The organism is Cupriavidus sp. 86D6 (assembly GCF_057815095.1).
The window spans coordinates 114,257-171,927 of the sequence record NZ_JBYPSB010000004.1; the positions used below are offsets into that span (position 1 = coordinate 114,257).

Consider the following 57,671-nt stretch of genomic DNA (forward strand, 5'->3'; position numbering starts at 1 on the left):
CCTGCTGCGTGACCGCGGCGATATCGCCCCAGTCATGGACCGCGGCCAGCCGGAAGCGGAAGCGCGGCGAATTGGGTGAAGGCAAGGTGCTCATGGCAACAGCGAAGTTCGTGACCTTTCGTCGATTGTAGGCCGCGCCATGCACAAATGCACCGGTTCGATTGGCTGTAAGGGATGTCGGACAATACCCCGATTGACGATTGCGCAAGCGCATCAATGCACACGGGCGGACACCTTTCAGTGCCCGCCCGTGTGGGTGCCTGGCGTTGCCTCACGGGCGACGCCGCCCGCGATGAACGCCCGATTGGCGCGCTTCGGTCGCGATCTGGCGTCTTATTCCGCGACGATCACATTGGCGGCGGCGCCGATCACGGCGGCGATGCGGCCGACGTCACGCAACTGCTGGGCGCTCATGCCCTGTTCGGTCTTCAGCAGCTGGTAGTGCGACTTCACGCAGAAGTGGCACTTGCCGATGATCGAGGCGGCCAGTGCGTACATCTCGAAGCGGCGCTTGTCCACACCACCATGGGTAGCGTAGGCGTTCATGCGCAGGCCGGCAGGCTGGCTGGCCAGGTCCGGATCTTCGGCCATCTCGACGTACGGATACCAGATGTTGTTCATGCCCATCAGCGCGGCGGCGGTCTGCGCGGCGTTGACTTCCTCGGGCGACAGCACGTTGGCGTTGCGAATCACGTCGACAATCAGCTTGCTCTTGGCCGCGAACGCCGCTGCCAGCGCCACCCCGACTGCATCGTTGCCTTCCAGCGACGAACGCGCGATGGTGCCATCCACATTCAGGCGGATGTCCTTGGCGTAATCGGGGATTGCATTCTTAATCGTGCTGAGGAATTCCATTTATTTCTCCTATCGACAAGGGCTCAAAAAACCCGCACATAGCGGGTTTCGACATGAAAGGGCGCCAGGCCCTTCCATGCGATGTGCCGGGTCACGCAAGGTGCCTGGCGGGCAGGGCCAATTACAGCGTGGCGCCGCCGACAGCACGGTTGCACGGGCACAGTTCGTCCGTTTGCAGACCGTCCAGAATACGCAGGACTTCTTCCGGGTTGCGGCCGACGTTGAGGTTGTTCACCGAAACGTGCTGGATCACATTGTCCGGATCGACGATGAACGTCGCGCGCAGGGCCACGCCAGCGGCCTTGTCACGCACGCCCAGCTGGTCGACCAGCGAGCCGGTCACATCGGCGAATTGCCACTGGTTCAGCTTGTTCAGATCCTTGTGTTCGCGGCGCCATGCCAGCTTCACGAATTCGTTGTCGGTCGAGCCGCCCAGCACGATCGCGTCACGATCGGCGAAGTCGTTGTTCAGCTTGGCGAATGCCACGATTTCGGTCGGGCACACGAACGTGAAGTCCTTCGGGTAGAAGTAAATGACCTTCCACTTGCCTTCGAACGACTTTTCGGTGATGTCTTCGAAAGCCGACTGGCCATTCTCTTCGTGGTTGTTGAAACCCGGCTTGACACCAACGATGCTGAAGGCTTCGAGCTTGTCACCAACGGTCTTCATTGACTTCTCCTAGATACGGTTGAACAGATTGAGGCTTGCAATCTACGATTCGGTTCCCGCGGCAGCCGGGATGTCAATCGTATTTGCACGAAAGCTCCGAGTATGCGCATTCGGGCGCACCAAGGCCAATTGGTTTTCTTAAACGGGCCGATAGGCAGCGTCTCGCGCTGCGCAAAACGCGCCACAAGTATGCCATGAGCGCCAAATGGTGACGGCTGTCCGGAAAGCAAGCGCGCCGCCATCACATAACTGCCACGCGAACGTGTCAGGCACATGAAGGCGGCGCGAGCCGCACGCGTGCGGCAGGCAGGCCGGAGGCTCAGGCGGCGTGCAGCGCCGCGTGCTCGCGCCGGGCGCGGAAGATGACCAGCGTGGCCACCAGGCCGCAAGCCGCGGCAAACATCAGCCACAGGCCGGGAGCTGCCTTGTTGCCGGTGCTGTGAATCAGGTACGTCGAGATCGCCGGCGTGAAGCCGCCGAACAGCGCCGTGGCCAGGCTGTAGGCCAGCGAGAAGCCGGCGGTACGCACGGCGGGCGGCATGACCTCGGTCAAGGTGACGACCATGGCGCCGTTATAGCTGCCATACAGGAACGACAGCCACAGTTCCACCATCAGCAAGCGCTCGAAAGACGGCGCCGCCACCAGCCACGACACCGCGGGGTAGGCCGTGACCAGCGTGGCGATCGTGAAGAACACCAGCAGCGGCTTGCGGCCGATGCGGTCGGACAGGGCGCCCATCAGCGGCAGCCAGATGAAGTTCGACAGGCCCACGCACATCGTGACGATCAGGTTGTCCACGTCGTCGAGCTTGAGCACGGTCTTGCCGAACGTCGGCGTGTACGCGGTGATCATGTAGAACGACACCGTGGTCATGACCACCATCAGGCAGCCGGCGATGATGATGCGCCAGTTGTCGAGCATCGAACGGTAGATCTCGTTGATTGACGGACGATGCTTGCGCGTGCGGAATTCCTCGGTTTCTTCCAGCGAGCGGCGGATCAGGAACAGGAACGGCACGATCAGGCAGCCGATCAGGAACGGCACGCGCCAGCCCCAGCTGTCCATCTGCGCGGGCGCCAGCGTGGCGTGCAGGATCACGCCGAGCAGGCCGGCGAAGATCACGGCCACCTGCTGGCTGGCCGACTGCCAGGCCACGTAGAAGCCCTTCTGGCCGGGCTTGGCGATCTCGGACAGGTACACCGACACGCCGCCCAGTTCCACGCCGGCAGAGAAACCCTGCAGCAGGCGCCCGAACAACACCAGCAGCGGGGCGGCCACGCCGATCGATGCATAGCCCGGCACCAGCGCGATCAGCAGCGTGCCCAGCGCCATCAGCGCCAGCGTGATGATCAGGCCCTTGCGGCGGCCGTGATGATCGATGTAGGCGCCCAGCACGATCGCGCCAAGCGGTCGCATCAGGAAGCCGGCGCCGAACGTGGCCAGCGACAGCATCAGCGATGCAAACTCATCGCCGGCAGGGAAGAACGTACGCGCGATGGCGGCGGCGTAGAAGCCGTACACCATGAAATCGTACATTTCGAGGAAGTTTCCGCTGACGACGCGGAACACGGTCCGGAAACCGTGCTGGGGGGTGGAGCTGGAGCTTGACATGGCTGTCTCTCGGTCGCCGTACGTGGGGTCGTGCGGCATGTTGTCGATTGTTGTCAGCCATGGCGAAAAAGGGGTGCTGCGGCAGGCGGCGCCATGACTTCGGATGCCGTTGTATGCATCGGCCTGTCGATGGCCTGAAGTGTGCGCAATGACGCTGTCATTCCCCTGTCAGCAACCTTTCAAAACCATATCAAATGCTGAAGAAAACCTGTCAATGCGCCGCATGCGGGACATGCGGGCACGCACGTGGGGCGCGACGGGGGGAAACGGCGGGTCAGGCGCGCCTGAATCGCGCGCTGACCACGAGCCCGGTTTTCGGGGCGGGGCGGTTGGCCAGGATCAGGCGGCCGCCGTTGCGCTGCAGGATACGGTTGACGATCGACATGCCCAGGCCGGCGCCCTTGGCTTCGCTGCGCGCGCTGTCGAGCCGGTAGAACGGCCGGGTCAGCAGCGACAGCTGCTCGTTGGGCACGCCGGGCCCGCTGTCGGCCACCACCAGCACGGCTTCCTTGTCCTCCACGCGCGTGGAGATTTCCACCTCGGCCATGCCCGATTCCTCGTCCTTGGCATAGCGGCGCGCGTTCTCGACGAGGTTGTCCAGGATGCGCTGGATCTCCATGCGGTTGGCCACGGCCATGACCGGGCCATTGGCCCGCACGTGCACGCGCACGTCGTCGTGCGCGGCATAGACGCCAACGGATTCCTGCACCAGCGTGGACAGGTCCACCGGCTCCACCACTTCCTGGCCCGGCCGGGCGTAGTTCAGGAACTGGCCGATGATGGCATCCATCTGTTCGATGTCGGCAATCATGGCGTCGCGCGTGGTGGTGTCCACGGGCGACATCTCGGTTTCCAGCCGCAGACGGGTGAGCGGGGTACGCAGGTCGTGCGAGATACCGGCCAGCATGACCACGCGGTCGTCGTCGAGCTGGCGCAGGTCGCGCACCATCTGGTTGAAACTGCGGTTGGCCTGGGCCACTTCGCTGGCGCCCTGTTCGCGCAGCGGCGGCGCTTCGCCCCCAGAGCCGATCAGTCGCGCGGCATTGGCCAGCCGCTTGAGCGGGTAGTTCACGCGCGCCGTGATGAAGGCGGCACCGATGATCGACAGCAGCAGCGCGGCAATACTCCACCAGAGCCACTGGATACCGGGCACGCGTTCGAAACGCTCGGGGCTGATCGCCACCCAGTAGTCGTCGCCTTCGATCTCGAAGCTGACCCACACGCCCGGAATATCGTTGACCGTGGTGGCCAGCACGGTGTCTTCGCCCAGGCGGCTGCGGATTTCCTGCTGGACGAGCTGGGTCAGGAACGGGTTGGCCTTGGGCGCGGCAAAGTCGTCGTCCTTTTCGCGCGGATAGACCTTGATGCCCTCGTTCTGGACGAGGTCGAGCAGCAGGAACCGGCGCCGGGCCGGGTCCGAGTAGAGCAGGGCTGCGCGGGTGAGCTTGACCACGCTGACCACCTGCATGGCGATCTGCTGGGCGCGCGGCGCGCGTTCGAAGAGCCGATAGCTCTGGAACCAGATACCCAGCGAGATCGCCAGCAAAAGGGCGATCAGCATGAAGGTTCGCCAGAATAGCGAACCGAAGAACCGCGTTGCGGTACGGCCGAGGGCGGTCGCCACGATGAGGCTGCGGTCGACCGGACTTACTTCACGCCATCGGGGATGAAGACGTAACCCAGGCCCCAGACCGTCTGGATGAAGCGCGGGTTGCTCGGGTCAGGTTCGATGAGCTTGCGCAGACGCGAAATCTGCACGTCCAGGCTGCGGTCGAACACCTCGTATTCGCGGCCGCGCGCCATTTCCATCAGCTTTTCGCGGGACAGCGGCTGGCGCGGGTGGCGGGCAAAAACCTTGAGCACCGAGAATTCGCCCGTGGTGAGCGTGATTTCCTCGTCGTTCTTGGTCAGCGTACGCGTGGCCAGGTTCAGCACGAAATCGCCGAACGCAAACGTTTCAGGCGTTTCGGACGGCGCGCCCGGTACTTCGGCGGGCCCCTTGCGACGCAGCACGGCGTGAATCCGCGCAATCAGCTCGCGCGGATTGAACGGCTTGGGCAGATAATCGTCGGCGCCCATTTCCAGGCCGACGATGCGGTCGACGTCCTCGCCCTTGGCGGTGAGCATGATGATCGGGGTCTGGTCGTTGGCGCCGCGCAGGCGGCGGCAGATGGAAAGCCCGTCTTCGCCGGGCATCATCAGGTCCAGCACCAGCAGATCGAAACGCTCGCGCAGCCAGAGCTTGTTCATGGCCGTGGCGTTTTCCGCCACGAGAACCGTGAAGCCCTGCTCGCCAAGGTAGCGGCGCAGCAGGTCGCGCAGGCGCGGGTCGTCATCCACGACGAGAATCTTGTGGCTGGTATTTTCCATGGCGGTATCTTAGCGACTATCGCTTTCGCTCAAAATGGCTTAACAAAACGTTACATACTTTACCCCGTGGTATGGCGGCATGCACCTTTTGTGCATTTACACTCCGCAAACCGTTTTCCCAGGGACGCTTTTCACCTGGGAACTGAACGGTCACCACGGGCATCGTACTGTTCCGGCCGTGACACAGGCATTCGCCTTGCTGTCGTCGGGGCGATGCCGGTGCGCTGCCCCCGGGGATCCTGAAGATCGATCCGGAAGCCACGGTCGAAACCGCCATTATCCAATGAAAGTGAAGCATAACCGGCACGGGCAAACCCTGCGTCGCACAATTTGCGCGCGAGTGGTCTGTCTGGCCGGCCTGACCCTGCTGATCGCCGCGGCGCCTGGCCCGGCATTCGCCCAGTCGGCGGGCATGGCGCATTTGCTTCATCCCAAGGGCCAGCCGCCGGGCGGGCCCGGCAGCAGCCCGGCGGCACCCGAACGCAACCGTCAGCAACCGCGCCGCAATGATCGTGCCGAGACCGAGCGCGACATGGCCGAGCGTGCCGCGCGTCAGGGGCAGCGCGGCGGCAGCCAGCGCCTGTCGCCCGACGAACGCAAGACGCTGCGCAAGAATCTTTACGACATCGGCAAGGAAATGTACCAGGGCGGCTGATCAGCCCGCCGTCCGGAAGTGCCGCAGGAAGTCCACGAATACCTCGGCGGCCTGCTGGGCGTCTTCCACCGTGATCGTTTCCGCCGGATTGTGGCTGATCCCGCCATTGCCGCAGCGCACGAACAGCATTGCCACATCGGTGATCCGCTGCATCATCATCGCGTCGTGCCCGGCCCCTGAAGGCAGCTCGAACGCCTCCAGCCCACGCTTTCTCAGCACCGCCGCGAACTGGTCCATCAGCCAGCGCGCGCACGGCGCGTTGTTGACCGGCGTGACCCGTTCCACGGCGACCTGGAGCGATCGCCGGGCCGCTATGGTCTCGATGCCTGCCACGATATCGGCGATGGCCGCTTCGCGGATGCCGTCCTCGCCCGCGCGGATGTCCATCGAAAATACGCATGCGGCAGGAATCACGTTGCTCGATCCGTTGGGCACCTGCAGCTGGCCCACCGTGCCGACGAGCGTCGGCACCTGGCCGCAGCGCTGCTCCACCAGCAAGATCATTTCCGCTGCGCCGGCGGCCGCGTCGCGTCGCATATCCATTGGCGTGGTGCCGGCATGGCTGGCCAGGCCCTCCACACGCACCTGGAAGCGGCTGCTACCGGCGATCTGCGTCACGATGCCCAGCGGCAGGCCGCGATTGAGCAGCACCGGGCCCTGTTCGATATGGACTTCGACAAAGCCGGCCAGCGTGGCGGGATCGACCGCCGCGGCGCGCAGCGCGTCCAGGCTGCCTGCGCCCGGGAAGCCCGCCTGCGCCAAGGCATCGCGCATCGACACGCCATCGGTGTCCACACGGTCCAGCAACGCCGGATCGAAGCGGTTCGCCAGCACGCTGCTGGCCAGGAAGCTGGTCTTGAAGCGCAGGCCTTCTTCTTCGGCAAAAGCCACGACCTCGAAGTGGTAGGGCAGGCGGATGCCCGCGTCGCGCAGCGCGCCCACCACGGCGATGGGCAGCAGGATGCCCAGCCGCCCGTCGTAGCGTCCGCCGTTGCGTACCGTGTCGAAGTGCGACCCGGTCATCAGCACCGTGGGGTTCGGCTCGGCCGGGTCGGCGGCATAGCGGCCGATCACGTTGCCGATGGCGTCAATGCGCACGGCCATGCCGGCATCTTCCATCCAGCGCGCCAGCAGCGCCTGCGCCTGGGTATGGGCGGGCGTCAGATAGGCGCAGGTCAGGCCGCCTTCCATATCGGAATGCCGGGCCAGGGCGTCGGCGCGATCAAGAATCAGCTGGCCAAGAGAGGGCGTGGCAGGGGTCATGGCATCGATACTCTGAAACAACTGGCCGCCAGGGACTGACGGCAAGGGACGGCGAAGGCAGCGGAAGGAGTCAACGCGGCAAGGCGCCCGCGCTCAGCCATTCCTGAGCCAGGTCTTCCACGCCAGCCACAGCTTGCGCATGGGCGTCAGCGCAATGCGCTGGGTCAGCACCTGGAAATCGCTGGCTTCGATCTCGTCAAGCAAGGCATGGTGGATGGCCGCCAGCGCCAGCGCCGCGCGCTGGGCCCGGCGGTCGGCGCGGGGCAGCAGCGCCAGCGCTTCCTGGTACAGCGTGCGGGCCAGCGCGGCCTGTTCGCGCATCAGGGACACAAACTGCGGGGAATGGCGCGACTGCATGATGTCGGCCACCGGCACCTCGAATCGCTGCAGGGTATCCACGGGAATGTAGACGCGGCCCTGACGGGCGTCGTGGCCCACCTCGCGCACGATGCGGATGCGCATCTGCGACAGCCCGAGCTTTTCGGCCGACTCCAGCGTACGTTCATCGGTAAAGCCCAGCAGCCGTGCCGACAGCTTGCCGAGCGTACCGCCCACCAGCCTGCAGTACCGGCCGAGCGCGCCCTCGTCGAAATAGCGCGACTGGGCGAGGTCCATCTCGGTGCCGTCGAGCACCTGGGTCATCTCTGCCTGGGGCAGGCTGGCCAGGTAGGGCAGCAGCGCGTGGCTGACGGGATGATTCGGGCTGCCTTCGTACAGGCGGCGCAGTTCGGCGCGCCACCAGTCCAGCCGCTGCAGGGCCACGCCGGCATCATGGTTCTCGTGAACGATGGCATCGAGCTCCAGGCGCCAGGCTTGCAGGGCCGTCAGCGCGCGGCGGCGTTCGGGGGGCAGGAGCAGGCTGCTGTAATGGAAGCTGGAGCCGCTTTTCGCGGCCTTGTCCTGGCAATACTGATCGGGCGTCACGCCAATCTCTTTCTGGTGGGGCGGCGGGGGCGGCGCCAAAGCGGCGAATTGTAACATTGGCCACCTGGAGCGGCCTCCGCGATTGTGTGATGAAAAAGGCCCTTATTGCGTGCGGCGCCGGGAACGTGGCGTTTTGTCGCGGAATACAGCCGTTCGTCATCCGGCGTTTGACGCACTCATGGCCGCTCGCTATATTACTGACCGCAAAGTTATTAACGCCCCATGGCCGATTTCCGAAGTTCCGGGAGTCGACCGGAACGGCGGCAACGCGCCCGACCCGAGGCGCCAGCGAGACACCATCCGGCCACAAGGCCGCGCAGTACCGCTGCCGGATTCAGCCCGAGTTTCAGCCGGTTTTTGCTGCACCCCAGCTTCATCCTTTTCCACCGACTCAAAGACGCTTGTCCATGCCAGTGCCCGTTGCCAGGCCGGAAGTTGCGGCCGCTGAAGTTGATCTCGTTCCCAAGTCGCGCCTGGCCGTACGTCCCCCGGTGCGGCCGGGACGGGTCCGTGCGGCCGCGGGGCTGCTGGCCATGGTGGGGCTGCTGGCACTGGGCGGATGCGGCAAGCAGGCCGAGCCTGTGGAGGACGTGCGGCCTGTACGCCTGATGCAACTGAGCCCGGCGGCCGGCAAGACCGAATACGAGTTTTCGGGCGAAGTGCGCCCGCGTATCGAGTCGCGGCTGGGATTCCGGGTGGGCGGCAAGATCGCGGCCCGTCTGGTCGATGTCGGGGCCAGCGTACGCAAGGGGCAGCCGCTGGCCCGGCTCGATCCGACCGACCTGGCATTGGCCGAGTCCGGCGCGCGGGCCCAGTACGATGCGGCCAAAACCGACCGCGACCTGGCCGCTGCCGACCTGAAACGCTACAAGGAACTGGCGGCCAGGAACTTTATCAGCGCGGCCGAGCTGAACCGCCGCCAGGCGACCTTCGATTCGGCCGCATCGCGGCTGGAACAGGCGCAGGCCAGCCTGCGCAACCAGTCGAACCAGACCGGCTACGCGGTGCTGACGGCCGACGCCGACGGCGTGGTGACCGCCATCGACACCGAGGTGGGCCAGGTGGTCACGCCGGGCCAGCCGGTAATCCGTCTGGCGCAGACCGCCGAAAAGGAAGTGGCCATCGGCCTGCCCGAGGATCAGGTCGACATGCTGCGTGGCATCACCGATGTGTCGATCCATACGTGGTCGGACCCCCACCGCACGTTGCCGGGCCGGGTGCGCGAGATTTCGGCGGCCGCCGATCCGGTCACGCGTACCTATCCCACCCGCGTCAGCATTCCCAACCCGCCGGCCGACCTGCGCATCGGCATGACGGCCGTGGTGTCGTTCATCCGGACCGGCGATGCGGCCACGATCCGCGTGCCGCTGACCGCTTTGCTGCAGGACAAGGGCGCCAACCAGGTGTGGATCTACCAGCCCGGGCAGGGCGGCAGCGGTACGGTCAAGCCGGTGCCGGTGACGCTGGGCGAGGCGCAGGGCAACCTGATCGAGGTGCGGCAGGGTCTGACGCCGGGCCAGACCATCGTCACGGCCGGCGTCCATCTGCTCAAGCCCGGGCAGAAGGTCAAGCCGATGCAGAGCGTGGCGCCGGCCCAGCCGGCCTCGAACCCCGGCGCGCAGCTGAGCGCCCTTGACCGCCGCCTGGGCTGAGGGCGGCGCATGGAACATTCCCGTTTCAACCTGTCGCGCTGGGCGCTCGAACACCAGCCGCTCACGCGTTACCTGCTGGTCGTGCTGCTGCTGGGCGGCCTGCTGGCGTTCTTCCAGCTTGGCCAGGACGAAGATCCGCCGTTCACGTTCCGCGTGATGGTGGTGCAGGCCTTCTGGCCTGGCGCCACGGCCGAGCAGATTGCCGTGCAGGTCACCGACAAGATCGAACGGCAACTGCAGGAAGTGCCGTATGCCGACAAGATTCGTAGTTTCTCCAAGCCGGGCGAGACCACGGTGATCTTCCAGCTGGCCGACAATTCGCCGGCCAAGGACACCGCGCAGATCTGGTACACGGTGCGCAAGAAGATCGGCGATATCCAGCAGACCCTGCCGCAGGGCGTGCGCGGGCCGTTCTTCAACGACGAGTTTGGCGACGTTTACGGCTCGATCTACGCGCTGTCCGCCGACGGCTTCAGCTACAAGGAACTGCGCGAATACGCCGACCTGGTGCGGCAGGAACTGCTGCGCATTCCGGCCGTCGCCAAGGTCACGCTGCTGGGGCTGCAGGACGAGAAGATCTTCATCGAGTTCAACCAGGCGCGATTTGCCCAGCTGGGGCTGGACATCAACGCCATCGCCAACCAGATCTCGGAGCAGAACAATCCCACCGGCAGCGGCGTGCTGGTGACGCCCACCGACAACCTGCAGGTGCGCGTCACGGGCCAGCTGGGCGACGTGGAAGACCTGCAGAACCTGGTGCTGCGCGGGCCCAACGGCATCGCCAATATCCGCCTGGGCGACATCGCGCACGTGTACCGTGCCTATGTGGACCCGCCCGTCAGCAAGATGCGCTTCAACGGCAAGGACGTGATCGGGCTGGGCATCTCGATGGAAAAGGGCGGCGACATCATCGCGCTGGGCCAGGAACTGCGCCGCGTGACCGATGGCCTGCGCGGGCAGTTGCCGGTGGGCATCGAGATGGATCAGGTGCAGGACCAGCCGCAGGCCGTCAAGCGCAGCGTGGGCGAATTCGTGCACGTGCTGATCGAGGCCGTGGTGATCGTGCTGGGCGTGAGCTTCGTGGCGCTGGGCCTGCATACCCGGCCGCTGCGCCTGGACGTGCGGCCCGGCCTGGTGGTGGCGCTGACAATCCCGCTGGTGCTGGCGGTGACGTTCCTGTTCATGAACATCTTCGGCATCGGCCTGCACAAGATATCGCTGGGGGCGCTGATCATCGCGCTCGGGCTGCTGGTCGATGACGCCATCATTGCCGTGGAGATGATGGTCCGCAAGCTCGAGGAAGGCTTCTCGAAGATGGAGGCGGCCACCTTTGCCTATACCTCGACGGCCATGCCGATGCTGACCGGCACGCTGATCACGGCGGCGGGCTTTCTGCCGGTGGGGCTGGCGCGCTCCACGGTGGGCGAATACACGTTCGCGATCTTTGCGGTGACGTCGCTGGCGCTGGTGCTGTCGTGGCTGGCGGCTGTCTATTTCACGCCGTATCTGGGCTACCTGATCCTGAAGACGCGCACCCAGGACGGCGGCCATCACGAGGTGTTCGACACGCCGTTCTACGCGCGCTTCCGACAACTGGTGAACTGGTGCGTCACGTGGCGCAAGACGGTGATTGCGATCACGCTGGTGGCGTTCGCGCTGGGTCTGCTGGCGTTCAAGTACGTCGAAAAGCAGTTCTTCCCCGATTCGAGCCGCCCGGAGCTGATGGTGGAGCTGTGGATGCCGGAGGGTACCGCCATTGCGGAGACCGAGGCCATGACCAAACGCTTCGAAGCCGCCATGCGCCGCGACAAGGGCGTGCAAAGCGTGACGTCGTTCGTCGGCACCGGCGCACCGCGTTTCTACCTGCCGCTGGACCAGATCTTTCCGCAGTCGAACGTGGCCCAGGCCATCGTGATGCCGGTGACGGTGGAAGCGCGCGATGCGCTGCGCAAGCGTATCGAGCGCGTGCTGGTCACGGAGTTTCCGCAGTTGCGCGGCCGCGTGAAGCTGCTGCCGAACGGGCCGCCGGTCCAGTATCCGGTGCAGTTCCGTGTGATCGGGCCCGACGCCGGCGGGGTGCGCAAGGTGGCCGACCAGGTGCGGGCGATCATGACGGCCAACCCCAACACGGTGGGCGTCAATGACAACTGGAACGAGAACGTCAAGATGCTGCGGCTGGAGCTGGACCAGGACAAGGCGCGGGCGCTGGGCGTGACGACCAACGCCATCGCGCGGGCCACCCAGGCCGTGCTGACGGGCGTGCCGGTGGGCCAGTATCGCGACGCCGACAAGCTGATCGACATCATCATGCGCACGCCGCGCAGCGAGCGCGACACGATGTCGGACCTGAATAATGTGCTGGTGCCCACCAGCACCGGGCGTGCCGTGCCGCTGACGCAGGTTGCGCGCGTCACGCTGAAGTCCGAGCCTGGCGTGATCTGGCGCGAGAACCGCGATTTCGGCATCACCGTGCAGTCCGATATCGTCGATGGCATCCAGGGCCCCACCGTCACCGCGCAGATCAATCCCAAGCTGGACCCGATCCGGGCCGCGCTGCCGGCCGGCTACCGGATCACGATCGCCGGTGCCCAGGAGGAAAGCGGCAAGGCCGGCGCCTCGATCGCGGCCCAGCTGCCGCTGTGCATCTTCCTGATCTTCACGCTGCTGATGCTGCAGTTGCACAGCTTCTCGCGCGCGGTGATGGTGTTCCTGACCGGGCCGCTGGGCCTGATCGGCGCCGCCGCCACGCTGCTGCTGCTGCATTCGCCCATGGGGTTTGTCGCGCAGTTGGGCATCACGGCGCTGCTGGGCATGATCATCCGCAACTCGGTGATCCTGGTGGACCAGATCGAGCAGGACATCCAGTCCGGGCTGCCGCCGTGGAACGCCATCGTGGAATCGGCGGTGCGCCGTTTCCGGCCGATCATCCTGACGGCCGCGGCGGCGGTGCTGGCCATGATCCCGCTGTCCCGATCCACGTTCTGGGGGCCGATGGCCGTGGCCATCATGGGCGGGCTGGTGGTGGCCACCGTGCTGACGCTGCTGTTCCTGCCGGCGCTCTATGCCACGTGGTTCCGCATCAAGCCGCCCGAGGACGAGCGCGGCGTGATGGCGGGCTGATCGGGAGCGAGGGCGCTGGCCTTACGGCCGGCGCTTCTTCCATTCGTAGTCCGGCGCCGGGTCTGCCGCGCCGGGCTTGCCCACCGAATTCGGGTTTTCCGAACAGAGCGTGACAAAGCTCACCGGCTCGCCGGCGAACTGCCGCCGGCGCAGCGCCTCGGCGAACTGCAGCGCATCCCGCAGCGCGTCGCCCGGGAACGATTGGGCGTGCGGGGCCATGCCCTGGGCAGTGGCCTCGGTCCAGTAGATCATGTACATGGCGAGGTCCCCGGCCAGCTACTCTGCCAGCTCGAACACCACGTCCTGCGCGCCTTCCCAGAGCACCTTGGTGCCCAGCGCGCGCAGGTTTTCCTTGCCTTCGACGATGGTCAGGAAGTGGTTGCCGGCCAGCTGGCCCATCTTGCTCGCAAAGCAGCAGCTGCCATAGGCCAGGATGATCTCGGTCTCGCTGTAGCCGCCCGGATAGAACAGGATATCGCCCACCGACGGATGGCTGGTGTGGTTTTCGAAGCCCACGCCGAGCTTGAATTCGCCCAGCGGAATCCAGCAGCCTTCGCCGCTCCAGCGCACGTGGATCAGCTTCTGCCGGTAGGGCAGCAGCTTCATGAAGGCGGCCACGGTGTCGGGGGCGTCCGGGTTCGTCTCGGCGATGAATGTGTGGCCGGCGGCGGTGATGCGGAGTCGGGTCATGGAGTTTTCCTATTGCGTGTCTGTCCCCGCCGGCACGGGGCGGCGGGGTCCAGTGGAGCGTAGCCTATGCCGGCCCGTCAGACCAGTGCCGTCATCAGCGTCTGCGCCACGGCGATCAGGCTGCGGTCGCTGCCCTTGGGCCCCAGCAGCGAGATGCCCAGCGGCGCCCCGTCCCGGCCCGACAGCGGCAGGCTCAGTTGCGGAAAACCCGACAGCGGCGTCAGGCACAGCGTGTGAGCGGCCGCCGTGCGGTAGTCCTCCAGTGCCTCCATCGGCGTGGCGCGCAGCGGGGCGATGTCGGGCATGGTCGGCAGCACCAGGATGCCGTCATGGCCCAGCAGCCGGCCCAGGTGCGCGGTGAACTCGCGGCGCACGGCGCTCGACTGTTCAAACTGGGCCTGCGTCACGCCCTTGCTGAACGCAAAGCGGCCGGCGATATCGGGCCCGAGCTGCAACCCGTAATTTTCGATCAGCGCACCGTCGGCCTGCCAGGCTTCCCAGCCTTGCACGTAGCGGAACGCCCAGTACAGGTCTGACAACGGACGGTCCGCCACGTCCACCGGCGTGGCGTTGCCGAGGATGGCTTCGATGCGCGCCACGGTCGGCGCCAGCGCGGCACGCGCGGCGGGGGTGGGCAGTTCGAACAGGTCGGACGCCAGCAGCAGCCGGGGCCGGGCCGGCAGCGGATCGCCATCGGCGCCGCACAGGACATCCGCCACCCGGGCGAACGTGGCGATATCGCGGGCAAAGAAGCCGCAGGTATCGAGCGATTCGCAAAGGGGCATGCAGTCCTGCAGCGAAATGCGGCCATGCGAGGGCCGGATGCCGAACAGCCCGCAATGGCTGGCCGGCGCGCGCACCGATCCGCCCGTGTCGGTGCCCAGCGCGAAGTCGCAGAGCTGGTGTGACACGGCCGACGCCGATCCCGACGACGACCCGCCGGTGATGCGGTCGGGCGCCGCGCCGTTGTACGGGCCGCCGTAGTGGTAGTTCTGGCCGTTCATCGAGAAGGCCAGCTCGTCGGTGTGTACCTTGCCGATGAACCTGGCACCGGCGTCGAGCAGCTTCTGCACGGTGGGCGCCGTGGCGGTCTTGATGCCCGAGCGCGCCAGCACATGCGGATTGCCGCCGCCCGTGGGATAGCCGGCCACGTCGAACAGGTCCTTGACCGCGAAGGTCAGGCCACGCAGCGGGCCGGTGCCCGCGTTCGGCACGGCGGCATCGGGGTAGGGCAGGAAGGCGCGGGCGGGATGGGTGGCCAGGCTCATGGTGTTCGGTTTCCTTGGTCGAGAAGGTAAGGGGTCATGCCGCTAAGGGGTCATGCCGCTAAGGGGTCATGCCGCGTATTCGCTGGAGGCGCTGGATGCGGGTTCGGATACCAGCACGCAGCTCACGCGGTGGCCGCCGCCCAGTGATACCGCCGGCGGCACGGCTGCCAGGCACTCGGGCCGCGCCTGCGCGCAGCGGGGCGCGAATGTGCAGCCCGGCGGCAGGTTGGCCAGGTCGGGCGGTGCGCCGCCGATCGTCTGCAGGCGCTGGCCGCGGTCCATGCCATGCTGGCGGCTTTGCAGCAGCGCAATGGTGTAGGGATGGCGCGCCTCGCGCATCAGCGTGCGGATCGGGCCTTCCTCGACGATACGGCCGCCGTACATCACCGCCACGCGGTCCGCAATCTCCACGGCCGCGCCGATGTCGTGGGTGACGAAGACGATCGACAGGCCCAGTTCGCGCTGTAGTTCGCGCAGCAGGATCAGCACCTGGATCTGCACCGTCGCATCGAGCGCCGTGGTCGGTTCGTCGGCCAACAGGATCTTCGGCTGCGCGGACAGCGCCAGCGCAATCATCGCGCGCTGCCGCATGCCGCCCGACATCTCGTGCGGATACGCGGCCAGGCGGCGCTCCGGGCTCGGAATGCGCACCGATTCCAGCGCCTTGAGCGCCAGCGCCTGGGCTTCGGCCCGCGATACCTTGCGATGGGTGCGGATGCATTCGACGATCTGCTGGCCCACGGTGTAGACCGGGTCGAGCGCCAGCAGCGGCTCCTGGAACACCATGGCGACGATGCCGCCGCGCAGCCGGGCCAGCGCGCGCTTGTCGAGCTTGAGGACATCCTGCCCGGCGACGCGGATATCGCCCTGCATCGTCGTGCGGCGGGGCGGATGCAGGCGCATCAGGGCGCGCAGCGTCACGCTCTTGCCCGAACCGGATTCGCCGATCAGGGCAACCGCTTCGCCCGGCGCGACGTCGAGCGACACGCCATTCACGGCACGGATGGTCTTGCCGCCGCCCGAGAACGTCACCCGCAGGTCTCGCACCGAGACGGCCGGCGGGGCGGGGCTGGCGGAGGCGGCGGAGGCGGCGGCGCTGGAAGAGGAACTGGTGGAGTCTGTGGACATCGAAATCTCCCGCGATTCAGGGCGTGGCGGCGTGCAGGCCGGGCGTCATGCGGCGCAGCGGCAGCGAATGGCCGCCGTCGGGCATCGCCATCAGGCACGACACCGGATGGCCGGCCAGCGCATCGGACAGCACCGGCGCGCGGCGTTCGCAAACGGGCTCGGCACGGGCACAGCGCGGATGGAAGCTGCAGCCGGACGGCGGGTTGATCGGGTTGGGCGGGTCGCCGGCCAGCGGCGCGGCCTGTGTCCGGTGGTCGGGGTCCATCGACGGCATCGACGCCAGCAACGCGCGCGTGTACGGGTGCGCGGGGTTGGCATAGACCGATTCGGTGTCGCCGATCTCCACGACCTTGCCCAGGTACATGACCATCACGCGGTCGCACAGGTAGCGGATCACGTTGAGGTCGTGGCTGATAAAGACGTAGGTCAGGTCGAATTCGGCCTTGAGGTCCAGCAGCAGGTTCAGCACCTGGGCTTCGACGGATTTGTCCAGCGCGGACACCGCTTCGTCCAGGATCACCAGGCGCGGCCGCAGGGCCAGCGCACGCGCGATATTCACGCGCTGCCGCTGGCCGCCCGACAGTTCGTGCGGATAGCGGCCGGCAAATCGCTTCGGGTCCAGGCCCACGCGTTCCAGCAGATAGCGCGCCCGCTCGGTGGCTTCGCGGGACGGCACGCCGTGCACGCGCGGCGTGAAGGCGACCGATTCCTCGATGGTCAGACGCGGGTTCAGCGACGAATAGCTGTCCTGGAACACCATCTGCACTTGGCTGCGGAAGGCCTTCATCGGCAACTGCGGCGAGCCCACGCCCTGGGCGTCGAAGATCAGTTCGCCGCTGTCGTGCGGCGTCAGCTGCATCAGCAGCCGCGCCGTGGTGGACTTGCCGCATCCGGATTCGCCCACCACCCCCAGCGTTTCGCCCTTGCGCACGTCGAAGCTGACGCCATCGACGGCCCGCACCACGCCCCCGGCGCGGAACGGCACCGCCGATTTCAGCGGGAAATGCTTGACCAGGTCGCGTGCGATCACCAGTGGCTGGGCCGGGCCGCCGACATCGGCGGCGGCGCCCGGTACGACGGGATGGGGGGTTGCCAGCATCTCGGCCATGCTCACTCCTTGATTTCCATGGCCGAGCGGATGCCGTCGGCCAGCAGGTTGAACGAGATCGAGGTCAGGAAGATCATCGCACCGGGCAGCGCCGCCACCCACGGCTGCGTGTAGATGGCCGTGCGCAGCGTGTTGAGCATCAGGCCCCATTCGGGCTCGGGCGGCTTCACGCCCAGGCCCAGGAACGACAGCCCGGACGCCAGGATCATCGACACCGAGATCAGGCTGGTGGCGTAGACGAAGATCGGCCCCAGCACGTTGTTGAGCACGTGCGCCCGGACGATGGTCAGCGACGAGGCGCCCGAGGCGCGCGCCGCATCGACAAACTCGCGGTTGCGCACCTGGGTGGTCACGCTTTCGGCCACGCGCACGATCTGCGGCACAAACACGATGGTCAGCGACAGCAGCGCGTTGCCCACGCCGGCGCCCAGCGTGCCGGACAGCGCGATGGCCAGCAGCACCGACGGGAACGCGTACAGGATGTCGGTGAGCCGCATGATGACCGTGTTGGTCCAGCCGCCGGCATAGCCGGCCACGATGCCGATGGCGCTGCCGATCACGAACGCCAGCAGCACGGGTGTGATGCCCATGAACAGCGACAGCCGCGCGCCGAGCATCAGGCGCGACAGCATGTCGCGGCCCAGCTCGTCGGTGCCGAGCGGATAGCCCGCGAAGCCTATCGGCTTGAGCCGCTTGAGAATCGACGATGCGTACGGGTCGGCCGGCATCAGCGCCGGGGCAAACACGGCCATGGCGATCAGCGCCAGCAGGATCAGCGCGGCCAGCATCGCCAGCCTGTTGCGCAGCAGGCGCCGGCCCACGGTGGTCCAGTAGCCGGGGGAGCGTTCCACCGGCAGCGGCGCCACGGCCTTGTTCAGTGTCATTTCCATGGCAGGCTCCTCAGTTCCGTTGGATGCGCGGGTCGAACAGCGTCTGCAGCGCGTCGACCAGCAGGTTCAGCAGCACGAAGAACACGGCCAGGACCAGGATCGTGCCCTGCAGCAGCGGAAAATCGCGCTGGAAGATCGCCGAGTTCAGCAGGAACCCGGTGCCGGGCCACGAGAAGACCGTCTCGATCAGGATCGAGCCGCCCAGCAGATAGCCGAGCTGCAGGCCCATGACCGACAGCGCGGTGGGCGCCACGTTCTTGACCACGTGCCGGAACACGGCGAACTCCGACAGCCCGCGCGCGCGCAGCCCGACGATGAACTCGTTGGACAGGATTTCGGCCACCAGCGCCCGGATCGTGCGGGCGACGATGCCCATAGGGATCACCGACATCGTCACGGCCGGCAGCAGCATGTACTGGATGTGTTCCCAGTCCCACCGCCAGGAGCCCGAGCCATCGGGGCCGGCGCCGGTGGCCGGCAGCCAGCCCAGCAGCACCGAGAACGCGATGACCAGCACCATCCCCAGCCAGTAGTGGGGGATGCTGACGCCCAGCACCGACAGGAACGACGCCACGCGGTCGGGCACCGAATCGCGCAGGTAGCCGGCCACGAAGCCGAACAGGCTGCCGAACGTGAAGCCGATCAGCGTGGCCACGGCGGCCAGCCGGATCGAGTTGATGACCGCGTTCGACACTTCGGCCATCACGGGCCGGTTCGTCGCGATCGACGTCCCCAGGTCGCCATGCAGCGCGCGCGCGAGCCAGTGGAGGAATTGCTCCAGGAACGGCTTGTCGAAGCCGTACAGCGCGGTCAGCTGGCGGCGCAGGTCTTCGGACGCATCGGGCGGCAGCACCGACACGAGCGGATCGCCGGGCGCGATATGAACCAGCGAGAAGCAGAGCAGGGCGACCCCAAGCAGGATCGGCAGCGCATACACGATGCGGCGGAGCAGGTAAGTCATGGTCTGTGGCCGGCTTGTGGGGGTGGCGAGGGCGTTTCTATATGGCACCCTCTCCCATTGACATGGGAGAGGGGAGCAACCGGCAGCATTTGCTTGCCGGCTCAATCCATCGACATCGTCGCAATGTCGATGAACCAGCTTTGCGGCTGCACCACGCCCTTGACCTTCTTCGAGATCGCGCGCGGGCCCACGTCGTGGGCGATCAGCACGAACGGCGCTTCCTCGACGATGCGGGCATGCAGCTTGGCCAGCGCGGCGTCACGGTCCTTCTCGCCGAACGACGTACGCGCGGTTTCGATCAGCTTGTCGAACTCGGCATTGCCGAAGTAGCCCCAGTTGTTCGAAACCGGCGGCTGGGTTTTCGTGCTGACGAAGCGGACCATGGCGAAGAACGGGTCCATCGCCGCAAAGCTGACGTTGATGGCGTTGGTGCCGTGCGCGCTCGGGTCCTTGGCGCCGATGCGCCAGTTGGTGAACAGCGTGTTCCACTCGACCACGTCGAAGTCCACGTCGAAGAAGCACTCCTTGAGGTTCTGCTGCACGTATTCGTTCATCGGCAGCGGCTGCATCTGGCCCGAGCCCGATGCCGACACCTGCACCTTGACCTTGACCGGCTTGGCGGCCGAGTAACCCGCCTCGCTCATCAGCTTGCGCGCCGCGGCCGGGTCGTACTTGATGTCGAACTTCGGATTGCCCCACCATGGGTTGCCGGCCTCGACAATGCCCTTGGCCTCGGCCATGTAGCCGCCCAGCAGCGTTTTCAGGCCGGCGCGGTTCACGCACAGGTTGGCGGCCTGGCGCACGCGCTTGTCCAGCCACGGCGAATTGGGCGCGAACGACAGTTGCCACGGCCACATGTGCGGCTGGGCGTTGGCGTAGACCTCGAAGCCACGGCTCTTGATCTGCGCGATGGCGTCAGGCGCGGGGGCCTCGATCCAGTCCACCTGGCCGGACAGCAGGGCGGCCGTGCGCGCATTGGCCTCGGGCATCGGCACCATCACCACCTTGTCGAGCTTCGGCGTGCGCTTCGGGTCCCAGTAGCTGGCGTTCCTTGCCAGTTCCAGGCGCTCGCGCGGCACGAAGCGCGTCATCCTGAAGGGGCCCGTGCCCGATGCATCGGCGGCAAACGCCACCCATGCCTGCTTGCTGCGCTCGGCCGGGTCGGTCACCGACGCCGGCACGGCGGCCAGCTTCTTCTCCCACTGCGCGGGCGACGCCATGAACAGGTTCGACACGTTATAGGGCACGAACGAATCGGGCTCGGACGTCACCAGTTCCACGGTCAGGTCGTCGATCTTCTTCGCGCTGCGCAGCGTGGGCATGCGCGATGCCGTGACCCCGACCTGGCTCGGATCGAACTGTTTGGCGGTCTTGTCGAGCACCTTGTTGACGTTCCAGACCACGGCGTCGGCGTTGAACGGCGAGCCGTCGTGGAACTTCACCCCGGGACGCAGCTTGAATGTCCACCTGGTCTTGTCCTTGTCGTCGACCTTCCACTCCGTGGCCAGGCCCGGCACCAGCAGGCTTGGGCCGTTGCTCCGGGACAGGTCCCAGGCGGTCAGCGCGTCGTACATCGGAATGCCGGTGAAGCGGTTGCCTTCGAAACCCTGGTCGGGCTGGCCCAGCGTGCGCGGGATATCGGCGGCGGTCATGCCGATGCGCAGTACCTTGTCGGCCATGGCTGCGCCGGGCAGAGCCAGCAGCGACAGGGCGACGGCAGCCGAGGCCGAACGGACGACAGCGGAGAAACCTTTGGCGCGGGGATACGTGGAGAGGGTCACAGGCAGGGCTCCTGATTGGGGGATGGGTTGAACGCTTGTGTTCGGTCTCGAACTAGCAATTGATGTGCCAGTGCCCATGCACCATCGATGGATCACCGGCATCGGTGGTCTGCTTCTTGCTGGTTCGACGCTCGATGTTCACTCACTGCAGACAACACAGACATGGATTCGCAATTCACTCCCCGCATCAATGGCGCCCGCCTGTGGCAATCGCTGATGGACCTGGGCGCGATCGGCGCCACGCCCCTGGGCGGCGTGTGCCGCATCGCCCTGACCGACGAAGACCGCAAGGGTCGGGACCTGGTGGTGCAGTGGTGCCGCGAGGCCGGGCTTGGCGTGCGCGTGGACGAGATCGGCAACGTCTTCGCGCGCCGCGCCGGCACCGATCCCGACGCGCCGGCGGTGGCCACCGGCAGCCACATCGACACCCAGCCATCGGGCGGCAAGTTCGACGGCAACTTCGGCGTGCTGGCCGGCCTGGAGGTCATGCGCACGCTCAATGACCTGGGCATTGCCACACGCGCCCCGCTGGAAGTGGCGTTCTGGACCAACGAGGAAGGCACGCGCTTCACCCCGGTGATGATGGGGTCCGGGGTGTTCGCCGGGGTATTCGACGGGGCATTCGCGCGCGCGCAGCAGGACCGTGACGGGGTGAGCGTGGGCGAGGCGCTCGAAACCATCGGCTACCTGGGGGCGCAGCCTGCCGGCCAGGTGCCGGGCGGCATGTACGCGGCCTATTTCGAGGCGCATATCGAGCAGGGGCCCGTGCTGGAAGCCGCCGGCCTGCCGATTGGCGTGGTCAGCGGCGCGCTGGGCCAGCAGTGGTACGACGTGACCGTGACGGGCCAGGACGCCCATGCGGGCCCCACGCCGCTGGCGCTGCGCCACGACGCGCTGCTGGCATCGGCGCGCATGATCGAGGCCGTCAACCGCATTGCGCGCGACGAGGCGCCGCATGGGCGCGGCACCGTGGGTTTTGTCGAGGTCAAGCCGAATTCGCGCAATGTGATTCCCGGGCGCGTCGATTTCTCGGTGGACTTCCGCAACCTGTCGCAGGCCGGGCTCGACCGCATGGACGCGGCGATGCGCGCCGCGTTTGCCGGCATCGCGGACGCCGCCGCCGTCACGGTGGCCGTGCGCCAGGTGGTCAAGTTCGAGCCCTGCATCTTCGCGCCCGCGTGCGTGGACAGCGTGCGGCGCGCGGCCGCGTCACTGGGGCTGCCGCATATGGATGTGGTGAGCGGGGCCGGGCACGATGCCGTCTACGTGGCCCAACGCGCGCCCACCGGCATGATCTTCGTGCCGTGCAAGGACGGCATCAGCCATAACGAGCTGGAAGACGCGCTCCCCGAGCATATCGAAGCCGGCGCCAACGTGCTGCTGCAGGCGATGCTGGAGCACGCGCGGTAAGCCTGCCGGCAGCGGAACGCCGGAGGTCAGTGGGCGATCGACCGCGAGATCGCCCACGCGCATTCGATCACCAGCGGCCCGAGCTTCTTCTGCGCGTCGGCCATGGTCCAGCGGCTGGCCGGCGGGGATACATGCACCGCGCCAACGGCCTCGCCACGGCTGTTCACGATGGGCGCCCCCACGCCCATGTCACCGAGGAACAGTTCCTCCTCATTGCACGCATAGCCCAGGCTGCGGCATGCCACCACCTGCTCGAAGATCGCCTCCACATCGGTCAGCGTGGCCGGCGTCCGCGCCTGCCGCGTGGAGGCTTTGAGCATCGCGCGCACCTGGTCGTCGGGCAACTGGCTCAGGTAGGCCCGGCCGGAACTCGTGCAGTACATCGGAATCCGCATGCCCACCGGTGTCAGCACCGGCATGTGCTTGGCGGTCATGAGTTGCGCGACGTAGACCATGTCGAGCCCCACGGGCTCGGTCAGGTTGGCCGTCTCGCCACTGGCATTGGCCAGTTGCGACAGATAGGGGCTGGCAATCGGGATCAGCGCGTCGGCCGCCAGGTAGTTGTAGCCGATCTCCATCACCCTGGGCGTCAGCCGGAAGCGCCGCGTCTGCGGGTGCTTGTCGACATAGCCGAGCCGTTCCAGCGTATGGACGGTGCGCTGGGCCGAACTCCTGGTCATGCCGGTGAGGGTGGCGATTTCCACCAGGGTCAGCGTGCGATGCACGGCGCTGAACGCGCGCAGGACTTCGAGCCCTTTTTCCAGGGACTGGTTGAAGAGCGGGTCGGGACGGTCGCCGTCGTTGATGGCCATGGGGGAGATCCGGATTCGGCACCATCGTCGTGATCCGCTGCACCACGATGGCTGCATATTGCACCAAGATATTGATGTATCGATTATCGATTTATAGCGGACCGCTCATGATAGGCGCAACGGCCGTCACATGGCGCGCTGTCGGGGGACACATGGTGTTTACCCCTAGGAAATTCCCGGTTGTGTCCAGTGAAATATCACACTAGTATCACAGCAACTTCAAACGAACAGACCGTGACTCCGCCGTGGTGAATCCGATTCGACTGGTTGGCGCCGCCGACCCCGCGCCCGCAGCGCCCACCGCCGCCCAGAGCGGCGCGGCAATGCGCGAGCAGGCCTATACCGAAATCAAGCGCCGCATCATTGCGTGCGAGTTCCGTCCGGGCGAACCGCTGAACGAGGCCCAGGTGGCGGCGCTGCTGGGCCTGGGCCGTACGCCCGTCCACCAGGCGCTGCATCGGCTCGAAGTGGAAGGGCTGGTGTCGATCCTGCCGCGCAAGGGCGTGCTGGTGACGCCGCTGTCGCTCAATGAAGTGCTGGACATGATCGAAGTGCGCGCCACCAATGAGGTGCTGTGCGCCACGCTGGCCTGCGAGCGCGGGCACGACAGCGATTTCAAGGCGATGCGCGACATCGTCGACCGCTCGCCCGAACTGGTCGCCCGGCGCGACATCCCGGCGCTGGCGGCCCTGGATCTGAAGTTCCACACGGCCATGTCGGCCGCCTCGCGCAACCGCGTGCTGGCCGATCTGCTGCGCGGCCTGCACGAGAAGCAGGCCCGCTTCTGGTTCCTTTCGCTGTCCGATCCGCAGCACCTGGAGAACGTCTACCAGGAGCATCTGGAGATCGTCGACGCCCTGGAGCGGCGCGACGTGCCGGCCGTGCGCGAGGCCATCCGCGAACACATTGACGAATTCCGGAAGAACATCATCCGGACACTCTGACCCGAACTTTTCCCTCGTAACAAGGTAGTACGCAATGCCGACACTGCATCTCCAGGTAGCCGGCGGGGGCGCGCTCGCCCTCGACATCGAACGACTGATCATCGCCGGCTGGACTGGCCGCGACATGGAAGCCGTCCAGCACCATATCGACGAACTGAAGGCCATCGGCGTGAAGCCGCCGGCCACCGTGCCTACGTTCTATCCGCTGGCTGCCCAGCTGCTGACCACCGACGACGTGCTGGAAGTGCCGCGCGACGACTCGTCGGGCGAGACCGAATTCGTGCTGCTGCAGGGCGCCGATGCGCTCTATATCGGCATCGGATCGGACCACACCGACCGCAAGGTCGAGGCGTATGACGTGACGGTTTCCAAGCAGATGTGCGCCAAGCCGATGGGCCGCGACGTGTGGCGCTTCGACGAGGTGGCCGATCACTGGGACGCCCTGGAAATGCGCTGCTGGCGCGTGCGTGACGGCCAACGCGCGCTGTACCAGGAAGGCAAGGTAACCCGCCTGCTGGACCCGCGCGACCTGATCGAACGCCTGACCGGCGAATCGCAGTTGCCGCCCGGCACCGCGATGTTCTGCGGCACCCAGGCTGTGATCGGCGAGATGGGCCACGGTGAGTCGTTCGAAGTGGAACTGCACGACCCCGTGCGCAACCGCAGCCTGCGCCACGCCTATCGCGTGCAGACGCTGGCCGTTGCCGAGTGAGCATCGCCATGACTGCACCGACCATTGCAGAACTGGCGGCCGCGCTGGCAGCCGGCCGGACCACCAGCGTGGCCCTGACCGAAGATGCGCTGGCCAGGATCGACCGTCATAGGCAAGCCGGCGGCGCGGCGTTCATGAGCGTCGACGCCAAGGGCGCGCTGGCACAGGCCCATGCGGCTGATCAGGCCCGCGCGGCCGGCTATGTGGCATCGCCGCTGGCCGGGCTGCCGGTCTCCATCAAGGATCTGTTCGATGTGCGCGGCCAGGTGACGCGTGCCGGCTCGAAGGCGCTGGACGGCAGCGCGCCGGCCCAGGCCGACGCCCCGGTCGTGGCACGGCTGCGCGCCGCTGGCGCCGTGCTGATCGGCCGCACCAACATGAGCGAGTTCGCGTTCTCGGGCCTTGGCCTGAACCCGCACTACGGCACGCCGCGCACGCCGTTCGACGCCGATCGCATCAGCGGCGGCTCGACGTCGGGCGGCGCCGTCAGCGTGGCAGAGCAGATGGCCGTGGCCGCGCTGGGTACCGATACCGGCGGTTCGATCCGCATTCCGTCGGCCTTCTGCGGCCTGACCGGCTTCAAGCCCACCGCGCGCCGCGTGCCGCTGGACGGGGCCGTGCCGCTGTCCACGTCGCTCGACTCGGCCGGCCCGCTGGCCCGCTCGGTGGCCTGCTGCGTGGCGATGGATGCGGTGCTCAGCGGCCAAACGCTGGACACGCGCGCCGCCGATCTGAGCGGCCTGCGCTTCTACGTCACCCGCGACTTCGTGGCCGACGGCCTGGATGCCGAGGTGGCCCAGGCGTTCGAGGCCGCGCTGGCGAAGCTGTCGGCGCAAGGCGCGCAGATCGTGGAATTCGCTTTCCCCGAACTGCGCCGCCTGCCCCAGATCAACGCGGCCGGCGGCCTGACCGCGGCCGAAGCGTGGACCTGGCATCGCGAACTGCTGCACACGAAGGGCGACCAGTACGACCAGCGTGTGGCCCAGCGCATCCGCCGCGGCGAGAAACTGACTGCCACCGACTACATCGTCCTGCTGGCAGAACGCCGCGCCATGCAACAGCGCGCCGCCGAACTGCTGCGCGATGCCGATGCCTGGCTGATGCCGAGCGTGGCCGTGCGACCGCCGCGCCTGGATGCGCTGCAGCGCGACGAGGACTTTTTCGCGATCAACGGCCTGGTACTGCGCAACCCGAGCGTGATCAATTTCCTCGATGGCTGCGCGGCGTCGCTGCCGATAGGCGAGGGGATTGGGCTGGGCGTCTGCGGCCTGCATGGCAACGATGCCCGCGTGCTGCAGGTGGCCGCGGCCATCGAGCCGATCCTGTCCTGACGCATTACACGTAGCACCGGCCGGATTCCCACGGCCGCCGCAGCAAGCGCCAGCACAGCGCAATGCGAGAGGGCGCCGCCAACGTAGCGGCGCCCCGCCAACCACACCCAAGGAGTAGTCACCGATGTCTTCCGTGATGAGCGGCGCCCCCGGCGCCCTGGAGAACCTGCCGCCCGCGCAACTGGCGCAGCAACGCAACGAGGCGTACCGCAAGATCACCGTGCGCCTGATCCCGTTCCTCGTATTCCTGTTCATCCTGGCCTGGATCGACCGCGTCAACGTGGGGTTCGCCAAGCTGCAGATGCTCCAGGACCTGCAGTTCAGCGAAGCCGTGTACGGGCTGGGCGCGGGGATTTTCTTTATCGGCTACTTCCTGTTCGAGGTGCCGAGCAACCTGCTGCTGGAAAAGATCGGCGCACGCAAGACGCTGGCGCGCATTACGATCCTGTGGGGCCTGGCGTCGATGGCGATGATCTTCGTGAAGACGCCGATGCAGTTCTACACGCTGCGGTTCATGCTGGGCATCTTCGAGGCTGGCTTCTTCCCGGGCGTCGTGCTGTACCTGACCTACTGGTTCCCGGCCGCGCGGCGCGCCCGCATCAACGGCCTTTTCATGACGTCGTTTGCGATCGCAGGCGTGGTCGGCGGCCCGCTGGCCGGCTTCATCATGAGCGCGATGGACGGCGTGGACGGCCTGGCCAACTGGCAATGGCTGTTCGTGATCGAAGGCATTCCGTCGGTGCTGGCCGGTATCGCCGTGCTGATGTACCTGCCGGAAAAGCCCGTCAACGCCAGGTGGCTGTCGCAGCAGGAGCAGGCAATCGTGACGCGCGACATCGAACAGGAGGCACGCGACCCCGCCAAGCATTCGTCGCTGAAAGGCGCCTTTGCGAACTCGCGCGTCTGGATCTGCGCGGCGATCTATTTCTGCGTGGTGAGCGGCAACGCCACCATCGCGTTCTGGTCGCCGTCGATCATCAAGGAACTGGGCGTGCAGGGCAACCTGCGGATCGGCCTGGTGTCGGCCATCCCGTTCGTGGCAGGCACCATTGCCATGGTGCTCAACGGCATCCACTCGGACCGCACCGGCGAGCGCCGCATGCACTGCGCGCTGGCTACGCTGCTGGCCGCCGTGGGCCTCACGCTGACGGGTTTCTGGCTGCACAGCGCCGTGCTGGCCCTGATCGCGCTGACCGTGGCGTCGGTCGGCATCCTGGCCGCATTCCCGGTGTTCTGGTCGCTGCCCTCGGCCTTCCTGGCCGGCACCGCCGCCGCCGGCGGCATCGCGCTGATCAACTCGATCGGCAACCTGGCCGGCTTTGTGGCACCGTACATGATCGGCTGGTTCAAGACCACGACCGGCCAGCTGGCTTCGGGCCTGTACTTTGTGGCCGCCCTGGAGGCCTGCGCCACGGTCCTGGTGATCGCCTTCATCCGCGCCCGTCAGTAAAGTTGGAAAGTGGAGCGGCAGTATCGGCCGGGCGGCCGGGGGACTGGATTCCCCCGACGCCTTGCGATACAATCCGCATCCTTATTGCGCCGCAGGCTGAAGTTACGCCGGCGGCACGAACCGGATCCCGGCGCGCAACGCGCCACAGCAAGCCACAAGCAGGAAAAGGCGGGCAGTCCAGCCGCCTTTTTTGCTTTGTGAATGCCCGGTTCCAGGACTGCGAGGGTGGCGAAATTGGTAGACGCACCAGGTTTAGGTCCTGACGCCAGCAATGGTGTAGGGGTTCGAGTCCCCTCCCTCGCACCAACCTACCTTTTTGTTGCGTAATCGCAACTTTTACACTCTGCGCCAATCGGTGGCGCTAAACGCCGCGAAGCCAAGCCCGGTAAGGGTTGGTGGGTGTTCCGTCGGTTTGACGCAGGGCGATGCACACCACTCCCGGCACTATAGAATCACCCCGCGCTCCCCGAAATTTCCCCGCGAACTCCCCGCGAACTCCCCGCGAACTCCCCGTGGATTCGGCTATGGCATGCCATGCTTCCATTCCCAAATCCCTCAAAGATTAACCGCTGATTAACCAGTGTGGGGATACCCACATGCGCCCGGCGGGCCACGCATCCGAGGGGCTGCGGCGACCCTATACTTCGGCCCCATAGAGCTGACCATCCCAAGCGCAGTCGAAAGCCGCCATGAATCCATTTGACGCCAGCCTGTTGCACGCGCTAAACCACTTTGCGTTCCGCTCGGAACTGTTCGATCGGCTGGCCATGGCGACCACGCAGTTCTACCTGCTGCGCGGCGTGCCGCTCATCGCTATCCTCTGGTGGCTGTGGTTCCATGAGTCGGACCCCGCCCGGCGCGACAGGAACCGGGAGATCATCATCGCGACCGTAACGGCCGGGCTGTGCGCGTTGTTGATCGGCCGTCTCCTCGCCCACTGGGTGCCGTTCCGCCTCCGGCCGTTCGCCAATCCGGAGCTCGGCCTGCACTTCCCTATGTCGTCCGAGGACCGGATCCGTACGTGGAGCGCTTTTCCAAGCGACCACGCCATGCTTTGGTTCGCCATTGCCACAGGCATCTGGGTAGCTTCGAAGTCGCTCGGCATTGCGGCACTGCTCTACACGCTGGTCTTTATCTGCCTGTCGCGGGTGTACGTGGGCCTGCACCATCCGACCGACGTATTGGGCGGCGCGATCATCGGCATTGTCGTCTGCCTGGTAATGACGCGCCCCTACTGTCGCCGGCTCCTCGCCGAGCCATTCCTGGTCTTGTCCCGACGATTCGAAGCCACGTTCTACGTTTGTATGTTTCTGCTCAGCTTCGGGCTTGCGACACATTTCGACGAAGCGCTGATGATCGGGTCGGGCGTCCTCAAGACCCTCCGCAGCGACCACGAACGGCCAGCGGCCTCCTCGGCAAGTGCTCGGTTTTAGACAACGCCGATCGATGTTCTGAAAACTAAATGCGCCGGAAACGCAGCAGCGTAGATCAGCAGCCGGCCGCAGCCGCCCCAAAAGGCAGTAAGCACCTCAACAAGTGCGCCGCGATGGCTCACCCGAGGTGTTCCTGAATTCCGGTGCCGTCGCCGCATGCCGCCGCACCACGATGATGACCAGGGCAATCATCACGGCCGGGAGAATGTTCAGGTATTGGTGAAGGTACGCCGAGAGGACTGCTTGTGCCGGCGCCAGCCAGGCTGCGCCGATGACAATCCATTCCATGCGTCCCGGCGCCACAGCCCGGTGGTCACGAACGAGAAGGACGAGCGGCAAGATCAGCCACACCAGGTCATAAAACATGATGTAGGGCTGTACCAGCAACGTGGCGATAATGAGCGAGGCCGCGCGAAGTTCGAATCTGGCCCGCCGCATCCACAGGTAAGCCATCGCAAGAACTGCAGGTGCCGCGACAACGCCGTGCAACAGATAAGACGCGTTGACGGACAAGCCGGCACTGCGGCCAAGCGCGAAGGCGGTTGGCATACCCGGCCACATCATGACGCCACCTTGCTCGACCGCCAGCGTGCTAAATTGCGGCAGGAATTCCGCAAATGCCAGCCAGGCATCCACGCCGAACGCCACAAAGCTAGCCCCGACGATTGCGAGGGTGCAAAGTGCGGAGACGCCGAACGTCTTCCATTGCCTGCCGCAGATCAGGGCCAAAGGAAACAGGACGCCAAACTGCGGTTTGATGGCAAGTATGGCGATGCACGCCCCCGCAAGAGCGGTTTCAACCTCGATCATGGCCAGTGCAGCGCCGGCGGCCGCAACCGTGAACAGCGAGTTCTGCCCCAGCCCGATAGCAATGGCGACGCCGGGGAATGCCAGCAGCAGCGGCAGATATGCGCGGTCGATCCCGCGGCACAGGCGCGCGAGCACGGCCCCGTAGGCCAGCAATCCGAGTGTGGAGTAAATGGACAGGGCAATACCAAACGGCAACCGCCCGAACGGCAAGACTGCCAGCAGAAATGTCGGCGGATAGGGCCAGGGGGAATAGTCGTCGAGCCCCAGCGCCAGTTCCATTGGCTGCATCCACTGTGGCGAAAAGACGTAGGCGGCCCCATGCGCCATGGCCACCCTTGCCGCTGACCAGAAAATCGCGAAGTCGATACCGACCATCGGAGACGAGTGGTCTTCCAGGACGTAGAACCGGAAGATCCATATCCCCAGTACGAGGATCTGGATGGCGAGAGCCGCCAAGGCGTAGACCGTCACGCGGCGCGTGGCCGGGCGCTCGTTATTCGTCGACGGCATAGGCTCGCTGCGGGATGGTTCGTTTGCCGAGTCTACTTCCCCGAACTCTGCCCACACACCGCCCAGTAGGGGGAAGTGTTTTCCCTCACCATCACGGGGCCTGGGGCGCAAACTTGTACGTTAAAAGTGCGCCATTCAGCGCTTTATCCCGCGCGGGTTCAGGGTTGGACGCCGCCGGATGTCGACCGTCCGGCGCGGATCGCGCGAAAACTGAGGGCCATCCCGAGCGCGATGCCCAGCACGTCGGCCAGCAGGTCAGCCCAGGACGACGTGCGATAGGGCGTCAATGATTGAAGGACTTCGATCGCCGCGCCGTAAGCCGTCAGGGCCAGGACCAGTTGCCAGATCCTCCCCGGCCAGGCGCGGAGGCCCAGTGCGGCCAGTGTGCCGAACGCCAGCAGGTGATTGGTCTTGTCCCAGCCCGTGGTCGGTTGCGCCGTATCCGGCGGCAACAGCGAGAGCACCAGCACCGCCAGTGCGCAGATCGAGAAAAGCCACCGATAGTGGGTCGGTGTCAGGCGTGTCACGGCAAATCTCCGTGGTCCGGGCATCTGCGGGAATCCGTCTGCAGGAATCCGTCATCATCGTGCGCCCGATCGTGTTCGTCCGTCTGCTGCGGCACAGAAGGGCCCGCGCCCCACCGTTAGCTGTCCAGCGATTCCAGGGTGAAGCCGGCGCCGGCGTCCTGCCCTAGCAATTCCACGAGTTTTGGCATCGCTTCCTGCAATGCGGCCTTCAACGTCCAGGGCGGATTGACGACGAACATGCCGCTGCCATGCAGCCCCAGGCCGCCTTCCACCGGATGCTTGACGGTCAGCGTCACATGCAGCCAGCTCTTGAGCGGTAGTCGCTTCAGTTGCGCTGGCAACTGGACAGACTCGCGGCGCTGCACTTCGGGATACCAGATCGCATAAACGCCATTGGCGAATCGTTCCAGGCCGGCCTTGAGTGTGTCGACCGTGCGCGCATAGTCCTGCTTGTCTTCGTACGACGGATCGATCAGCACCAGCGCGCGGCGCGGTGGCGGTGGCAGGATGGCCTTGATGCCGTTGAAGCCGTCGCCGTCGTAGAGCATGACCTTGCGGCCGGCGCCGCGGAAGTTGTCGCGGAGCACCTGGATCTCGGTGCTATGGAGCTCGAACAGCCGCAAACGGTCGGCATCGCGCAACATCTGCCAAGCCAACCAGGGTGACCCCGGGTAGTGCTTGAGATTGCCATCCTGGTTCAGTTCGCGAACCTGCTCAAGATAAGCTTCGAGCAGTTCGGGCAAGGCCTGGCCGCCGGCCGCGGCGCGCCAGAGCGGTCCCACACCGGTTTCGAATTCCGACTTTTTCTGTGCGTAGGCATGATCCAGCGCATACAGGCCCGCCCCGGCATGCGTGTCGACGTACCAGAACGGTTTGTCCTTCTGCGTCAGATAGTCCAGCAACTGGACGACAACGGCGTGCTTGAGGACATCGGCGTGATTGCCGGCGTGAAAGGCGTGACGGTAACTGAGCATGGCAAGGCGGGATGACGGCGCGCAAACTCCAGTCAGACAGGGACAGGCGGGCGCTTGGCGCGAAGGGCGCTATGCTACCATCCGCCGCCATTTCCGGCCGTTTTCCTATCGTTTTTCCTCTTTTTTCCGTCCCTCCATGCCGCGTACCCTCGAGGCCGCCGAGCCCATCCTGTCCGATGACGGCATCCCGTATTCGCCGCGTTACGACGATGTCTATCACAGCACCGCGGGCGGCCTGGCACAGGCCCGGCACGTCTTCCTGGGCGGCAACGGATTGCCGGGCAACTGGGCGGGGCGCGAGCAATTCGTCATCGTCGAGACCGGGTTCGGGCAGGGGCTGAACTTCCTGGCCACGTGGCAGGCATGGCGCAACGCGCCGCAGCCCTGCGCGCGCCTGCACTTTGTTTCCATCGAAAAGCATCCGTTCACGCGGGAAGGCCTGGCGCAGCTGCATGCCGGATTGGGCGACCTGCTGCCGCTGGCCACGCAACTCCAGCAGCAGTGGCCCGACGCGCTGCCGGGCCTGCATCGCCTGACGTTCGAGGGCGGGGCGGTGACGTTGACGCTGGCGTTCGGCGACGTGCAGGCGATGCTGCCGAAGCTCGTGGCTGGCGCCGACGCATTCTATCTCGACGGTTTTTCGCCATCCCGCAACGCCGATATGTGGTCGGACACCGTGTTCCGCGGGCTGGCGCGGCTGGCACGGATGGGGGCGACGCTGGCCACCTACACGGCGGCCGGATTCGTGCGCCGGGGCCTGCAGGCGACCGGATTCGAAGTCAGCAAGGCGCCGGGGTTTGGCGGCAAACGTGACATGACGGTCGCACGCTTTGCGCCCGTCTGGAAGAACCGCCGCCACGCCCCGCCGGACGCCGCTTGCTGGGCTGCGCGGCATGCCATCGTCATCGGCGCGGGACTGGCCGGATGCGCGGTCACCGAGCGGCTGGCCGCGCGTGGCTGGCGCGTCACGCTGCTCGATGCCCACGACGGACCGGCGCGCCAGACCTCCGGGCATCGCGCGGCGGCCATGCACGCGCACGTTTCGGCCGACGACAGCCTGCTGTCGCGGCTGTCGCGCGCCGGCAACCTGCATGCCCTGCGCGCGTGGCAGTCGCTGGCCGACGCCGGTCATCCGGTGGGGTGGCACGGCTGCGGCGTGCTGCAGACCGGCGAGGACGACACCGAAAATGCGGCGCAACATGCCGCGCTCGATGCACTGGGCTTTCCCGAATCGTTCGTGCGATGGATGGCGCCCGGCGAGGCTGCGGCGTCCCACGGCGCCACGGTGAGCCGTGGCGGGCTCTGGTTTCCGCAGGGCGGGTGGGTGGCGCCGCCCGATATCTGCCACGCCCAGCTGGCCGCCGCCGGCAATCGGCTCGATGCCCGCTTCGGGTGTCGGGTGGCGGGCATCGCGCATGTCGATGGAAAGTGGCTCGCTCGCGATGCTTCGGGCACGGTACTGGCCAGCGCGCCTGTACTGGTGTTGGCCAATGCGCACGAGGCCGAACGGCTGGTGCCGGCCCGCTTCCTGGCGCTGCGCCGCGTACGCGGGCAACTGACCGACCTGACCCCGGCCCAGGTCGAGGCGCTGGGCGGGTGGCCAGACTGTGTGGTGACCGGCAGCGGCTATCTGTTGCCGCGTGGCGAGCAGGGCGGGGCCCGGGTGGGGTCCAGCTATGAACCCGATACGGGTCCACTCACCGAAAGCGCCGCGGTGCATGCCGCCAACCTGGGGCGCGTGGCGTCGCTGCTGCCCGACCGGGCGGCCGCGCTGGCCCGGATCGACCCAGGGACGCTGACGGGTTATGTCGGCGTGCGCACCGTCACGCACAACCGCTTGCCGCTGATCGGCCGCCTGGCCGACGAGGCGCAGGCGCTGGCGCACGCCGGTGCACTTCGCGGCGCGCACTTGCGCGACCTGCCTCGTCTGCCCGGGCTCTACGCGGCGCTTGCATACGCGTCGCGCGGCCTCACATGGGCCGCACTGGGCGCCGAACTGATCGCCTGCCAGGTTGAGGGTGAACCGCTGCCACTGGAGGCGGATCTCGCCGATGCCGTCGATCCGGCCCGTCTGCTGCTGCGGGCCCTGCGTCATGGGCACGCGTCAGACCCCTCAGGGCAGGATCCGGAGCCGGATCCAGACTGACTAGGGTAAAAACTGCCGGAAGCGAATGGAAACCGTGCGATAATCCGCGTTTTCCGTTTGCGCGGAGACCTCCGCTCGCGAGCACTGGCCGCGGCCAGGCGGCAAGGTGCGCAGGCGGATGCGCTGACAACAACTATTTCTGAATTGGATTAACGACCATGTCGAACGTCATTGAAAACCTCGGCAAGCTGGACCGCAAGGTGACCCTGGCTATTCCCAAGGCCGAAGTGCAGAAGGAAACGCAGGAACGCCTGGTACGTCTGTCGAAGACCGTGAAAATGTCCGGTTTCCGTCCGGGCAAGGTGCCGATGAAGATGGTCGAGAAGCAGTACGGCCAGCAGGTGGAATTCGAAGTGCGCTTCGACAAGGCCGCCCGCAAGTTCTTCGACATCACCCAGGCCCAGGACGTCAAGGTGGCCGGTCAGCCGAAGTTCGACATCAAGACCGAAGGCGTTGCCGACGACGAACTGGCTTTCGAAGCCACCTTCGAGGTGTATCCGGAAGTCAAGATCGGCGATCTGGCATCGGCCGAAGTGACCCGCACGAAGACCGTGATCGGCGACGCCGAGATCGACAAGACCGTCGACATCCTGCGCAAGCAGCGCGTGCACTACCACCACCGCGGTGAAGCCGGCGCCCATGGCGATGGCGGCGGCGAAGTGGATGCCAAGAACGGCGATCGCGTGACGATCGACTTCGTCGGCAAGATCGACGGCGTGGAATTTGCCGGCGGCAAGGCCGAGGACTTCGTGTACGTGCTGGGCGAGGGCCGCATGCTGCCCGAGTTCGAACAGGCCACGCTGGGTCTGAAGGAAGGCGAGAGCAAAACGTTCCCGCTGACCTTCCCCGAGGACTACCACGGCAAGGAAGTGGCCGGCAAGACCGCCGAATTCACGATCACGCTGAAGAAGGTCGAGTGGGCGCATATGCCGGAAGTAGACGATGCGTTCGCCAAGTCGCTCGGCATCGCCGACGGCAGCGTCGAAAAGATGCGCGCCGACATCCGTGAAAACCTGGAGCGCGAAGTCAAGCGCCGCACGCATTCCATGCTGAAGGACGAAGTCATGGAAGCCCTGCTGAAGGTGAGCGAGCTGGACGTGCCCAAGGCCCTGATCGAACAGGATCAGGAACGCCTGGTGGAAATGGCGCGTCGTGACCTCGAGCAGCGTGGCATGCCGAACGCCAAGGACATGCCGATTCCGGCCGAGATGTTCGCCCAGCAGGCCGAGCGCCGCGTGAAGCTGGGCCTGATCCTGGCCGAGATCGTCAAGGCCAACGGCCTGGAAGCGAAGCCGGAACAGGTCAAGGCCGAGATCGAGGACTTCGCGAAGAGCTACGAAGACCCGAAGGAAGTCATGCGCTGGTACTACGGTGACCAGCAGCGCCTGGCCGAGATGGAAGCCTACGTGCTCGAAAACAACGTGGTAAATTTCGTGTGCGACAAGGCCAAGGTTACGGACAAGTCGGTGTCGTTCGAGGAACTCACCGCCGCGCCCGCACAAGCCTGAGGTCGGGCAAGGCCGGATGCCGCGGGTTGACGCGGCGACGGTCCGTGTCAACCGGCCTCGCGCGCTGGCCGGTTGACACCATTCCTGAATATCTGGAGAACCTGCATGACCCGCAATGATTTGCTTGATCGTCTCGCCACCACGCAGGCTTCTGCCCTGGAGACCCAGGGTCTGGGACTGGTGCCGATGGTTGTCGAGCAGTCCGGCCGGGGCGAGCGCGCGTACGATATCTACTCGCGCCTGCTCAAGGAACGTGTCGTCTTCATGGTTGGCGAGGTCAATGACCAGACCGCCAACCTGGTGGTGGCCCAGCTGCTGTTCCTGGAAAGCGAAAACCCGGACAAGGACGTGTCGCTGTACATCAATTCCCCCGGGGGTTCGGTTTCGGCTGGCCTGGCGATCTACGACACGATGCAGTTCATCAAGCCCGACGTGCAGACCCTGTGCATGGGCATGGCGGCGAGCATGGGCGCGTTCCTGCTCGCTGCAGGTGCCAAGGGCAAGCGCAGCGCGCTGCCGAACTCACGCATCATGATCCACCAGCCGCTGGGTGGTGCACGTGGCCAGGCCTCGGACATCGAGATCCAGGCGCGCGAGATCCTGTACCTGCGCGAGCGGCTGAACAGCATCCTGTCGGAAGTCACCGGGCAGCCGGTCGAGAAGATTGCCCGCGATACCGATCGCGACAACTTCATGAGCGGCGACCAGGCGGTGGACTATGGTCTGATCGACAAGGTGATCACCCGCCGCAGCTGAAATCTGGCCGGTGTGCCGGCACATGGGCCTGGAGGCATCCTGTCGGAAGCATCCGGGCGATGACCGGCACGCCGGGCATCTGCCGTATTGGCCTGCGTCGTGCGCCAAATGACGAAGGCTACACCGGAACGAGGCTGTGCGCCTCGTTTTTGCGTTTTGCCCCACACGCAGGGGATGCCGCCGACTGTGCCAATTGTTTTGGCGTATGATGCGTTTAATGCGTTTCCCGCCGGGACGTTTCTGGCGAGATCCACACTGCTAATGTGACTGATTCCTATGGCGGACAAAAAAGGTTCATCCAGCGAGAAACTTCTCTACTGCTCGTTCTGCGGCAAGAGCCAGCACGAGGTAAAGAAGCTGATCGCGGGCCCGTCGGTGTTCATTTGCGACGAATGCATCGACCTGTGCAACGAGATTATCCGTGACGAGGCCGCCGCGACCGACAAGGACGCCGCCGCTGTCACGCGCTCGGATCTGCCCACGCCCCACGAAATCCGCGAAAGCCTTGACCAGTACGTGATTGGTCAGGAACAGGCCAAGAAGATTCTGGCCGTGGCGGTCTACAACCACTACAAGCGTCTGAAGCACCTCGGCAAGAAGGACGACGTCGAGCTGTCGAAGAGCAACATCCTGCTGATCGGGCCCACCGGCTCGGGCAAGACGCTGCTTGCCCAGACGCTGGCGCGCCTGCTGAACGTGCCGTTCGTGATCGCCGACGCCACCACGCTGACCGAAGCCGGTTACGTGGGCGAAGACGTCGAGAACATCATCCAGAAGCTGCTGCAGAACTGCAATTACGAGGTCGAGAAGGCCCAGCGCGGCATCGTCTACATCGACGAAATCGACAAGATCTCGCGCAAGTCCGACAACCCGTCGATCACGCGCGACGTGTCGGGCGAGGGCGTGCAGCAGGCGCTGCTGAAGCTGATCGAAGGCACCATGGCTTCGGTGCCGCCGCAGGGCGGCCGCAAGCATCCGAACCAGGACTTCCTGCAGGTGGACACGACGAACATCCTGTTCATCTGCGGCGGTGCATTCGACGGCCTGGAAAAGGTCATCATGCAGCGTTCGGACAAGACCGGCATCGGTTTTGACGCGCAGGTGCAGAGCAAGGAAGAGCGCGAAGTCAGCGAGGTGCTTCCGCAGACAGAGCCCGAGGATCTGATCAAGTTCGGTCTGATCCCGGAACTCATCGGGCGTCTGCCCGTGGTGGCAACGCTGGCCAAGCTGGATGAAGCCGCGCTGATGCAGATCCTGGTCGAGCCGAAGAATGCGCTGGTCAAGCAGTATCAGAAGCTGCTGGCCATGGAAGGCGTCGAGCTGGAGATTCGCCCGGCTGCGCTGACCGCGATTGCGCGCAAGGCCATCCGTCGCAAGACGGGTGCCCGTGGCCTGCGTTCGATTCTCGAACAATCGCTGATGGACGTCATGTACGACCTGCCCAATTACAAGGGTGTGCAGAAGGTGGTGATCGACGAAAGCACGATTACTGGCGACGCACCGCCGCTGCTGATGTACGAAGAGCAGCAGCCCAAGGTGGCAGGCTCGAACTGAGCGAGGTCCAACTGACGCCGAACGTGCCGGACCCGCGTGGTCCCAACCATACTGGCGACACTTTCAAGCTGCCGTTCGCTGGAAAGCGAACGGCTTTTTTTCTTCAATTCCACAAACTAACGGGAGCAAACGCGGGTATGCTGTTTCAGAGTGGGTCCCGGGTGCAGTTTGCGGCACGTTTTTTAAGTGCCGGGAATTGATGATGGGTATCTTGCAATCGAATCCCGAGACCCTATTTACGCCTTAAATGACTGACTGGGGAAAATGATGTCCGGAACACAACTCCTCCCGGCTGAGCCGATTCGCCTGCCACTGTTGCCGCTGCGCGACGTGGTGGTGTTTCCGCACATGGTGATCCCACTGTTCGTGGGACGCCCGAAGTCCATCAAGGCGCTCGAGACTGCGATGGAGTCGGGCAAGAGCATCATGCTCGTGGCACAGAAGACGGCCGCCAAAGACGAACCGACAGCCGAAGACCTCTACGAGGTTGGCTGCATCGCCAATATCCTGCAAATGCTGAAGCTGCCCGACGGTACCGTAAAGGTGCTGGTCGAGGGTACGCAACGTGCAAATATCACCGAGGTGAGCGAGGACGATTCGCACTTCATGTGCGAAGCGGTGCCTGTGCCGCCCGCACCGGCTGAATCGGCCGAGACCGAGGCCCTGCGCCGCGCGATCGTGTCGCAGTTCGACCAGTACGTAAAGCTCAACAAGAAGATCCCGCCGGAGATCCTGACGTCGCTGTCGGGCATCGACGAGGCCGGCCGCCTGGCCGACACCATTGCCGCGCATCTGCCGATCAAGCTCGAGCAGAAGCAGAAGATCCTGGAAATGGTGAAGGTGACGGAACGCCTGGAGAGCCTGCTGTCGCAGCTCGAGGGCGAGATCGACATCCTGCAGGTGGAAAAGCGCATCCGTGGCCGCGTCAAGCGCCAGATGGAAAAGTCTCAGCGCGAGTACTACCTGAACGAGCAGGTCAAGGCCATCCAGAAGGAACTGGGCGAGGGCGAGGAAGGTGCAGACCTTGAAGAGCTGGACAAGCGCATCAAGGCCGCACGCATGCCCAAGGAGGCCAAGAAGAAGGCCGACGCCGAGTTCAAGAAGCTCAAGCTGATGTCGCCGATGTCGGCCGAGGCGACCGTCGTGCGCAACTACATCGACACGCTGGTCAACCTGCCGTGGCGCAAGAAGAGCAAGGTCAATAACGACCTGGCCAACGCCGAGCGCGTGCTGGACGAAGACCACTACGGTCTCGAGAAGGTCAAGGAACGCATCCTTGAGTATCTTGCCGTGCAACAGCGTGTGGACAAGGTCAAGGCGCCGATCCTGTGCCTGGTCGGGCCTCCCGGCGTGGGCAAGACGTCGCTGGGCCAGTCGGTGGCGCGCGCCACGAACCGAAAGTTCGTGCGCATGGCGCTGGGTGGCGTGCGTGACGAGGCCGAGATTCGCGGTCACCGCCGTACCTACATCGGGTCGATGCCGGGCAAGATCCTGCAGAGCCTGTCGAAGGTTGGCGTGCGCAATCCGCTCTTCCTGCTCGACGAGATCGACAAGATGGGCATGGACTTCCGTGGCGACCCGTCGTCGGCCCTGCTGGAAGTGCTGGACCCGGAACAGAACCACACGTTCCAGGACCACTACATCGAAGTGGACTTCGACCTGTCGGACGTGATGTTTGTGGCGACGTCGAACTCGCTGAACATTCCGCCGCCGCTGCTGGACCGGATGGAAGTGATCCGTCTCTCGGGTTACACCGAGGACGAGAAGGTGAACATCGCCACGCGCTACCTGCTGCCGAAACAGATCCGCAACAACGGTCTGAAGCAGGGCGAGATCGACGTCACCGAAGCGGCCATCCGCGACATCATTCGCTACTACACGCGTGAAGCGGGCGTCCGTTCGCTCGAACGCGAGGTGTCGAAGATTGCCCGCAAGGTGGTCAAGCTGCTGCTGCTGAAGAAGGAGTCGAACGCGGTCAAGGTGGATTCCGAGAACCTCGACAAATTCCTCGGTGTGCGCAAGTACGACTTCGGCCTGGCCAACAAGGAAAACCAGGTAGGCCAGGTGACCGGTCTGGCGTGGACGGAAGTGGGCGGCGATCTGCTGACCATCGAAGCCGCGATCATGCCGGGCAAGGGCAACATCTCGCGTACCGGCTCGCTGGGCGACGTGATGAAGGAGTCGGTCGAGGCCGCGCGGTCGGTGGTGCGTTCGCGGGCACGTCGCCTGGGTATTGCCGATGAGATGTTCGAGAAGCGCGACATCCACATCCACGTGCCCGAAGGCGCCACGCCCAAGGATGGTCCATCGGCAGGTATCGCGATGACCACCGTGCTGGTGTCGGTGCTGACGGGGATTCCCGTGCGTGCCGATGTGGCGATGACCGGCGAGATCACGCTGCGCGGCGAAGTGCTGCCGATCGGTGGCCTCAAGGAAAAGCTGCTGGCTGCCCACCGTGGCGGTATCAAGCTGGCGCTGATCCCCGAGGAAAACGTGAAGGACCTGGCGGACATCCCCGACAACGTCAAGAACGCCATCGAGATCGTGCCCGTGCGCTGGATCGACAAGGTGCTGGAGCTGGCACTCGAGCGCAAGCCCGAGGCGCTGCCCGAGGAAGATGCCAAGCCTTCGGAAGTGGCGGACAAGGGCGAGGCCAAGGTCGAGCGCATTCATCACTGATCGACGGCATCGTTGAAACGCCAAAAGCCGCGGGTTTACGCCCGCGGCTTTTTGTTTGCGTGGCCGGCGTGATGCAAGAGAATCCTGCAATCAACGCTTGGCAAATTGAAAAGTCTCGTATTACAATCGCGGCCTCGCAACGCAAACAGCGGCAACGAAGCAGCAACCGCCGAATCGTGCGTAGCGAGAATTACCTTGCAGGCAACTGGCTTGCGTGGTCCATGTGGGTGCTTAGCTCAGCTGGTAGAGCGGCGCCCTTACAAGGCGTAGGTCGGGGGTTCGAACCCCTCAGCACCCACCACACTGGATCGCAGCGCACAGGTCTTGCAGGAGCACCGACGCAAGGAGTGGTAGTTCAGTCGGTTAGAATACCGGCCTGTCACGCCGGGGGTCGCGGGTTCGAGTCCCGTCCACTCCGCCAACATAAAAGCCCGCATCTGCGGGCTTTTTGTTTTTGCATATTCTGATTCGCGTGATCCGCGCAGCGGGCGTTCCAGTTCGTTGGCGCGAACGTGCAGACATCCTGACCCAAACGCACTCCGCGCCACATATTCCGCAGGTCTGGCGTCCCGCTCCTGATAGAATCGCGAAGTTTGACTGTCGGCCCAAAGGCCCCAACCCTTTCACCCGAAAAGCATGCTTGATTTCGTACGCAACAACCGGCGCCTGATGCTTTTGCTGCTGCTGGTGCTTGTCTTCCCGTCGTTCGTGTTCTTCGGTGTCGAGAGCTACTCGCGCTTCATGGACAGCTCGCATGACGCCGCCAAGGTCGATGGCCGTACCATCACCGTGCAGGAAGTCGACAACGTGGTGCGTGACCAGACCGAGCGCATGCGCCAGATGCTTGGCAGCAACTACGACCCGCGCATGTTCGAAAGCGCCGCGGCACGCCAGTCGGTGCTGGACCAATTGATTTTGCAGCGCGTGGTGGCCGACGCCACGGCCAAGAAGAATCTGACGGTGTCGAACGAGCAACTGCGCCAGGCCATCGAATCCATTCCCGCGATCGCGCAGCTGCGCAGTCCGGACGGCAAGCTCGACGAGAAAGCCTATATCCAGCTGCTGGCCCAGCAGGGCATGACGCCCGAACAGCTCGACGCCCGCATGCGCTTCGAAATGGCGACGCAGCAACTGGGCGGCGCGGTGGGCACCACCGCTTTCGTGCCGAAGTCGCTGCTCGATCGACTGATCGCCATCCGCGACCAGCAGCGCGACGTGCAGGCCCTGCTGATCAAGCCCGCTGATTTCACTTCGAAAGTCACGCCCGATGCTGCCGCGCTGAAGGCCTATTACGAGTCGCATCTGTCGGCCTACACCACGCCCGAGCAGGCCAAGGTGGAGTACGTGGTGCTGTCCGGCGACGCCATGGCAGCCAGCCAGGCCGTCACGCCGGAAGAGCTGAAGTCCTACTACGACAGCAATGCCCAGCGTTTCCGCACGGAAGAGCAGCGTCGCGCCAGCCATATCCTGATCACGGTTCCGAAAGACGCCAAGGACGCCGATCGCAAGGCTGCCAAGGACAAGGCCCAGAAGCTGCTGGATGACGTGCGCAAGCACCCGGAAACGTTCGCGGACGTGGCGAAGAAGAACTCGCAGGACCCGGGCTCGGCAGAGAAGGGTGGCGACCTCGGGTTCATGGGGCGCGGCGCACTGGTCAAGCCGTTCGAGGACGCCATGTACGCGCTCAAGGACGGGCAGATCAGCGATCTCGTGGAGACCGACTACGGCTACCACATCATCAAGCTGACCGGCATCAAGCCTGCTGCCACCCAGCCGCTGGACGAAGTGCGTCCGGAGCTCGAGGCCGAGCTGAAGAAGCAGCTGGCCAGCAAGAAGTACACCGAGCAGGCGGACGCCTTCGGCAACACGGTCTATGAGCAGTCCGACAGCCTGAAGCCGGCTGCCGACAAGTTCAAGCTGACGATCCAGACCGCCGACAATGTCACGCGTCAGCCGAATCCGGCCCTGGGCAAGGACAATCCGCTCAACAACGACAAGGTTCTGAAGGCCCTGTTCAGCGACGACACGATCAAGAACAAGCGCAATACCGAGGCCATCCAGGTGGGCCCGACGACGCTGGTGGCGGCGCGTATCGTCGACTACCGCCCGGCGACCGCGCGCAAGTTCGAGGAAGTGGAAGCCCAGGTGCGCCAGGCATATGTTGCGCAGCAGGCCGCCGAACTGGCCCGCAAGGACGGCGAGGCCAAGCTCGAGGCGCTGAAGAAAGCCGACAGCGCCAGCGGGTTCGGCCCGACGGTTACGGTGTCGCGCGCCAAGGCCGACAACCTGTCGCCGAAGGCCGTCGATGCCATCATGCGTGCCGACGCCACCAAGCTGCCGTCGGTGGTCGGTGTGGATCTGGGTGCGGACGGCTATGCGATCTATCGCATCAGCAAGGTCAGCACGCCGACCGAAGCCAATGCTGCGCAGCGCCAGGCCGATGCGCAGCAGCTGAGCCAGCTCGCTGGCCAGACCGAACTGGCCGCCTACTATGACGCCCTGAAGGCCAAGGCGAAGGTCAAGATCCTGCATCCGGTGAAGTCGGAGGACCTGACCCCGGCCAGCGAAGCCGCCGCGCACTGATACGGCGTCGCGACGCCGGATGGCAAAAAGCCCCTGCAGGTCACACACCGCAGGGGCTTTTTCTTTTCTGCCGGGGACGCCCGGCGCAGGATCAGCGGCGTTTGGCAGGCGCCTTCAGCAGCGGCTTCAGCGCTGGCCAGACCATGTCCAGCAACGCGGGCTGGGCGGCCGATGTCGGATGAATCCGGTCCTCCTGAAACCACTCCGGGCGTGTCACCACCTTTTCGAGCAGGAACGGTACCAGCTGGGTCCGGTACTCCCCGGCGAGCTTCGGGAAAAGTCCGAAGAACCGTTCGGTGTAGTCGGCCCCGTAGTTCGGCGGGATACGCATGCCCACCAGCACCACCTGTGCGCCGGCCTTCTGTGCATCGCCGATGATGCTGCGCAGGTTGGCTTCGGTCGATGACAGCGACAGGCCGCGCAGCGCGTCGTTGGCACCCAGTTCCACGATCACGATGGCGGGCTTGTGCCGCTTGAGCAGGTCCGGAAGCCGGGTCTTGCCGCCGACCGTGGTCTCGCCGCTGATGCTGGCATTCACGACGCTATAATCGAACCGCTCGCGGCGCAGGCGTTCCTGCAGCAGGCTTGCCCAGCCCGTGCCGCGTGCAATGCCATATTCGGCCGACAGGCTGTCTCCCAGCACCAGCAGCGCGGGCCCGGCCGATGCAGTGGCCGCGCCCTGCGCCATGGCGGGTGGCGTCAGCAGTGAACCGAACAGGGCGACCGCTGTCGCACTACAAGCTGCCAGCATCCGCCGGCGACCAACGTTTGCCATCCTCTCGCGCATGTCCTCTTCCATTCTTGCTGTCGAGTCACTCGGAAAGACCGTAGCCGACACGACGGGTTCGCTGACGATTCTGCACGACGTCTCGTTTTCCGTCACGGCCGGCGAAACGCTGGCCATCGTCGGCGCTTCGGGGTCGGGCAAATCCACGCTGCTCGGCCTGCTGGCCGGGCTTGACCTGCCCAGCAACGGATCGGTTCGCCTGCACGGGCAGGATATCTTCCAGCTCGACGAAGACCAGCGCGCCGCGCTGCGCGGGCGCCATGTCGGCTTTGTGTTCCAGTCGTTCCAGCTTGTCGGGCACCTTACGGCGCTGGAAAACGTGATGCTGCCGCTGGAGCTGCGCGGAGAAACCGCGCGCGTACGCGAGCGTGCCACGGAAATGCTCGAGCGTGTGGGACTGGGCAAGCGCCTGACGCACTATCCGCGCACGCTGTCGGGTGGCGAGCAGCAGCGCGTGGCGCTGGCCCGGGCCTTCGTGGCACGGCCGGACATCCTGTTTGCCGACGAGCCCACCGGCAGCCTGGACACCGCCACCGGCGAAGCCGTGATCGCGCTGATGTTCGAACTCAACCGCGATGCCGGATCCACGCTGGTACTGGTGACGCACGACCGCTCGGTGGCCGCGCGTTGTGGCCGCGTCCTGACGATCGATGCCGGCCGGGTGGCCAGCGACGAGCTGATGGGTACGGAAATCTAGGCGGCTACCGGCCAGGCTGGGAAGAAAGGGCTGCGAAGGCAGCGATCCCGCCGCCCGCCTCAGCCGCGCCCGAGCACGGCACGTGCGCGGGCGATAAGCGCGGCGGTCGACGCATCATGCGTGGCCGTGCCTTGCCCCGTCAGCTCCTGTTCAATGGGCCGCGCCAGGATCTTGCCCAGTTCCACGCCCCACTGGTCGAACGAATTGATGTTCCACACCACGCCTTGCACGAAGGTGCGGTGCTCGTAGAGGGCGATCAGTGCGCCCAGCACGTGGGGCGTCAGGTCTTCCATCAGCAGCGTATTGCTGGGGCGGTTGCCCTCGAAGACCATATGCGGGATGCGCGCCTCGTCGGTGACACCGGCGGCGCGCAGTTCATCGGCGCCACGGCCGCGCATCAGCGCCTCGGCCTGGGCAAAGCAGTTGGCCAGCAGCTTGGCGTGATGGCCGGGCAAGTCGCGCGGCGGCACCAGCGGCGCCACAAAGTCCACGGGCACGATCTGCGAGCCCTGGTGGATCATCTGAAAGTAGGCATGCTGGCCGTTGGTACCCGCCGTACCCCAGACGACCGGCGATGTTTCCGCGTGGACCGGGTCGCCGTTCAGTTGCACGGACTTGCCGTTGCTTTCCATCTCCAGTTGCTGCAGGAAGGCAGGAAACAGCTCGAGCGAGGTCGAATACGGCGCCATGCAGCTGGTCGGCATTCCAAAGAAATTGCGATACCAGATGCCCAGCATGCCCATGACCACGGGCATGTTGCGGGCCAGCGGCGCCGTGCGGAAATGATCGTCCATGGCCCGGCCACCGAGCAGCAGGTCTTCGAACGCGTCGAAGCCCACGGCCAGCGCAATCGACAGGCCAACCGACGACCAGAGCGAGAAACGGCCGCCGATCCAGTCCCAGAATTCGAACATGTTGGCCGGGTCGATGCCAAACTTGACCACGGCTTCGCGGTTGGTGGACACGGCAACGAAATGGCGTGCCAACTGGTTCTCCGCCACGCCGTGGCGCAGGAACCAGTCGCGCATGCTGCACGCGTTGGCCATGGTTTCCAGCGTCGTGAACGTCTTCGAGCACACGATGACGAGTGTGCGTGCGGGGTCCAGCCGTACCAGCGTCTCGGCCAGTTCGGTCCCGTCGACATTGGACACGAAATGCATGCGGGGCCCTTGCGGGTCCGCCAGGTGGGCCAGGGCGCGGCACACCATGCGCGGGCCGAGGTCCGAACCGCCGATGCCGATGTTGACGATGTCGGTGATGGTCTGGCCGTTGAACCCGGTCCAGCCGCCGGTGCGCACGCGGGCGGCGAAATCGCGCATGCGGCCCAGCACGTCGTTGATGCCCGGCATGACGGATGACCCGTCCACCTTGAACGGTGCGTCGGGCAAGGCGCGCAATGCCACGTGCAGCGCGGCGCGGTCTTCCGTCGTATTGATATGCTCGCCGGCGAACATGGCGTCGCGGCGCTGGGCCACGCCCGCTTCCTCGGCCAGCTTCATGAGCAGGGCGAAGGTCTCGAACGTGATGCGGTTCTTCGAGAAGTCGAGGTACAGGCCGGCGGCTTCCAGCGAGAAGTCCTCGACGCGGCGGGCGGCTTCGGCCTCGGCGAACCACTGCTGCATCGGCGTGTGGCGGATGGCATCGTAGTGGTGGCGCAGGGCAGTCCAGGCGTGGAGTTCAGTCGGCATGGGGTGTTCTGGAATTCTCGGGCATTGGCCCGGTGTAACGGGCCTGAGCGCAAGTATATCGCTCCGATGTGATGTCAAAAGCCGAAAGTAGCAGCAAAACGTAACGCCACTTGCGGCATCTGCAAAACCTTAACAGTCGAGTCGCTCCCGCCGTATCGGGCGTTGTCCGACGTGGGGCCGGCTTTGTGCGCGGGGCTGCGCAGTGGTGGTGGGCCGTAACGGGGGGTATGTGCGCCAGCGCGCGTTCGCCGCCGTCGGCGGGGGCGACGGGGCGCGGTGGCGACTAGCGGCGCAGCCGCGTGGCCACCCGGCGCAGCACGGGTTCGCCGCCTGCCACGCACAGGCCCCCGGCGCAGATCACGGCGATGCCCAGGGCGGTGGTCCAGTCCGGCAGGTGGCCGAATGCGAAGTATCCGACCACGGTGGCGGAAAAGATCTGCAAATACAGGAACGGGCTCAGGAACGAGGCGTCGGCATACTGGAATGCGCGGATCACAAAGTAGTGTCCAAGCGACCCGGTGAGGCCAGCCGACAGCAGGAGCGCCGCTTGCGTCAGCGTCGGCACGGACGCGAACCAGAAGAACGGCACCAGCAGCGTGGTCAGAGCGGCACCCGTCACGCCGCTCTGGATCAGCGTTGTCATGGGCGCGTCATGCGCGGCGATGCGGCGCGTCAGCATTTGCAGCAGCGCAAACAGCAGCGCCGACAGCAGGCCCAGCCCCACGCCCACGGCGTCGAGTTCGCCGCCGGGGCGGACCACCACCAGCATGCCGGCGAAGCCGATGCCGACGCCGATCCAGCGCGTCCATCGCGCATGCACGCCGGGGCGCTCGCCCAGCAACCACGGCGACAGCGCCACGACGATCAGCGGCGCACAGAAGTTCAGCGCGGTGGCGGTGGCCAGCGGCATCAGCTTCAGCACGCTGAAGAACACCAGCGTCGAGGCCAGCATCAGCGCGCCGCGCAGCCACTGCAGACGCGGCGCGGCAGGACGCGACTGCCGTTGCCAGCGCGCCGGCCCGATCAGCAGGAAGATCGCCACGACGTGGCCCAGATACCGGACCCACGCCACGGCCACCACAGGCAGGCCCTGCTGGGTCAGCGTCTTGCCCGTGGCGTCGAGCAGGCTCAGTATCCATTGCCCGATAACAAGGAGGGCGATGCCGGTCAGCAGGCGCCGCCGCGCGCCATCGCCATTTTCGCCGCCGGCCAGTGTGCCAACCTGGGTCATGCCGCGCCGCCTTGCAGCAACGCGTTGAAGATGGCCCGTGCGGGCAGGTAGAGCTCGCTCGCGGTCAGACCGGCGGGACCCGTGCCGGCGTTCACCAGCCGATCGGCGGCGCGTCCGTGAATCCATACCCCGGCACGCGCGGCCGCCAGCATCGGCACGCCTTGCGCCAGCAACGCGCCGATCATGCCGGCCAGCACATCGCCAGTGCCGGCCGTGGACAACCCGGCATTGCCGGTGGGATTGATGGTGGCGGGCGCGCTCTCGGCCGTCGCGATGACCGTGCCAGACCCCTTTAGTACGACCGTGGCTTGCCAGCGGGTGGCCAGTGCGTGCGCCGCAGCCAGGCGGTCGCGCTGCACGTCGGCCACATGGCTGCCCAGCAGGCGCGCGGCTTCGAGCGGGTGGGGCGTCATCACGTAGTCCAGCCCGCTGTCGATCAGCGACTGGTTCAGGGCTTCGTCAGCCGCCAGCAGGTTCAGGGCATCGGCGTCGAGCACCAGCGGCAGCGGCGGCTCCGCATTGGCACAGAAGTCGATCAGCTTGACCAGTTGCTTGCGCGCTGCCGTGCCACTGCCCATGCCGGGCCCGACCACGAAAGCCGACATCGCATCGAGCGACAGTTCGGTCACCTGATGCAGCATCAGTTCCGGGTGAACCGGATCGATGGCGGGTGCTGGCTGGGCCAGGAAGCCCACGTGCACGCGGCCCGCGCCGAGATGCAGCGCGGCGCGCGCGCCCAGCAGCGGTGCGCCGGTCATGCCATGGTTGCCGCCGATCACGGCCAGGCTGCCGAAGCGGCCCTTGTTCGCGGCGTGGTCGCGGCGCGGCAGCGCATGCAGGAACGCGCCGGGCTGGTTGACGATGGCCACCGGCCGTTCGGCCGGCGGATAGTCCAGGCCCAGCGGGGCGATGTCGATGGCGCCTGCGCAGTCGCGGCCATCCAGTGTCAGCAGGCCCGGCTTGGCGGCCAGGAACGTCAGCGTGCGGCGCGCCCGGACGGCCGGCTGCCCTGCGCCCGTATCGGCAAAGAGCCCGCTCGGGATATCGAGCGCATACACCGGCAGGTGCGACGCATTCAGATGCGCAATCCAGCGTGCCATCTCGCCATCGGCGGCGCGGTTCAGACCGATGCCAAGCAAGCCGTCGACGACCGCGACGCAGCCCGTCGGCCAGGGCGGCAAGGCCGCATCGGGGTCCGGATGCGTGGCCAGCAGCGGCACGCCGGTGGCGCGGGCGTCGAACCAGGCACGCGCGGCATCGGCCGGCAACTGGTCTGCTTCGGCGATCAACCACGCTTCGACCAGGCGCCCGGCCTGATGCAGGCGCGTGGCGGCCGCCAGCGCATCGCCGCCGTTATTGCCACGGCCGGCCAGGAACAGGATGCGGCCACTGGGCACATGGTGGTGGATCCAGTCTGCCGCGGCGGCGCCGGCGCGCGACATCAGCGTGAAGGGCGCCGTGGCGTCCAGCCCTGCCTGTTCGACCCGGCGGATCGCCGCCACGTCGTAGAGCGGGGTCGGATCGTCCCCGGCCGCGTCGAGCGGAATCCAGGTGGGCGCGGCTGCGGTCTCGGCCGGCGTGCCCGGCTGGGTGGCGGACAGGGAGGAAGCGGTGACGTCGGTATTCATCTCAGGCTCACGCATCCGGGTGGGTTTCCTGTGGATGGCTGCGGGTTTCCGGAGCTTACTTGAGCTCCTTCGCCATCACCACGTCGGGCAGCCAGGTGACCACGGTCGGCCACACCGTGATGATGCCGATGGCAACGACCATCATCATGAAGAACGGCAGCGACACGCGCGCTATATAGTTGCTGTCCTTGCCGGTCATGCTCTGGAGCACGAAGAGGTTGAAGCCCACGGGCGGCGTCACCTCGGCGATTTCCACCAGCAGCACGATGAAGATGCCAAACCATACCAGATCGAACCCGGCCGCCTGCACCATGGGCAGCACCGTGGCCGTGGTCAGCGCGATCATCGAGATGCCGTCCAGCGCCGTGCCCAGCAGAATGTAGATCACGGTCAGCACCGCGATCAGCGCCCACGGCGACAGGTGCAGCGCGGCCACCCATTCGGCCAGTGCCCGCGGAATGCCCGTGAAGCTCATGGTGACCGACAGGAACGACGTGGCGCCCAGTACGAACATGATCATCGCGGTCAGGCGGGTGGCCGACATCAGGCTTTCCCAGAACGCCTTGCGCGTCAGCGATCCGCCCGCCCAGGCCAGGCCCAGCGATGCCACCACGCCGTACGCGGCCGCCTCGGTGGCGGTGGAGTAGCCGGCCATCATGATCCAGGTGATGAAGGCGATCAGAATGATGCAGGGCATCAGCTGCCGGATGGAGGCCAGGCGCGCGCCCCAGCCGAAGGTCTCGGCCGGCGGGGTCCGGTTCGGATTCATCAGCGCCCAGACCACGATATAGCCCGAGAACAGCAGCATCAGCAGCAGCCCGGGCAGGAAGCCGGCCAGGAACACGCGGATGATCGACACATCGGCCGATACCGCATACACGACCATCGTGATCGACGGGGGTATCAGGATGCCCAGCGTGCCCGCGCACGACAGCGACCCCAGCGTGACGCGTTCGTCGTAGCCGCGCCGGGTCAGTTCGGGCAGGGCGGACTTGGCGATCGTGGCGCAGGTGGCGGCCGACGAGCCCGAGACCGAGCCGAAGATGCCGCAACCCAGGATGTTGACGTGCATGAGACGCCCGGGCAGCCAGTTCAGCCACGGCGACAGGCCGTTGAACATCTGCTCGGACAGCTTGGTGCGGAACAGGATTTCGCCCATCCACACGAACAGTGGCAGCGACGCCAGCGTATACGAGGCGCTGGACGACCACCACGCGTTGGCCAGGTTCACCAGCGCGTCGTGGTCGGAGAAGATCACCAGACCCACCCATGACGTGACGGCGATGGCGACGGGGATCCAGGCGCCGATGGCCAGGAAGACGATCATGACCAGCAACAGGACCAGTGCAACGAGTACGGTGCTCATCAGACGGTCTCCCCGAAATCGCCGGCGGCCAGCTTGGCTTCCTGGGCCAGCTGGTAGCGCGGCTTCTGCCGGCGCACCACGCGCTGCCATTCGTCGGCCACGGCCAGCAGGAAGCCGATGGCGCCGAGCACGGCAAAGCTCTGCGGAATCCAGAGCGGGATCACGATCTGGCCTTGCGAGACATCGTTGATGTCCCAGCTTTGCCAGGCGAACGTGCCAAGCGCCCAGGCGGCATAGCCGGCAAACACCAGGCAGATCGTGAGCGATACCACCTCCAGCGGCCAGCGGCGGCGGGGGCCGACCGCATCGAGCAGCATCTCCACGCGCACGATGCCGCCGTGCTGGAAGGTCTGGCCAAGGATCAGAAAGGCGGAGGCCGCGCACAGCCAGGCGACGATGTCGTCGCCGCCCTTGAGCACGAACAGGGTCTCGCGTGAGATCGACATCGCGATCATCATGATGCAGACCGCCAGGATGCAGAGCGCGCCGAGGACGGCAAACGCGTCAAGCAGATGGTCGAGCCATCGCTTCTTGATGTGGGGGGCTTCCATGAGATAACAGGCTACCGGTAATACTGCGGACAGCATGGAACAAGCCCGGCGCGATGCCCTGGGGCATGCGCGCCGTGCCGGTGGAACAAAACGCGTGGCGGGCGTTCAAGCCGGGGCCGGCTGCCTTATTTGCGATAGGCGTCGAGGATGGCCTTGCCGTCGTCGCCGGCGCTTTTGGCCCATTCGCCCACCATGACTTCGCCAACCTTCTGCATGTCGGTCTTGAGCTGGGGCGACGGCGGGGCCACGGTCATGCCGTTCTTCGACAGCGTGCCCAGGTATTCCTTGGTCTTCTGTTCCGAGACCTGCCAGCCGCGCTTCTCGGCGTCGGCCACGGCCTTGAGCAGGGCGTCCTGGGTGGGCTTGTCCAGCGCGTTGAACGCTTTCTTGCTGACCACCAGCATGTTCTTGGGGAGCCAGGCATCGACGGTGTAGAAGTACTTGACCGATTCCCAGACCTTGGTGTCCACGCCGGTGGCGCCCGACGACATGAACGAGTTGACCGTGCCCGTGGCCAGCGCCTGGGCCAGGTCGGCCGCCTGGATCGTCACCGGCTGGGCGCTGACGAGTTCGGCGATCTTGGACGTGGCCGGGTTGTAGGCGCGCCATTTCAGGCCCTTCATGTCGGCGACGCTGTTGATCGGCTTGTTCGCGTAGATGCCCTGCGGCGGCCAGGCCACCGCGTAGAGCAGCTTCATGCCCTGGCGGTCGAGCACCTTGTCGGTGACCGGCTTCGAGGCTTGCCAGAGCCGGTACGAATCGGCGTAGCTGGTGGCCAGGAATGGCACCGCATCGACGCCGAACACGGGATTTTCGTTGGCCAGCAGCGACATCAGGATCTCGCCCATCTGCACCTGGCCAGTCTGCACCCCGCGCTTGATCTCGTTGGCCTTGAGCAGCGAGCCGTTCGGATGGATGACGATCTTGAGCTTGCCGCCCGTGGCCTTTTCCACGTCGTTGGCCATCTGCTGCAGGTTTTCGGTGTGCAGGTTGGTGGCCGGGTATCCGGTTGGCAGGTCCCACTTGGTATCCGCCCGTGCCGCCGTGGCGGCCAGCAGCAGTGCCGCCGCCGCGACTGCCATTGCCTTGACTCGCATCTCGATCTCTCCTGGTGTTGCGCTCGGGCGCCTGCCCGGCCGCGCGGGTTTGGAACTACCTGGAACTGCCGCCGCGCTGGGTCTCAATGTCTGAGACATAAGCGCGGTACTGCGGTCACGGCGCGGGCCTGGCTCAGCCTGCGTGCTGTGACGGTCGAACGATCGATTCCAATGCAAGGGCCGTGCCTAGCAGGTGGGCGTCGCGCATCGGGCCGTGCGACAGCATCAGGCCCACGGGCAGTTCGTCCGGCGCCTGGCACGGCAGCGACACCGAGCAGCCGTCCAGGAAATTGAAAGCCGACGTATTGCGCAGAAGCAGGGCGTTGGTGCGGAAGAACAGGGCATCGTCGGCCACCAGCGGGGCAATCTGCGGGGCCACCATCGGCACGGTCGGGCAGACCACGGCATCGAACGGAGCCAGGCGCGCTTCCATGCGGGCAATCCAGTCCAGCCGGGCGCGGTGCAGCGCGATGTAGTCGGCCGCGCTCATCGCGGCGCCGCGCTCGATACGGCTCAGCACGCGCGGGTCGTAGCGGTCGCGATGGGTGGCCAGCAGGGCGCGGTGATAGGAAAAGGCCTCGGGCGCCGAGAAACCCCCGGCCGCGTTGAGGCCGGCCAGTTCGGCCAGCTCGGGCATGTCCACGTGTTCCACGTGTACCCCCGCCGCCGACAGCCGGCCCATGGCGCGGTCGAAGGCACGCGCCACGGCGTCGTCCATGTCGTCGAGCACCAGCTGGCGCGGAATGGCCAGCCGCAAGGCCGTGGGCGCGTTGACGACCGGAATGACCGGGGCGTCGGCGATGACGCTGTCCACTGCAATGCAGTCGGACAGCGTGCGCGCCATGGCGCAGGCCGTGTCGAGCGTGGAGGAGAGCGGAAACGCGCCGGTCAGTGGCACACGGCGCGCGGTGGGCTTGTAGCCGGTGATGCCGCACAGGGCTGCCGGAATCCGGATCGATCCGCCTGTGTCGCTGCCCAGTGCCGCCACGGCCGTGCCCAGCGCGACGGAAACCGCTGCGCCCGACGAAGAACCGCCCGGAATGCGTGCGGTCGTGTCGTCGCACGGATTGACCGGCGTGCCGAAATGGGGATTGATGCCGACGCCCGAGAACGCGAATTCGGTCATGTTGGTGCGGCCAACCAGGGCCGCCCCAACCCCGCGCAGGCGGGCTACCACGGCGGCATCGGCCGTGGCGGGTGCCGCATCCTCACGGGCGGCCGACGCGGCGCGCGTGACCTCGCCGGCCACGTCGTACAGATCCTTGACCGATACCGGCAGGCCGGCCAGCGGATGCAGCGGCTTGCCGGCGCGCGCGGCCGCGTCGGCGGCGTGCGCCACCTGGCGGGCGGCATCGAAGGTGGTGTGAAGGTAGACGGCCTTGCCGGCGGGGCTCGCGGCCCGGGCGGCCGCGTCGGCGATCAGGTCCGCGCGGGACGTCTGGCCGGCGCGCAGGCTGGTGTGGATCGATTCAAGCGATTCGAGCGGAACAGGATGAGGCAGCATGCGGCGGCGTGACGATGAAAGGCGTTGCGGAACCAGACCGCATCCACGCATTGCCTCTGTGAATTAAGGTATTCATGCTGAGAATTCGCCGATAAACTGTCAAGCTGAAATTGCCCGAACCCGCTTCGGGCTTTCACCTATCGCCACCGTGGCCACCTTGGCCATCACCCGCTGCACCCGCCGACCTTACTGGGAGACCCATTCATGGCCCGCAAGCCCGCCCCGGAACGCCACGCCGATGCCGCCGAGGGCGCGACCCTGGACGCCGCGGCGCGGACCGCGCCGCTGGCCCGGGCCGCAGGCGTCAACATTGTGTCGTCGTCGCACCTGGTGTCGGTACGCAGCCCGGAGCTGTCCGAGTTCGAGTTTGGCCTGAATACGGCCTACAACGCCTATAGCCGCTGGGTGGTCCGCTGCATGGGCGCGGCCGGCGTGCGCGATCTGACCTTCCTCGATGTGCTGGTGCTGCACCATGTGAACCATCGCGGCCGGGCCAAGCGGCTGGCCGACATCTGCTTCGTCCTCAACGTCGAGGACACGCACCTGGTGACGTATTCGCTAAAAAAGCTAGTGGGGCTGGGGCTGGTGGCGGGCGAGCGGGTGGGCAAGGAGGCGACCTACGCCACCACGCAGGCCGGTACCGAGGCCTGCTCCCGGTATCGGGAAATCCGCGAGCAATGCCTGACCAGCAATTTCACGGAGGGCAGTGATGAAAACGTCGAGATCGGCGAACTGGCGCGGCTGCTGCGCGTGCTGACCGGTCTCTACGAGCAGGCCGCGCGTTCCGCCACCTCTCTCTGACGGCACTTTCGGGCGATTTTGGGCGGCTTTCGCATGAAATCGGCCACTTTCGTGTTCTCGCGCCGAGTCGGGCCCAGGTGGCTGGCCAACGGCGTTCGAGGCGCCGGATGCGCCACGAGACAGGCCGAATTGCGGTCTGGGGCCAGACTTTCCCCAGGCTGTCCGTTCGCGCCGCATTGCGCAATGCAAAAAGCGGCCGCCAACAAGGTACAATAGCGGTTTCCCGCATGCCGGCATTCCATTCAGCAGTGCCAGCCGCCGTTTAGCCTCACCTTCCTACGCCTCCTGACCGTACCGATCATGGCGCATTTCTCGTGCTTCCCCGGCGCTTTGGCGCTTTCCGCTTTCCGTCAGCAACGCCTGCTTGCCGCCCTGCAACAAGTCGACGCCGATATTGAGTCCGTGCATGGCCAGTTCGTGCATTTTGTCGATTCGGACACGCCGCTGTCCGCCGAGGACCAGACGCGCATCGGCGCGATGCTGACCTATGGCGCGCCGTTCACGGCCCAGCCCGAGGGCGACCGTTTTGTGGTGATTCCGCGTTTCGGGACCATTTCGCCGTGGGCCAGCAAGGCCACCGATATCGCCCATAACTGCGGCCTGACGCACGTGCACCGCATCGAGCGCGGCATCGAGATCACCGTGGTCTGCAAGAAGGGCCTGCTGCGCGGCCGCAAGACGCTGGACGCCGGCACCCGTGCCGCCGTGGCTGCGCACCTCTTCGACCGGATGACCGAAACCGTGATCGCCTCGCGCGAGGAAGCGGCCGGCCTGTTCCAGGAACTGCCCGCCAAGCCGCTGCAGTTCATCGACATTTCAGCGGGGCGCAGCGCCCTGGTTGACGCCAACACGGCCATGGGCCTGGCGCTTTCGGACGACGAAATCGACTATCTGCTGGAAAACTACGGCAAGCTCGGCCGCAACCCGACTGACGTCGAGCTGATGATGTTCGCCCAGGCCAACAGCGAACACTGCCGCCACAAGATCTTCAACGCCACCTGGACCATCGACGGCGTGACGCAGGACAAGTCGCTGTTCGCGATGATCCGCAACACGCATCAGCTGAATCCGCAGGGCTCGATCGTCGCCTATTCGGACAACTCGGCCGTGATGGAAGGCGACGTGGCCGAACGCTGGTTCCCGCGCGGCGCGGACCAGAAGTATGGCCGCCACGAGGCGCTGACCCACACGCTGATGAAGGTGGAAACGCACAACCACCCGACCGCGATCTCGCCGTTCGCGGGCGCTTCGACCGGCGCCGGCGGTGAAATCCGCGACGAAGGCGCCACGGGCCGTGGTGCCAAGCCCAAGGCCGGCCTGACCGGCTTCACGGTGTCGAACCTGATGCTGCCTGATGCCGTCGAGAGTTGGGAAAATGCCCGCGACGCCGCACAGCCGGTGGCACATCGCAATCCGGACGACAAGCCCGGCGTGACCGGCAAGCCGGACCGCATCGCATCGCCGCTGCAGATCATGATCGACGGCCCGCTGGGCGGCGCCGCGTTCAACAATGAATTCGGCCGTGCCAACCTGGGCGGCTACTTCCGTGTCTACGAGCAAAATGTGGGCGGCACGGTGCGCGGCTACCACAAGCCGATCATGATTGCAGGCGGCATCGGCAATATCGATGCCGGCCATACACACAAGGACCCGCTGCCGGCCGGCACGCTGCTGATCCAGCTGGGCGGCCCGGGCATGCGCATCGGCATGGGCGGCGGTGCCGCCAGCTCGATGGCGACGGGCACCAACACGGCCGACCTCGACTTCGATTCGGTGCAGCGTGGCAACCCTGAAATGGAGCGCCGTGCCCAGGAAGTGATCAACGCCTGCTGGCAACTGGGCGAAGACAACCCGATCCTGTCGATCCACGACGTCGGCGCAGGCGGCATTTCGAACGCCTTCCCGGAACTGGTCGACGGTGCCGGTCGCGGCGCACGCTTCGAATTGCGCCAGGTGCACCTTGAAGAGTCTGGCCTGTCGCCCGCCGAAATCTGGTGCAACGAGTCGCAGGAACGCTATGTGCTGGCCATCGCGCCGAACGACCTGCCGCGCTTCCAGGCCATGTGCGAACGCGAACGGTCGCCGTTCGCCGTGGTGGGTATCGCCACCGAGGAAAAGCAGCTGCAGCTGGTGGACGCCGATGTAGACGCCGCGCTCAAGGAGCACTTCACGGTCGATATGCCGATGGACGTGCTGCTGGGCAAGCCGCCGCGCATGCACCGCGACGTGCAGCGCGTGGCGCGCGAACTGCCGCCGGTGGACGTGACCGGCATCGCACTGGAACAGGCCGTAAGCGACGTGCTGCGCCACCCGACCGTGGCCAGCAAGTCGTTCCTGATCACCATTGGCGACCGTACCGTCGGTGGCATGAACGCACGTGACCAGATGGTGGGGCCGTGGCAGGTGCCGGTGGCGGACGTGGCGGTGACCACGCTCGACTACAAGGGCCGCGCTGGCGAAGCCATGACGATGGGCGAGCGCACGCCGCTGGCCGTGATCGACGCCCCGGCCTCGGGCCGCATGGCCATCGGCGAGGCGCTGACGAACCTGGCGGCCGCCCCGGTCAAGGATCTGAACAAGGTCAAGCTGTCGGCCAACTGGATGGCCGCGTGCGGCGTAGCCGGCGAGGACGCGAAGCTGTACGACACGGTGCATGCCGTGGGCATGGAATTGTGCCCGGCGCTTGGCATCAGCATCCCGGTGGGCAAGGATTCGCTGTCGATGCGCACGAAGTGGTCCGATGCCGATGGCGACAAGGAAGTGGTGGCGCCGGTTTCGCTGATCATCTCGGCGTTTGCCGCAGTGGATGACACCAACCGGACGCTGACGCCGCAGCTGCGTACCGACCTGGGCGATACCACGCTGATCGCCATCGACCTGGGTCGTGCGAAGAATCGCATGGGCGGCAGCATCCTGGCGCAGGTGACCCAGCAGGTTGGCGACAGCGCGCCGGACGTGGACAACCCGGAAGACCTGAAGAACTTCTTCAACGTGATCCAGCGTCTGAACCGCGAAGGCAAGCTGCTGGCCTATCACGACCGCTCCGACGGCGGGTTCATGGCAACCGTCGCGGAAATGGCCTTCGCCGGCCGTACGGGCGTGTCGCTCAATGTGGACATGCTGACGCTGGACCCGAACCAGGAGCAGGACTACGGCGACGCCAAGAACTGGGCGCAGCAGGTTGCCGAACGCCGCAACGACCAGACGCTGCGGGCGCTGTTCTCCGAAGAACTGG

At 65.9% G+C, this 57,671-nt stretch carries 47 protein-coding genes and 3 tRNA genes (2 of these 50 running past the window's edge); 21 read left to right on the forward strand and 29 right to left on the reverse strand.

All coding sequences use genetic code 11. The features are described 5' to 3' along the window. The 6 genes from AC3G88_RS11655 to ompR form a co-directional block, all read right to left on the reverse strand. Nucleotides 1-94 carry the 5' end (the start) of a GNAT family N-acetyltransferase gene (locus tag AC3G88_RS11655; protein WP_400393110.1) on the reverse strand. Its footprint begins 488 nt before the window's first position, so only the first 94 of its 582 coding nucleotides appear in the window; the start codon lies at nt 92-94; its stop codon lies beyond the left edge, outside the window. Nucleotides 95-333: 239 nt separating this feature from the next. Beyond that, complete coding sequence (locus AC3G88_RS11660; protein WP_400397382.1) at nt 334-855, reverse strand: carboxymuconolactone decarboxylase family protein; 522 nt, start codon at nt 853-855, stop codon at nt 334-336. 121 nt (nt 856-976) lie between these two features. Beyond that, on the reverse strand, nt 977-1,525 hold the full coding sequence (locus tag AC3G88_RS11665) for a peroxiredoxin (RefSeq protein WP_153948133.1): 549 nt from the start codon (nt 1,523-1,525) through the stop codon (nt 977-979). A 319-nt stretch (nt 1,526-1,844) separates the two neighbouring features. Next, the gene (locus AC3G88_RS11670) at nt 1,845-3,137 is read right to left on the reverse strand and encodes an MFS transporter (protein ID WP_488772896.1); all 1,293 of its coding nucleotides are present in this window, start codon (nt 3,135-3,137) and stop codon (nt 1,845-1,847) included. A gap of 274 nt (nt 3,138-3,411) precedes the next feature. Then, nucleotides 3,412-4,761 carry an ATP-binding protein gene (locus AC3G88_RS11675; protein ID WP_249640879.1) on the reverse strand — a complete coding sequence of 450 codons (1,350 nt, stop codon included), beginning with the start codon at nt 4,759-4,761 and terminating at the stop codon, nt 3,412-3,414. A gap of 23 nt (nt 4,762-4,784) precedes the next feature. Beyond that, nucleotides 4,785-5,507 (reverse strand): osmolarity response regulator transcription factor OmpR, encoded by a 723-nt coding sequence (gene ompR, locus AC3G88_RS11680; RefSeq protein WP_010810107.1) that lies wholly within the window; start codon nt 5,505-5,507, stop codon nt 4,785-4,787. Nucleotides 5,508-5,790: 283 nt separating this feature from the next. Here ompR and AC3G88_RS11685 point away from each other — a divergent pair, with 283 nt between their 5' ends. Continuing rightward, nucleotides 5,791-6,162, forward strand: coding sequence for a hypothetical protein (locus AC3G88_RS11685; RefSeq protein ID WP_488893405.1), 372 nt, complete (start codon nt 5,791-5,793; stop codon nt 6,160-6,162). Here the strand turns inward: AC3G88_RS11685 and AC3G88_RS11690 are convergent, their stop codons facing one another. Both AC3G88_RS11690 and hpnD read right to left on the reverse strand, forming a co-directional pair. Next, on the reverse strand, nt 6,163-7,425 hold the full coding sequence (locus AC3G88_RS11690; protein ID WP_488772898.1) for a Zn-dependent hydrolase: 1,263 nt from the start codon (nt 7,423-7,425) through the stop codon (nt 6,163-6,165). A gap of 93 nt (nt 7,426-7,518) precedes the next feature. Beyond that, complete coding sequence (gene hpnD, locus AC3G88_RS11695; RefSeq protein ID WP_488772899.1) at nt 7,519-8,349, reverse strand: presqualene diphosphate synthase HpnD; 831 nt, start codon at nt 8,347-8,349, stop codon at nt 7,519-7,521. 533 nt (nt 8,350-8,882) lie between these two features. Here hpnD and AC3G88_RS11700 point away from each other — a divergent pair. Continuing rightward, nucleotides 8,883-10,001 carry an efflux RND transporter periplasmic adaptor subunit gene (locus AC3G88_RS11700; protein WP_488893428.1) on the forward strand — a complete coding sequence of 373 codons (1,119 nt, stop codon included), beginning with the start codon at nt 8,883-8,885 and terminating at the stop codon, nt 9,999-10,001. A 9-nt stretch (nt 10,002-10,010) separates the two neighbouring features. Next, on the forward strand, nt 10,011-13,121 hold the full coding sequence (locus tag AC3G88_RS11705) for an efflux RND transporter permease subunit (protein ID WP_400395700.1): 3,111 nt from the start codon (nt 10,011-10,013) through the stop codon (nt 13,119-13,121). A 21-nt stretch (nt 13,122-13,142) separates the two neighbouring features. Here AC3G88_RS11705 and AC3G88_RS11710 read toward each other — a convergent pair whose 3' ends face one another. The 8 genes from AC3G88_RS11710 to AC3G88_RS11745 all read right to left on the reverse strand — a co-directional run bounded on the left by AC3G88_RS11710 (nt 13,143) and on the right by AC3G88_RS11745 (nt 20,845). Then, the gene (locus AC3G88_RS11710) at nt 13,143-13,379 is read right to left on the reverse strand and encodes a hypothetical protein (RefSeq protein WP_153948141.1); all 237 of its coding nucleotides are present in this window, start codon (nt 13,377-13,379) and stop codon (nt 13,143-13,145) included. Nucleotides 13,380-13,397: 18 nt separating this feature from the next. After that, nucleotides 13,398-13,811, reverse strand: a complete 414-nt coding sequence (locus AC3G88_RS11715) for a DUF3830 family protein (RefSeq protein WP_488772900.1) — start codon at nt 13,809-13,811, stop codon at nt 13,398-13,400. Nucleotides 13,812-13,888: 77 nt separating this feature from the next. Beyond that, nucleotides 13,889-15,079, reverse strand: a complete 1,191-nt coding sequence (locus AC3G88_RS11720) for an amidase (RefSeq protein WP_488772901.1) — start codon at nt 15,077-15,079, stop codon at nt 13,889-13,891. Between the two features lie 66 nt (nt 15,080-15,145). Next, nucleotides 15,146-16,207 carry an ABC transporter ATP-binding protein gene (locus tag AC3G88_RS11725; RefSeq protein ID WP_488772902.1) on the reverse strand — a complete coding sequence of 354 codons (1,062 nt, stop codon included), beginning with the start codon at nt 16,205-16,207 and terminating at the stop codon, nt 15,146-15,148. Nucleotides 16,208-16,223: 16 nt separating this feature from the next. After that, nucleotides 16,224-17,306 carry an ABC transporter ATP-binding protein gene (locus AC3G88_RS11730; RefSeq protein ID WP_488773157.1) on the reverse strand — a complete coding sequence of 361 codons (1,083 nt, stop codon included), beginning with the start codon at nt 17,304-17,306 and terminating at the stop codon, nt 16,224-16,226. Nucleotides 17,307-17,317: 11 nt separating this feature from the next. Further along, nucleotides 17,318-18,205: an ABC transporter permease gene (locus tag AC3G88_RS11735; RefSeq protein WP_153948145.1), complete on the reverse strand. Its 888-nt coding sequence runs from the start codon at nt 18,203-18,205 to the stop codon at nt 17,318-17,320. 10 nt (nt 18,206-18,215) lie between these two features. Then, nucleotides 18,216-19,166 (reverse strand): ABC transporter permease, encoded by a 951-nt coding sequence (locus tag AC3G88_RS11740; protein ID WP_153948146.1) that lies wholly within the window; start codon nt 19,164-19,166, stop codon nt 18,216-18,218. Between the two features lie 101 nt (nt 19,167-19,267). Next, a complete protein-coding gene (locus tag AC3G88_RS11745) occupies nt 19,268-20,845 on the reverse strand; it encodes an ABC transporter substrate-binding protein (RefSeq protein ID WP_228770943.1) in 1,578 nt (525 codons plus the stop codon). Between the two features lie 264 nt (nt 20,846-21,109). Between AC3G88_RS11745 and AC3G88_RS11750 the strand changes: the two genes are divergently transcribed. Beyond that, complete coding sequence (locus AC3G88_RS11750) at nt 21,110-22,357, forward strand: Zn-dependent hydrolase (protein WP_488893406.1); 1,248 nt, start codon at nt 21,110-21,112, stop codon at nt 22,355-22,357. Nucleotides 22,358-22,383: 26 nt separating this feature from the next. Here the strand turns inward: AC3G88_RS11750 and AC3G88_RS11755 are convergent, their stop codons facing one another. Beyond that, on the reverse strand, nt 22,384-23,169 hold the full coding sequence (locus tag AC3G88_RS11755; RefSeq protein WP_488772904.1) for an IclR family transcriptional regulator: 786 nt from the start codon (nt 23,167-23,169) through the stop codon (nt 22,384-22,386). 245 nt (nt 23,170-23,414) lie between these two features. Here AC3G88_RS11755 and AC3G88_RS11760 point away from each other — a divergent pair, with 245 nt between their 5' ends. The 6 genes from AC3G88_RS11760 (at nt 23,415) to AC3G88_RS11785 (ending at nt 29,039) form a co-directional block, all read left to right on the forward strand. Then, complete coding sequence (locus tag AC3G88_RS11760; RefSeq protein WP_249640877.1) at nt 23,415-24,113, forward strand: GntR family transcriptional regulator; 699 nt, start codon at nt 23,415-23,417, stop codon at nt 24,111-24,113. A 34-nt stretch (nt 24,114-24,147) separates the two neighbouring features. Next, nucleotides 24,148-24,825, forward strand: coding sequence for a DUF2848 domain-containing protein (locus AC3G88_RS11765; protein WP_488772905.1), 678 nt, complete (start codon nt 24,148-24,150; stop codon nt 24,823-24,825). 8 nt (nt 24,826-24,833) lie between these two features. Then, on the forward strand, nt 24,834-26,156 hold the full coding sequence (locus AC3G88_RS11770; protein ID WP_488772906.1) for an amidase: 1,323 nt from the start codon (nt 24,834-24,836) through the stop codon (nt 26,154-26,156). Nucleotides 26,157-26,280: 124 nt separating this feature from the next. Continuing rightward, nucleotides 26,281-27,606: an MFS transporter gene (locus AC3G88_RS11775; protein ID WP_153948150.1), complete on the forward strand. Its 1,326-nt coding sequence runs from the start codon at nt 26,281-26,283 to the stop codon at nt 27,604-27,606. 219 nt (nt 27,607-27,825) lie between these two features. Then, nucleotides 27,826-27,912, forward strand: a tRNA-Leu gene (locus tag AC3G88_RS11780). Nucleotides 27,913-28,295: 383 nt separating this feature from the next. Then, nucleotides 28,296-29,039 carry a phosphatase PAP2 family protein gene (locus AC3G88_RS11785; RefSeq protein ID WP_488772907.1) on the forward strand — a complete coding sequence of 248 codons (744 nt, stop codon included), beginning with the start codon at nt 28,296-28,298 and terminating at the stop codon, nt 29,037-29,039. A gap of 96 nt (nt 29,040-29,135) precedes the next feature. Here the strand turns inward: AC3G88_RS11785 and AC3G88_RS11790 are convergent, their stop codons facing one another. From AC3G88_RS11790 to AC3G88_RS11800, 3 genes are all read right to left on the reverse strand, one after another. After that, nucleotides 29,136-30,359, reverse strand: coding sequence for a glycosyltransferase family 87 protein (locus AC3G88_RS11790; protein ID WP_488772908.1), 1,224 nt, complete (start codon nt 30,357-30,359; stop codon nt 29,136-29,138). Nucleotides 30,360-30,517: 158 nt separating this feature from the next. Then, nucleotides 30,518-30,886 carry a VanZ family protein gene (locus tag AC3G88_RS11795; protein WP_488772909.1) on the reverse strand — a complete coding sequence of 123 codons (369 nt, stop codon included), beginning with the start codon at nt 30,884-30,886 and terminating at the stop codon, nt 30,518-30,520. Between the two features lie 116 nt (nt 30,887-31,002). Continuing rightward, nucleotides 31,003-31,860: a 23S rRNA (adenine(2030)-N(6))-methyltransferase RlmJ gene (locus tag AC3G88_RS11800; protein ID WP_488772910.1), complete on the reverse strand. Its 858-nt coding sequence runs from the start codon at nt 31,858-31,860 to the stop codon at nt 31,003-31,005. A 136-nt stretch (nt 31,861-31,996) separates the two neighbouring features. Between AC3G88_RS11800 and mnmC the strand changes: the two genes are divergently transcribed. From mnmC to AC3G88_RS11840, 8 genes are all read left to right on the forward strand, one after another. Further along, complete coding sequence (gene mnmC, locus AC3G88_RS11805) at nt 31,997-34,006, forward strand: bifunctional tRNA (5-methylaminomethyl-2-thiouridine)(34)-methyltransferase MnmC2/FAD-dependent 5-carboxymethylaminomethyl-2-thiouridine(34) oxidoreductase MnmC1 (protein WP_488772911.1); 2,010 nt, start codon at nt 31,997-31,999, stop codon at nt 34,004-34,006. Between the two features lie 158 nt (nt 34,007-34,164). Continuing rightward, nucleotides 34,165-35,514 (forward strand): trigger factor, encoded by a 1,350-nt coding sequence (gene tig / locus AC3G88_RS11810; protein WP_400394313.1) that lies wholly within the window; start codon nt 34,165-34,167, stop codon nt 35,512-35,514. Nucleotides 35,515-35,619: 105 nt separating this feature from the next. Further along, the gene (gene clpP, locus AC3G88_RS11815) at nt 35,620-36,270 is read left to right on the forward strand and encodes an ATP-dependent Clp endopeptidase proteolytic subunit ClpP (RefSeq protein WP_008651661.1); all 651 of its coding nucleotides are present in this window, start codon (nt 35,620-35,622) and stop codon (nt 36,268-36,270) included. Nucleotides 36,271-36,546: 276 nt separating this feature from the next. Then, nucleotides 36,547-37,824: an ATP-dependent Clp protease ATP-binding subunit ClpX gene (clpX, locus tag AC3G88_RS11820; RefSeq protein WP_066738113.1), complete on the forward strand. Its 1,278-nt coding sequence runs from the start codon at nt 36,547-36,549 to the stop codon at nt 37,822-37,824. A 267-nt stretch (nt 37,825-38,091) separates the two neighbouring features. Next, nucleotides 38,092-40,503 (forward strand): endopeptidase La, encoded by a 2,412-nt coding sequence (gene lon, locus AC3G88_RS11825; protein WP_488772912.1) that lies wholly within the window; start codon nt 38,092-38,094, stop codon nt 40,501-40,503. A 225-nt stretch (nt 40,504-40,728) separates the two neighbouring features. Beyond that, nucleotides 40,729-40,804, forward strand: a tRNA-Val gene (locus AC3G88_RS11830). Nucleotides 40,805-40,847: 43 nt separating this feature from the next. Continuing rightward, nucleotides 40,848-40,924, forward strand: a tRNA-Asp gene (locus AC3G88_RS11835). Nucleotides 40,925-41,139: 215 nt separating this feature from the next. Next, on the forward strand, nt 41,140-43,086 hold the full coding sequence (locus tag AC3G88_RS11840) for a SurA N-terminal domain-containing protein (protein WP_488772913.1): 1,947 nt from the start codon (nt 41,140-41,142) through the stop codon (nt 43,084-43,086). 91 nt (nt 43,087-43,177) lie between these two features. Here the strand turns inward: AC3G88_RS11840 and AC3G88_RS11845 are convergent, their stop codons facing one another. Then, nucleotides 43,178-43,861 carry an arylesterase gene (locus AC3G88_RS11845; protein WP_488772914.1) on the reverse strand — a complete coding sequence of 228 codons (684 nt, stop codon included), beginning with the start codon at nt 43,859-43,861 and terminating at the stop codon, nt 43,178-43,180. A 10-nt stretch (nt 43,862-43,871) separates the two neighbouring features. On the opposite strand from AC3G88_RS11845, the gene AC3G88_RS11850 reads away from it, so the two are divergent. Beyond that, the gene (locus AC3G88_RS11850; RefSeq protein ID WP_153948159.1) at nt 43,872-44,570 is read left to right on the forward strand and encodes an ABC transporter ATP-binding protein; all 699 of its coding nucleotides are present in this window, start codon (nt 43,872-43,874) and stop codon (nt 44,568-44,570) included. 59 nt (nt 44,571-44,629) lie between these two features. On the opposite strand, the gene pgi is transcribed toward AC3G88_RS11850, so the two are convergent. From pgi to AC3G88_RS11885, 7 genes are all read right to left on the reverse strand, one after another. Next, nucleotides 44,630-46,258, reverse strand: coding sequence for a glucose-6-phosphate isomerase (gene pgi, locus AC3G88_RS11855; protein ID WP_488772915.1), 1,629 nt, complete (start codon nt 46,256-46,258; stop codon nt 44,630-44,632). Nucleotides 46,259-46,541: 283 nt separating this feature from the next. Further along, a complete protein-coding gene (locus AC3G88_RS11860) occupies nt 46,542-47,489 on the reverse strand; it encodes a DMT family transporter (protein WP_488772916.1) in 948 nt (315 codons plus the stop codon). Then, complete coding sequence (locus AC3G88_RS11865) at nt 47,486-49,117, reverse strand: NAD(P)H-hydrate dehydratase (protein ID WP_488772917.1); 1,632 nt, start codon at nt 49,115-49,117, stop codon at nt 47,486-47,488. Before AC3G88_RS11865 ends, AC3G88_RS11860 begins: the two co-directional genes overlap by 4 nt. A 55-nt stretch (nt 49,118-49,172) precedes the next feature. Continuing rightward, nucleotides 49,173-50,483: a TRAP transporter large permease gene (locus AC3G88_RS11870; RefSeq protein ID WP_153948163.1), complete on the reverse strand. Its 1,311-nt coding sequence runs from the start codon at nt 50,481-50,483 to the stop codon at nt 49,173-49,175. Continuing rightward, complete coding sequence (locus AC3G88_RS11875) at nt 50,483-51,034, reverse strand: TRAP transporter small permease subunit (RefSeq protein ID WP_400393636.1); 552 nt, start codon at nt 51,032-51,034, stop codon at nt 50,483-50,485. Before AC3G88_RS11875 ends, AC3G88_RS11870 begins: the two co-directional genes overlap by 1 nt. A gap of 125 nt (nt 51,035-51,159) precedes the next feature. Then, a complete protein-coding gene (locus tag AC3G88_RS11880) occupies nt 51,160-52,131 on the reverse strand; it encodes a TRAP transporter substrate-binding protein (protein WP_488772918.1) in 972 nt (323 codons plus the stop codon). Between the two features lie 133 nt (nt 52,132-52,264). After that, the gene (locus tag AC3G88_RS11885) at nt 52,265-53,635 is read right to left on the reverse strand and encodes an amidase (RefSeq protein ID WP_488772919.1); all 1,371 of its coding nucleotides are present in this window, start codon (nt 53,633-53,635) and stop codon (nt 52,265-52,267) included. Between the two features lie 204 nt (nt 53,636-53,839). Between AC3G88_RS11885 and AC3G88_RS11890 the strand changes: the two genes are divergently transcribed. Beyond that, nucleotides 53,840-54,436 (forward strand): winged helix DNA-binding protein, encoded by a 597-nt coding sequence (locus AC3G88_RS11890; RefSeq protein ID WP_400393639.1) that lies wholly within the window; start codon nt 53,840-53,842, stop codon nt 54,434-54,436. Nucleotides 54,437-54,712: 276 nt separating this feature from the next. Here the strand turns inward: AC3G88_RS11890 and AC3G88_RS11895 are convergent, their stop codons facing one another. Beyond that, entirely contained in the window at nt 54,713-54,859 is a 147-nt protein-coding gene (locus AC3G88_RS11895) for a hypothetical protein (protein WP_254775858.1), read from the reverse strand. Between AC3G88_RS11895 and purL the strand changes: the two genes are divergently transcribed. Beyond that, nucleotides 54,809-57,671 carry the 5' portion of a phosphoribosylformylglycinamidine synthase gene (gene purL, locus AC3G88_RS11900; protein ID WP_488773158.1) on the forward strand. 1,112 nt of this gene lie beyond the right edge of the window, so 2,863 of the gene's 3,975 nt are visible here — the first part of the coding sequence; it begins with the start codon at nt 54,809-54,811; its stop codon lies beyond the right edge, outside the window. The two genes, AC3G88_RS11895 and purL, sit on opposite strands and share 51 nt — an antisense overlap.

Excerpts from the sequence above, each read along its gene's own strand:
- clpP (WP_008651661.1), top strand. The coding sequence starts at position 35,620 with ATGACCCGCAATGATTTGCTTGATCGTCTCGCCACCACGCAGGCTTCT.
- AC3G88_RS11890 (WP_400393639.1), top strand. The coding sequence starts at position 53,840 with ATGGCCCGCAAGCCCGCCCCGGAACGCCACGCCGATGCCGCCGAGGGC.
- AC3G88_RS11790 (WP_488772908.1), bottom strand. The coding sequence starts at position 30,359 with ATGCCGTCGACGAATAACGAGCGCCCGGCCACGCGCCGCGTGACGGTC.
- AC3G88_RS11685 (WP_488893405.1), top strand. The coding sequence starts at position 5,791 with ATGAAAGTGAAGCATAACCGGCACGGGCAAACCCTGCGTCGCACAATT.
- AC3G88_RS11665 (WP_153948133.1), bottom strand. The coding sequence starts at position 1,525 with ATGAAGACCGTTGGTGACAAGCTCGAAGCCTTCAGCATCGTTGGTGTC.
- AC3G88_RS11775 (WP_153948150.1), top strand. The coding sequence starts at position 26,281 with ATGTCTTCCGTGATGAGCGGCGCCCCCGGCGCCCTGGAGAACCTGCCG.
- AC3G88_RS11710 (WP_153948141.1), bottom strand. The coding sequence starts at position 13,379 with ATGTACATGATCTACTGGACCGAGGCCACTGCCCAGGGCATGGCCCCG.
- ompR (WP_010810107.1), bottom strand. The coding sequence starts at position 5,507 with ATGGAAAATACCAGCCACAAGATTCTCGTCGTGGATGACGACCCGCGC.
- AC3G88_RS11840 (WP_488772913.1), top strand. The coding sequence starts at position 41,140 with ATGCTTGATTTCGTACGCAACAACCGGCGCCTGATGCTTTTGCTGCTG.
- AC3G88_RS11755 (WP_488772904.1), bottom strand. The coding sequence starts at position 23,169 with ATGGCCATCAACGACGGCGACCGTCCCGACCCGCTCTTCAACCAGTCC.
- AC3G88_RS11895 (WP_254775858.1), bottom strand. The coding sequence starts at position 54,859 with ATGCACGAACTGGCCATGCACGGACTCAATATCGGCGTCGACTTGTTG.
- AC3G88_RS11725 (WP_488772902.1), bottom strand. The coding sequence starts at position 16,207 with ATGTCCACAGACTCCACCAGTTCCTCTTCCAGCGCCGCCGCCTCCGCC.
- AC3G88_RS11715 (WP_488772900.1), bottom strand. The coding sequence starts at position 13,811 with ATGACCCGACTCCGCATCACCGCCGCCGGCCACACATTCATCGCCGAG.
- AC3G88_RS11865 (WP_488772917.1), bottom strand. The coding sequence starts at position 49,117 with ATGAATACCGACGTCACCGCTTCCTCCCTGTCCGCCACCCAGCCGGGC.
- AC3G88_RS11800 (WP_488772910.1), bottom strand. The coding sequence starts at position 31,860 with ATGCTCAGTTACCGTCACGCCTTTCACGCCGGCAATCACGCCGATGTC.
- AC3G88_RS11690 (WP_488772898.1), bottom strand. The coding sequence starts at position 7,425 with ATGACCCCTGCCACGCCCTCTCTTGGCCAGCTGATTCTTGATCGCGCC.
- AC3G88_RS11700 (WP_488893428.1), top strand. The coding sequence starts at position 8,883 with ATGGTGGGGCTGCTGGCACTGGGCGGATGCGGCAAGCAGGCCGAGCCT.
- AC3G88_RS11885 (WP_488772919.1), bottom strand. The coding sequence starts at position 53,635 with ATGCTGCCTCATCCTGTTCCGCTCGAATCGCTTGAATCGATCCACACC.
- AC3G88_RS11785 (WP_488772907.1), top strand. The coding sequence starts at position 28,296 with ATGAATCCATTTGACGCCAGCCTGTTGCACGCGCTAAACCACTTTGCG.
- AC3G88_RS11740 (WP_153948146.1), bottom strand. The coding sequence starts at position 19,166 with ATGACTTACCTGCTCCGCCGCATCGTGTATGCGCTGCCGATCCTGCTT.
- clpX (WP_066738113.1), top strand. The coding sequence starts at position 36,547 with ATGGCGGACAAAAAAGGTTCATCCAGCGAGAAACTTCTCTACTGCTCG.
- AC3G88_RS11860 (WP_488772916.1), bottom strand. The coding sequence starts at position 47,489 with ATGACCCAGGTTGGCACACTGGCCGGCGGCGAAAATGGCGATGGCGCG.
- AC3G88_RS11735 (WP_153948145.1), bottom strand. The coding sequence starts at position 18,205 with ATGGAAATGACACTGAACAAGGCCGTGGCGCCGCTGCCGGTGGAACGC.
- tig (WP_400394313.1), top strand. The coding sequence starts at position 34,165 with ATGTCGAACGTCATTGAAAACCTCGGCAAGCTGGACCGCAAGGTGACC.
- AC3G88_RS11745 (WP_228770943.1), bottom strand. The coding sequence starts at position 20,845 with ATGGCCGACAAGGTACTGCGCATCGGCATGACCGCCGCCGATATCCCG.
- AC3G88_RS11870 (WP_153948163.1), bottom strand. The coding sequence starts at position 50,483 with ATGAGCACCGTACTCGTTGCACTGGTCCTGTTGCTGGTCATGATCGTC.
- AC3G88_RS11660 (WP_400397382.1), bottom strand. The coding sequence starts at position 855 with ATGGAATTCCTCAGCACGATTAAGAATGCAATCCCCGATTACGCCAAG.
- AC3G88_RS11875 (WP_400393636.1), bottom strand. The coding sequence starts at position 51,034 with ATGGAAGCCCCCCACATCAAGAAGCGATGGCTCGACCATCTGCTTGAC.
- AC3G88_RS11730 (WP_488773157.1), bottom strand. The coding sequence starts at position 17,306 with ATGCTGGCAACCCCCCATCCCGTCGTACCGGGCGCCGCCGCCGATGTC.
- mnmC (WP_488772911.1), top strand. The coding sequence starts at position 31,997 with ATGCCGCGTACCCTCGAGGCCGCCGAGCCCATCCTGTCCGATGACGGC.
- AC3G88_RS11845 (WP_488772914.1), bottom strand. The coding sequence starts at position 43,861 with ATGGCAAACGTTGGTCGCCGGCGGATGCTGGCAGCTTGTAGTGCGACA.
- AC3G88_RS11750 (WP_488893406.1), top strand. The coding sequence starts at position 21,110 with ATGGATTCGCAATTCACTCCCCGCATCAATGGCGCCCGCCTGTGGCAA.
- AC3G88_RS11720 (WP_488772901.1), bottom strand. The coding sequence starts at position 15,079 with ATGAGCCTGGCCACCCATCCCGCCCGCGCCTTCCTGCCCTACCCCGAT.
- pgi (WP_488772915.1), bottom strand. The coding sequence starts at position 46,258 with ATGCCGACTGAACTCCACGCCTGGACTGCCCTGCGCCACCACTACGAT.
- lon (WP_488772912.1), top strand. The coding sequence starts at position 38,092 with ATGTCCGGAACACAACTCCTCCCGGCTGAGCCGATTCGCCTGCCACTG.
- AC3G88_RS11850 (WP_153948159.1), top strand. The coding sequence starts at position 43,872 with ATGTCCTCTTCCATTCTTGCTGTCGAGTCACTCGGAAAGACCGTAGCC.
- AC3G88_RS11670 (WP_488772896.1), bottom strand. The coding sequence starts at position 3,137 with ATGTCAAGCTCCAGCTCCACCCCCCAGCACGGTTTCCGGACCGTGTTC.
- AC3G88_RS11765 (WP_488772905.1), top strand. The coding sequence starts at position 24,148 with ATGCCGACACTGCATCTCCAGGTAGCCGGCGGGGGCGCGCTCGCCCTC.
- AC3G88_RS11705 (WP_400395700.1), top strand. The coding sequence starts at position 10,011 with ATGGAACATTCCCGTTTCAACCTGTCGCGCTGGGCGCTCGAACACCAG.
- AC3G88_RS11770 (WP_488772906.1), top strand. The coding sequence starts at position 24,834 with ATGACTGCACCGACCATTGCAGAACTGGCGGCCGCGCTGGCAGCCGGC.
- AC3G88_RS11880 (WP_488772918.1), bottom strand. The coding sequence starts at position 52,131 with ATGCGAGTCAAGGCAATGGCAGTCGCGGCGGCGGCACTGCTGCTGGCC.